Genomic DNA, 57,671 nt, shown 5'->3' with positions numbered 1-57,671 from the left:
ATGAGATTAGCTTTACATTTCTTCTTATTTTTTTGATTTATACCAAAAAAGAGATAAATTTTATATTTCTTGTAACCTCGTAAACTCTAAGTCACAATCATATAATATTTATCTCTTTCTATACTGAATGTACTAATTGATAATTCCATTCAGAATTATAAAAATTATTCACATGTATCTCTCTATATCTCTTTTGCTAAAATATATCTTCTTAGACCACCATATTTAATTTTGTCTTTTTTAATTTCATATCCTAATTTTTCAAATGTATTAACACTATATTTATTATAAGGAGATGCGGTGGAGGCTAATAACTTCACACTATCATATTTAGCTATGTCCTCTATTTTTTTACATAACATTAGTTGGAGTCCATTGCCTCTATAATCACTTCTAACAACCGTACTTTCAACCTGCGCAACCTTAAGTAATTCTTCACCTTTTAAATCTAAGTCATATCCATAATTTCCTTTTTCGTATCCTTTTTTCACATAGACAGCCATAGCAATTAAATCATCTTTTTCATCTATATATCCGATTATTTTCCCGCCATTATTAATGCACTTTATGAACTCTTCTCTTTCAGTTGGAGCATACCATTGTTTATCCTCTAGCCCCTTCATTATATTTTCTTGCAGCTGAATTATTTCATCAATATAACTTAAATCTAAGACTTTATACCTAACATTAACTACATTACCTGATTTATTTTTAAGCTTTAGTATTTCTTCCAATTTTACCCCTCCCTTTAACATCTATATTATTATACTTTTTTCATATCAATATTGTTAATAAAAAATCCACCTAACCTTTATTTTCTAAAAATTCAAATATTATATCTAAATAGTCTTCCAATATATCATTATTCTCTAAATATATTTCATGCTTAGCTTTATCGAATTTAATAACTTTTGATTTATCACATTTTTTTGCAAATTCCCTTATTCCTCTAGCTCCAACCAAATCATCTCTCCCACTCTGAAATAAGATAATTTCTGCTTTAATATTATTTATATGTTTCTTTTTTAATATGTAATTAGTTGCTTTTAAAGATTCATATAACCATCTATACGACCCTCCACCTCTTTGTAGCTTTCTATTCCCAACTATTTCTCTATAATAATATTCATACCTATTTTCATTTGAAGTAGATGCTAGAAAAAAATTATATGTACTATCATAAGGCATATTCCCAAGTATAAACTCATCACCTTTCCCCATAGCTACCTCAAATTTAGCTAGAGTTATGGCTAAAAACTTAGGCACATTCCCTATTGCTATTTGAAACATTGGTGAAGATAATATAGCTTTGCTAAAATAATCAGGGTATTTTTCAAGAAACATACTTCCAATAGTACCTCCCATAGAATGGGCAAATAAAAATAATTTTTTTTTATTATTTTTTAATACTTCTTTATCGATAAATAATTTTAAATCATTTATATAGTAATTAAAATCTTCAATATTAATTTGAGTATTATCAGCAACACCTAAGCACCCTGATCTCCCATGGCCTCTATGCTCCATGATAAATGTCGAGTATCCTTCTCTTGTAAAGTAATATATTATTTCTATATACTTTTCTATACATTCTGTAAAACCATGACAAATTACTATCCTTCCCTTTTCATTTCTAACCTTATATTTTTCATAATATATTTTATTATTATTTTCTCCTATAAAAGTTCCATGAATTTTTATATATCCAAGCACCTTTCTAATATCCTCAACGATATCTTCATCCATTCCAAAATTAACTAAATACTTTCTTTTATTCATTTGTTACACCTCATGCATTTTAATAATTATTATCTTTCCTCCTTTCAAAAATTTTATTAGAATAAAATAAAAGAGCTGTCTCAGACAGCTCTAAATTAAGAATGTATAATGTGAAATATAAAATTTTTCACTATTACTTCTTACTTCTTCTCTATTAACTATTACTTAACTTAGCTTAATATAAAGTTTTGAATTGCTAATAATGCTTTTATGTCTATTTTTTCATTTGAATTTAATAACGTTTTTGCTTCTTCTTTTGTAAGCATTATTACCTCTATATCCTCATCTTCTTCTAGATTTTCACTTGATATATTTCCTTTACATGTGCATTTAACTAATGCAACTGATTCATCTGTCATTCCTGCTGAAACATAAGTCTTATCTTTTGTTCCTTCTATGTCAATATCTATTAAATCTAAGCCTGTTTCTTCCTTTAATTCTCTTCTTACTGCTTCTTCAAACTTTTCATTACCATCAACTAAGCCTGCTGGTAATTCTATTACATAATCATTAAGCGGAACTCTAAACTGTCTAATTACAACTAATTTATTTTCATCTATATGCTTTGCAATTACTACAACCGCATCTATTTTATCTTCTTCATTCTTATAAAATATATTTTCTAGAGTTTCTAAGTCTTTTCTTGAAGCAATCGTCCAATTTTTCAAATTTCCATTTTTATTAATATAGTCTGCACTATACAATGATAAATATCTATTCTGGGATAGTGTTTTTATATTTTTAACCTTACTCATTTTTTCATCTCCATTATATCTATAGTTTCATATTACATTTTACTTACATTTTACAAATCCTTCAACTTTATTACTGGATTTCCTTAACTACTTCAATTAAAATAAGATTATATCAATTTATATATTGGAGGTTAATATATTTGAAAGAAATAAATAAAAAATTCAAAGAAAATCTTTTACTTGGAACATATTTAATTATTCTTTATTTTGTTTTATTAAATATTAAATCGGTAATCTCATCTTTAGATAATGTTATAGGTATTATTAGCCCATTTATAATGGCCTTTGCAATAGCTTTTGTGTTAAATTTACCAATGAAATTCTTTGAAAATAATGTCTTTAATTTTCTAGATAAAGAGAAATCTAGTTTTGTTAGAGGGCTTAAAAGGCCTTTGTCTATTTTAACAACATTTATAGTTGTTATAGGATTAATTATAGCTTTAATACTTTTTGTAGTACCTCAACTAGTTTCAAGTACATCTACACTACTTGATGCAGTTCCAGGATATATTCAATCATTTGAAGTATTAATAAATGATCATGTCAATTCTACAGAAATATTAAAAAATATTTATGATACATTATTGAATACATGGCAAGAGCTATTAAGATTTTTTGCTAATTTCCTAACTTCATCCCTGGCAAGTATATTTAGTACAACATTAAATATCACTAGTGGAATAGTAAATTTTGTATTGTCCTTAGTATTAGCCATTTATATGTTAGCTAGTAAAGAAACTTTAATATATCACCTTAAAAAATTTCTATATGCATTTTTTAATAAAAATATTGTTGAAAAGACTTTACGAATTGGAAGGCTTACAAATGCTACTTTTGCAAAATTTATTGCCGGTCAATGTATTGAAGCAGTTATTCTAGGTGTTTTATGCTTCATAGGTATGACAATATTTAGGATGCCTTATTCTTTATTAGTAAGCGTACTTATAGGTGTAACAGCACTAATACCTGTTTTCGGAGCATTTATAGGAACAATTCCAGCAGTATTTTTAATACTTATTATAAATCCAATCCAAGCTCTTTGGTTTATAGTATTTATTTTATGCTTACAACAATTTGAAGGTAATATTATTTATCCAAGAGTAGTAGGTAATTCAATTGGTCTACCTGCTATATGGGTCATGCTTGCTATGTTAGTCGGTGGTAGTACATTAGGATTGCTTGGTATGTTAATTGGTATACCAACCTTTAGCGTAGCATACCAACTTATTAAAGAATTAACCAATAAAAGACTTATTAAGAAGGAAATAAAAATTTAAGGAGCTGTCGTAACAGCTCCTTAAATTTTATTTACCATATCTATTATTTCATTACACAATCTATGTGTTTCTAAGGAATCATCTATAGTTAGACATTCTTGATTCTTATCTTCAACAGCTTTCAAAAATGCTTTGATTATATTCTCAAATCCTCTTCTATAAAGAATAGTATCCCAGTCCTTAAACTTTAAGTTTGAATCAGAATTATCTGTTAATACCTTTGAATTAACTAAGTCTTTAACTATTACTTTAGTTCCTGAAGAATAATATTCTAGCACTTCTTCATTGGCGCCACTATCTCTATTCATAATAGCTATGCATGTTGTATTATTATTACCTAATGTAACAACTAAATTATGTAATAATCCATTTTCTTTTTTACCTGATACATTTAGTATCTCTAATTTATCATTAGCTAAAAATCTAATTGTATCAATAACATGTATAAAATCATCAAGAACAAAGACTACTGGGTCCTTTGGACTATTAAGTCTATTTTTTTCTAGTTTAATTATTGCTGGAGACTTTAATTCCCTAAGTCTAGAATACATAGGTGCAAACCTTCTATTAAAACCAGCCATAAATATTTTATTCATCTTTTTAGCTAAATTTGATAGTCTAATGCTATCTTCATAATTATAGCTTATAGGTTTATCAACATATACATTAATATTATTATTTAATAACTTCTCAATTATTTCTGTATGACTTTCTGTTGCTGTATGAATAAAAGCTGCATCAATGTTCTTATTTATTAATTCCTCAACTGAAGATGCATACTCAGCTACTCTATACTTTTTAGAAAGGCTCTTAAGCTTATCTATATTTCTAGTACAAAAAATTAATTCTACATTCTCTAGAGAAGTAATTACAGGTAAATATGCCTTTTCACAGATATTTCCTAAACCAATTACGCCTATTCTCAAAACTCTCACCTCTATTTTTTATAATAAATTATCAAACTTATTTTTATTTTCATTAATAACTTCAATAAATTCTTCTGCTATATTAGGATCAAATTGACTCCCACTACATCTTCTTATTTCTTCTATAGCTTGCTCATAAGTTCTTCTAAAGTTATATGGTCTATTAGAAGTCATAGCATCAAAGCTATCTACTACACACAATACTCGAGCTAAATAAGGAATTTCTTCGCCTTTTAATTTTCCTGGATATCCTGTACCATTAAACTTTTCATGATGATGTAGTATTATTGGTATTATACCTTCTAAGTTTTTAACTTGCTTAATAATCTCTGTTCCATCTTCAGCATGCTTCTTTAATATTTCCCACTCAGCATCTGTTAATGGCATTCTTTTAGTCAAAATATCTTTAGATATATTTATCTTACCTATATCATGCATATAAGCTCCATGAATTAAACTTTTTTTATCTTCATTAGTTAATCTAAGTTTATCAGCTAACAATCTACTATAAAGAACTACTCTTTCAGTATGTCCATATGTATATCTGTCTTTAGCATTTATTACGCTAATTAACGTCTTTATAGATGCAACTAATTCTACATCTTTCTCGTCTATATCAGATTTTATTTCATCTAATACAGAAGTATATGTCTCTACTCTATTTTTCATGAAAAATTTTGCTCTATATAATGCATCATCCGCACTCTTAATAAGCTCTATCTCATCTTTAGCCTTATTTGGATATACCGATATTCCCATTGAGGCTGTCAATATTCCATGGGGCTGATTTTCTTCCCCATAAAATTTAGTATCTTCTATAACTTTTCTTATTTTATCTGCTATAATGACAGCATCTTCTTCCTTTGTATTAGGTAAAATTATTGCAAACTCTTCCCCTCCATATCTGGCTGGTATATCATTTTCTCTGCTGTTTTCTCTTAATATTTTACCTATAACTCTTAGTACTTCGTCTCCTCTTTGATGTCCATATAAATCATTATAATGTTTAAAAAAATCTATATCAACAAATATCAAAGAAATAGGTTCATTATATTTCTCTGATAATGCTACTTTCTCTTTTAATGTGTCATGAAAATACCTGTGATTAAAAACTTCAGTTAACCCATCTTTATTTACTAGCTCCTCTAATTTACTTATATGCTCTCCCTCAATTTTTACATAAAACCCTAATGGCCATGCAGTTAAAATAAATATTCCTGATAATATTAAATCATTTTGAAAATATTTATTAACTCCTGATTCTTGTATAGACAATATATCCATTCCAAGTATTAAAACTGAAGAAATTATTGAAACTATTATCCCATTTTTATATCCTAATTGTATTGTTGCACTTGTAATTATAAATAAAAATATAATTTTATATTCACTAGAATGTGCACCTGAAAGAATTACTGTAATAAAAAAAATTACAATAAAAACTAAGTTCTCTATAAAGATAATTTTTCTATATTTATTTTTATTGATTTTATCATCTAATGAAAATGCCCATAATATATATATACCTAATAATGATATCATTACAAATCCTATTGCCATAAATAAAATCTGTTGATATACTAAATTGCTTAAAAATTCATTATTATTAAATATACGCTGAAAAAATATGATAGTTGTGAACATTAATGATGCTAGTTTTACCACTGAAACCATATCATTTATTTGTTTTTGTTTATCCTTATTTATACTATTCATATTGTCCACCTCATAGTGTTTAAAATAAAGACCGGAAATCTCCGATCTTTATTTAAATTTTCATATTCTAAAGTTTTTATTCGTCTCTTAAAGCTTTTGGTTCTTCTGGTTGATACATAGCCCAGAAGCATGCTGAAGTAGATACTACAGATGCAATTACTGTTGCAAAAGCTGCAACTGCCATTAATACTTTATTATTTAACCTCTTCATTTTTACCCCTCCTTATAAATTTAGTAATATTTATAAATAAAGAATCTATTTTATTAACTACCAAGTGACCATATTTAGTTAATGTAAATACTTGCCACAATACACCTATAAATATACAAGAAGAATATTCTAATAATATGCCAATTTTATATGTATAGTAGATGTACATATTAAAGACTATTATAATCATATAAACAGATAGTATAATAATAGATCCTCTTTTTAACCTTTTAATTTTTGCTTGTTTTTTTATTGGCTTATTTGGGCTATCTACTGGTGCTAATTTATAAATAATAATAAATGAAATAACAAATAATACCGTTCCTATAATACTTATATAACTGATATTTAAACTTATATGTTTAAGTATATAAGCTGGAATAACTGCAATTAATACACCTACTATTGCACAATTACCCGAAGTGCTTGCATGGGCTCCACCTGAAAATTTTCTTAATATAGCTCCAGTAAAAGAAATTATTAAAGCTTGAATCATAACATTAAAAATCGCACCAAATATAGCTACTAGTAATATGGATATTCCCATATGGAAAAAAGCAAATATTCCATACTCAATAATACTTCTAGTATCTTCATCTAATTGTAATTGCTCTTTTAAATTATTTGATATACTTTTACTTAATATCTCTAAATTCATATTCCTTAAACTTCTTTCTCTTTTTATTTAAAATATAAAAAATTAATATTATAATTCCTGTAATCATTAAGGACGGAATTCCTAAAATACTTTTATAAACTGCATCCTTTAATAAAGTATCTAAATCAAGATTCAACATATTAAGAATTAAAACATTTATAGCTTCTGAAACTAATTGTATAAAATACACAATCATAATACTTTTTATGCTACTAACAACATCTATCTTGTTATACCAAATTGCTATAAATAATAAGAATAATACAGATAAAATCATATGTACACCATAATTTATTGGCAACATTCTAGTGATAAATATTATTAGAGAGAATAATATACTTGTCACTAAGTACTTTATTTTATTTACTTCAGTTTTGGAAAAAACATAAATCCCAAATATAACTAAAAAAGCTTCTGGTAGAGCTCTTAATATAAATTCTATTGGTTGCAACCTTAACATATTTAATCTCCTCTTTATTTCATTATTAATTTAGTCAATAATTTTTTCATTAGTTAAATTTAGATACTTTACTGATTTGTATATAATTATAAATACAAATCCTCTTATAAATATATCTCCTAAACTAAGAACACTATATCCAATATCAAATATATCAGTTAAAAACTTTAGTTTAGTTAAAGAATCCCCTAATATATGTATATCATTTACTTTGTCAAAGGAATCTATCTTTGCATATCCAGTCAAATATGAAAGACTTGGAAATACAGGCATATACCCATTATTTGCCCAAATAGCTAAATCATTTAATATTCCTCCAACTACTACAAATACTGAACCTATAATCGCAGAAACATATTGTTTATACACAAATATTAATGGCAAATATGAACATAGATATAAAGTTTTCACCACGCCTACATACTTTATTAAATTGTAATTTTCAGAAAATATATTAGCTTGTATAATTAAACAAATTACCTCCATAAAAATAACAGGATATATTGTCCAGTTTTTTAATAATGGTTTTATTTTTAATTTTTTTACTTTACAAAATATTAATGAGATAATAATAGTTTCAAACATAATTAATCATTCACCTTTTACATTAAAAATATAAATAACTCTGTATACTTATAATGTGCATTTTCAATACACTAATTATACTATCACTTGTTATTCTTTTCCATACATTTTTTTGTGTTTTTTTAAAAAATATACATGAAATTTTGTTTATTTACTCTAAAAAAGTAAAAAAATACTATTATATAATAATCATTATGAAATCCTTTTTTAATAATAATCAAAATTTTCAAACACTTTTTTATAAAATAAATTCAGCATTAAGCTGAATTTTATAATTATTTTTTTATTAATAATAATATAATTGATATTAAACTAAAGGCTAAACTAACCATATTTATATATGTTACTACTTGCTTTGGTGTAAACCCCTTTGCCTCTAGTCTATAATGTATCTGGCTTCTATCTGCTTGATATACAGGTTTCCCATCCTTAAATCTTTTAATTATAACAAAAATATTATCAAATATGGGTATTGCTAATGCTAATAAAGGTATAAACAAGCTCATTAAAGTAGTTTGCTTAAATGCTCCATCTAATGCAATTATACTTAATATAAATCCTAAAAAATTTGCTCCTGAATCTCCCATGAATATCTTTGCTGGATACTTATTATATTTTAAGAATCCTAATGTGACTCCTGAAACAATTAATGACATCGTGATAGATTCACTTTGCTTTAATATAATTGCTGCTCCTGCAAATGTTATAGAGGAAATAAGTGATAACCCACCAGCAAGTCCATCCATTCCATCAGACCAGTTAATGACTGTTGTTACTCCGAATATCCAAGTAATAGTCAATACAAATTGTAGAAAACCCGATAAAACTATGTATTCCTCTGTAAAAGGATTCATAAATCCTCTAAAAACAATACCAGCATTATATATTATAAATGCAGCTATCAATTGTATAATTAATCTAGGATATATAGGAAATTCCTTTCCTCTAGTTTTAAAATAATCATCAATTAAACCTATACCTAATATAAGAAGTGAACCTACAAATATCCAAATTTTCTCTACTGTCATAGTATAATTGTTAGTTATAAAGTACACTATAAAAAATCCTATAAACATAGCTAATCCACCACAAAGCGGTGTTTCTTTATCATGTTTTTTTCGTTTAGTTGGCTTATCAGTAAAACTATATTTTTTAGATAATTTAATTAGTCCTGGTGTTATAAAGTACACTATTAAAAATGCTAATATGAAAGATAAAATATATCTCATAATATGCTCCTTAAAATTCAAACGCTATTTTATTATGTTAAATAATATTCTATAATTATACTATTATCGACTATTTTTATCAATGACAAAACAGTGACTATTTAAATATAAAACTTGGATGATTTCAAATTATAATACAGAATGAACAGTGGAGAATGCGTAATACACGCTAGCTAATGCATAATTCGTAATGCATAATGCATAATTTAAGAAATGGGTATAAAACTCATTTTAGTTCTATACCCATTTTATATTTTGTTATTCTTTTTATATTATTCAATAACTTTATTAGTTTTTTGCTTGTATCATATCTTTAACTTTCATAAGTCTAGTTAAAGCTCCTCTTTCATTTTCATCTAACTTCATTCTAATATACTTAATAGTCTCTTGTAATGAAGGTATTGTCATGTATTCAAGAGCATTAACTCTTCTTCTTGTTTTTTCTATTTCATCTGCCATTAACTGAGTAGACTTTTCAACTTCAGCTAATTCTAATAATTTAGGTAATATATTATATAATTTAGCAATAGAATCATCTAATTCTGATGATGTAGTTGCAAAACCATATGGGAATATACTCCCCTCATCACCCTCAAGCTGTCTATGAAAATTCATTTTAGGAACATTAACACTCATTATATTCTTAGTTCCTACTTCAACAGATATACTTTCTTTTGGATAAGCTATTGCTTCCTCTAAAAATTCTGAGCTCATAACAGCTCTAGCCATAACAAAATCCTTAAGTGCTCCTTGAAGCTCTGCTTCTACAGATTTCCTTAATTCATTATTATATTTGACAAGATTAACAAATTGTCTCATAAGCTCATCTTGCTTATCCTTTAAAAGTTTATGTCCTCTTGTAGCTGTCACCAGCCTCTTCTTTAACTTAGACATCTCCATTCTAGTAGGATTGACATTTAATCTTGCCATGGCTATTCTTCATCTCCCTTTGGCATATACTTTTCAAGATATTCGTCTCTTATTCTCTTAAGTTCAGTTCTTGGAAGTATCTTTAAAAGTTTCCATCCTAAATTTAATGTTTCTTCTATACTTCTATTTGTTGTAAAGCCTTGTGATACATATTGTTCTTCAAAAGCTTCTGCAAATTTTGCATATTGTTTATCTATATCTGATAATGCTGATTCACCTAAAATAGCTGATAATTCTTTTGCTTGCTTACCTTGTGCATAAGCTGAGAATAATTGGTTCATTGTATCAGCATGATCTTCTCTAGTCTTATTTTTACCAATACCTTTATCTTTAAGTCTTGAAAGTGATGGTAATACATCTATTGGAGGTACAACACCCTTCTTATATAATTCTCTTGAAAGTATTATTTGCCCTTCAGTTATATATCCAGTTAAGTCTGGAATTGGATGTGTCTTATCCTCTTCAGGCATTGTTAAAATTGGAATTTGAGTTATAGAGCCCTCTCTACCTCTAAGTCTTCCCGCTCTTTCATATAAAGTAGAAAGGTCCGTATATAGATATCCTGGGTATCCTCTTCTTCCTGGAACTTCTTTTCTAGCAGCTGATACTTCTCTTAAGGCTTCTGCATAGTTTGTTATATCAGTCATTATAACAAGTACATGCATTCCTTTTTCATAAGCTAAATATTCAGCTGTAGTAAGAGCCATTCTTGGTGTAGCTATTCTTTCGATAGCAGGGTCAGATGCAAGGTTCATAAATAATACTGAATTATCTATAGCACCTGTCTTATTAAATTCATCTACGAAGAATTGAGATTCTTCAAATGTAATACCTATAGCAGCAAATACAACAGCAAAGTTAGCATCTGAATTTAAAACTTTCGCTTGTCTTGCTATTTGTGCAGCTAGTTGTGCATGAGGAAGCCCTGATGCTGAGAACACAGGTAACTTTTGTCCTCTTACTAGAGTATTAAGTCCATCAATAGCTGAAATACCAGTTTGAATAAATTCTGATGGATAATCTCTTGATACTGGATTAATTGCTTCTCCATTTATATCATATCTTTTTTCAGGTATTATGTTTGGGCCATTATCTATTGGGTGTCCCATACCATCAAATATTCTTCCAAGCATATCTTCTGAAACACCAAGTTCAAGTGGCTTTCCTAAGAATCTAGCTTTTGTTTCCTTTAAATTAATTCCTGATGATCCTTCAAAAAGTTGAACCATGGCTCTACTTCCATTAATTTCAAGAACTTTACCTCTTCTCATTTCACCAGTTTGAAGTTCTACTTCAACTAATTCATCATATTTAACACCTTCAACACCTTCAACAACCATCAAAGGTCCTACAATTTCTGTTACTGTCTTATATTCTCTAAGCATCTAGAACACCTCCCTCTTCAGTTATTAGTGTATCTATAGCAGATTTTAATTCTACTGCAATTTCATCCATCTTATCTATATTATCTTCATTAATATATTTACTTCTTGCAATCTTATCTCTAATTTCATCTAAACCTAAGATTTTATTTAAATAAACACCTGCTTTTAATGCTCTCTCTGCTTCTTTTCTGAAAAGAAGTATCAATTTTAACATCTTATATTGCTTATCTAATGAAGAATAAGTATCAACTTCATGGAATGCATTTTGTTGAAGATAATCTTCTCTTATTGATTTAGATACTTCCAATTTAAGTCTATCATTTTCAGATAATGCATCAATACCAACAAGGCTTACTATTTCTTGAAGACCTGATTCTTCTTGAAGTAAAGTCATAGCTTCTTGTCTTAATGATGACCAATCTGATGCAACTTCTTCATTCATCCAAGCATCTATTGTATCTGCATATAATGAATATGAATTTAACCAGTTTATTGATGGGAAATGTCTCTTATAAGCTAATTGAGCATCTAATCCCCAGAAAACTTTAACTATTCTAAGAGTTGATTGAGTAACTGGCTCTGATAAGTCTCCTCCTGGAGGTGATACTGCTCCAATAGCTGTTACAGCTCCTTCTCTTCCATCTTTACCTAAACATACTACTTTACCAGCTCTTTCGTAGTAATCGGCAAGTCTTGATCCAAGATAAGCAGGATAACCTTCATCCCCTGGCATTTCTTCAAGTCTTCCTGACATTTCTCTTAATGCTTCTGCCCATCTAGATGTTGAATCAGCCATTATTGAAACTGAATAACCCATATCTCTAAAATATTCAGCTATAGTTATTCCTGTATATATACAAGCTTCTCTAGCTGCAACTGGCATATTTGATGTATTTGCAATAAGAACTGTTCTCTTCATTAAGCTTTCACCAGTCTTTGGATCTTTAAGTTCTGGGAATTCATTAAGAACATCTGTCATTTCATTACCACGTTCTCCACATCCAACATATACAACTATTTCAGTATCTCCCCATTTAGCAACTTGGTGCTGAACTACTGTCTTACCAGCTCCGAATGGTCCTGGAACTGCAGCAGCTCCACCTTTAGCAACTGGGAAGAATGTATCTATTACTCTTTGTCCTGTTGTCATTGGAGCTTCTGGTTTTAATTTTCTTGCAAATGGTCTTCCTTTTCTTGCTGGCCATTTTTGCATTAAAGTTATTTCTTTATCACCCTTTTCAGTTTCTACAATACAAACTGTATCCACTATAGTGAAATTTCCAGATTTAATTTCTTTTATAGTTCCTTTTATTCCATAAGGAATCATGATCTTATGTAGAATTACTGAAGTTTCTTGAACTGTTCCAATAATATCTCCCGCTTCTACAACATCTCCTACTTTTGCAGTAGCATCAAAATTCCAAACTTTTTCTCTATTTAATGATTTTACAGCTACACCTTTCTTTAAGAATGGTGAATTTGCTGCCTTTTCAAAAGCATCAAGTGGTCTTTGTATTCCATCAAACATTGATTCAATAAGACCTGGTCCTAATTCTATACTTAATGGTTCTCCAGTAGTAATTACTGGGTCCCCTGGTCCAATCCCTGTAGTCTCTTCGTAAACTTGGATAGATGCCCTATCATTTCTCATTTCTATGATTTCTCCGATAAGACCATTTTCTCCAACTTTTACCATATCGAATATATTTGCTTCTTCCATTCCCTCAGCTACAACTAAGGGACCTGCAACCTTTATAATCTTTCCGGTCTTCAAATTACTAACCTACCTTCCTATAAAATATTAACGCCAACAGCTTTTTCCACACTATCACTAATTCTCTTAAGTCCAATATTTAATGAACCTTGATTGCTTGGAATTAATATTACTGATGGAAGTATTTGTTCATTATAACGTGCTATAGTTTCTTCAATATTTTTAGCTACTTGTTCAGTAACAAATATTACTGCATAATTATTTCTTGCACAATTATCTACTGCTTTTCTAGCTTCTTCAGGCTCTACTACTGGGAATACATCTATTCCTATAGCTTTAAAACCTAAAATTGAATCTTTATCTCCAACTACGCCTATTTTCTTATGCATATATATCACGCAACCTTTCCCTTATTACTTCCTCAGCAATATTATTAAGCTTGCCAACCATTATAATTCTTATCACTTTTATTTCTGTTTCCTTAGCATAAATATAAGATAATAATCTTTCTGGTCCAAATGTAACTAACTTAGAATCTTTCATTAATTGCATAATATAATTATCACTTAACTTTTCTAAAAGACTTGCAGAATCAGTAGCTATATATCCTTCTAATCCTTCTTTGATTAAGCTTGAATAAATAGTAGTTTGTAATCTAGATATAATATTTTCTGGAGATTCATTTAGTAATAAAATTAATTTATTACTATCTATAGCTCCACCATTAAATATTACTTCTTCTGCAAAACCTCTTCCTTTATTTTGTTTTTTAATTCTAAGTAAGGTTCTTATATTAGTAGAATCAATCATTGATTTAACTAAGTTATCTATAAACTTATAATTTAAAGACTTATTAATTTCTACTAATTCTTCATACATATATTTATCTATAATAATATCTATTTTTTGAGGATCTTTAGTTTCTTCAAAGACCTTCATAGCTTCTTGAATCCCTTTGCCTATTATGCCATCTATACCTTTCAAATCATCAGAATCAATCTTACGCTTAATTTCTTGTAAGTCTAAATTCCCCAGTTTAATAAGCATTGATGATAAATCTTTACCTAGTACTTTTGCCTTTAAAAGAACCTTAGCATTATGATAGTCATATTTTAAACTCATTATCTTAACAATTTCTTTAACAGGACTCATTTCATAAACTAAATCATATATCCTTTTTAATTCTGCGGTTAAGATTTCTTCATAATCTTCTGCTCTTTTTACATTTGATGAAACATTTGCGTATTCTGTTTCATTTAATATTCTAAGCACTTCACTAGCTGAAGTGGATTCAATCATTCTCTCAACTTTTGTTTTATCAAGGAGTCTGTTTTCTAAAACCCATATTCTTGATACTGCTTGGGTAAACTTCATTACATCCATTTCTTACCCTCCTTAACCAAATAACACGTTTGCTACTTCAAACTCCAATTCATCTTTTAATGAACTTACTAAAGCTTCATACGTATTATTTATTTCTATTCCATTTCTTTCAAGAATAAATCCACCTTTAAAACTTCCAACCTTTGGACTTAGCTTTATATTTCCCTTATCTCCTAATGATTGATTTAAATCATATATAAAAGTAAGATCAACTAACTCCAATCCTTCTTTATTTAAAATAAGATTTTGTTCTCCTATTTCACCTAAAGAAAGTATAGTATTCTTAATAAATCTTAAAAAATCATCTCCAGAGATAGAAGCTAATACATCTATACTCTTATCAAATACATCTTTTATAACTTCTTGTTTTGCAGATAATTTATTATTTCTAACCTTTAGAGAAGCAGAAGATAAAATCCTCTCTTTTCTACTCTTAGCCTCAACCTCAGCTTTATCTATAATTTCTTTTTCTAGTTCCTTGGCTTTAGCTATTTTCTTTGAAAGAATTTTATTCTTTTCTTCTTCAGCAGAAGCTAGAATACTTTCCTTTCTTTCTTCAGCATCCCTAAGGATTTTAGAAGTTAGATTATTTACATTTGCCATAGCCTATTCTCTCCAATCCTAGAATCCTTTATTTACTAACATAAATGATATAACGAAACCTAATAATGCATATGTTTCAACCATAGCTGATAATATAATACCTTTAGTGTTATGTTCTTCATTCTTCGCTAATATTTGAATACCAGCTGCTGCAACTCTTCCTTGAGATATTGCAGACCAAAGTCCTGTAAATGCTACTGGAAGAGCAGCACCTAATAAATATAAACCTTGTTCAAATGGCATACCTGAAGTCATTTTAGTAAATATTAAGAAACCTATAACGAATCCATATAAACCTTGTGTACCTGGTAATAATTGAAGAACTAACGCTTTACCAAACTTTTGTGGTTCTTCTGTAACTAAACCAGTTGCTGCTTCACCAACTATACCAACACCTTTAGCTGAACCTATTCCTGATAATACAACTGCTAAGGTTGCTCCAATTGCTGCAAAAAATAATCCCCCATTATTTTCTATTAAAAATTGAATCCATGACATTTCCATTTTATAATTCCTCCTAATTTCTTTTGATTTTTATATACTTTTCTGAACTTTTAAATGCTTTAAAGGGTTTTCCACCACCATCATAGAACTTACCGAAATATTCAACATATTGAAGTCTTGCTGTATGAACATATGCTCCAAGTAAAGACAATCCTAAATTGAATATATGGAAAAAGATTAATAATACTGGTCCTAGTATTATTGCAGCTACTCCTGGTAAAGTATTTATTAATAAGTTTAATGCACCTGCAATCGAACCTCCTGCAAGGCCTAATGCCATAAGTCTTGTATATGAAACTAAGTCTCCTACATATCCACTTATACCATATAAATTGTATAAACCTTGCCCAGCCTTTGCTCCAATAGACTTTTCATTTCTTCCACCAGCAATAACTATAAGTATCATACCTATAATTGTTGTTACAATAAATACTGTTCCTAAAAATTCTGGTAATCCTAAGAATTTTACTGCTGCAATTCCACCTATTGATGTTAATGTAATTAACCAGGATCCTGCATCAAGTAAAGCGTCCATCCCTTTTCCTATCCTTATTAAGCTATAAGCTTTAATAAATAGTCCAAAGAAAATTTGAATTACTCCAAATCCTAAGGATAAGACTACAATAGTCATTACATTTTTATTTGAATCAATTAATTGAGTTGGTAAAACTATTAAATCACCAAAGAATGAACCATAAACTAATCCAAAGAATATTATTGGAAAGCTTAAATAAAAGAAGAACTTTGCAAAATCTCTCATGCTATCACTTAATTTTAAGAACTTAAGTGCTAAAAATGAACCTAATAAAACTATTAATCCATATCCTGCATCAGCTACCATCATACCAAAAAATATTAAGTAAAATGGTGTAAGAAGTGGGGTTGGATCTATTTCATTATATTTAGGATAGCTATACATACCTGTTATACTTTCAAAGGCAGACACTAACTCTCCATTTCTTAGTTTTATAGGAACATCGTCTATTTCATCTTCTTTAACATCTTCAAATTCAATGTAATAATCATTATTAAGAACATTAGAGCATATTATTCTTAAGTTCTCACTGTCTTCTTCAGCTATCCACCCTTGGATTGCACAAACATTTTTAGTCTTTAAAAAGTTGCTAGTAACCTTTTTTCTTTCAACTTTACTTGCAAAATAATCATATGCTAACTCTAATTTTTTCAAATCTTCTTCAAGGTCTGCTATTTCTTCTTGAACAAAGAATTTTTTAGATTGAATTTCTTCTATTTCATGTTTGTAATTTAAAATTAATTTTAATGGCACATCACTTTGTTGTGTTTTAAAGGAATTAAATCCAACACTTCTTAAAACTTCTGTAACTTTTTCATCATATTCTTTATTAGCTAGAAGTAATATGTTTATATCATTTGCATTTCTTGATATTATCTCTATATAACAATCTGATAATTCTTGAAGTAACGTTTCTTCATAACCTTTAGCTATACTTCCTAAATAATAAGATGTTCTTTTTAATGTTTCTAGTTCACTAAAAGCAATGTCTAAATTTTCCCATGGTGTTAATGTATCTATTTCAGATTGTAACTTTGTTACTTCTGAATCTAACTTTGCTAATTCTTCTTCCTTTTGTTTTACTTTTTCATAGCTAGCTAACCAGTTAGAAGAATTAAATCTTTCCTCTAATTCATCTAAAGTCAAAGTTAATTTTTCTTCTCTTAATGCCTGTAAGGCTGATTTCTTTGGAACATATTTAGTTAAAAACTCAACTCCAAATTTTGCTTTAGATAAATTTTCTTCATAATCAGAACATTCTATTTCATCGCTATCTTTAGATAAACTTTCCAAATATTCATATTTTTTAAGAAAATCTTCATTTTGCAAATTAATAAACTCAACATTAGATAAGCCTTGAATTTCTTTTAGAAGTTCTGACTTTTTAGATTCAAAGGTAAGCAAAGTGAACTTCTTCATCTTAACTATTGCCATGAATCTTCACTATCCTCTCAACGATTAAATTAATAGCATTATTTTTCTTTTCAGCTGAAATATTCTTTATTTCTTGTACATCTCTTTCACCTTGATTTAATATAGGTTCAGCTTCAATATTTCCATCTTTTTTTGCTTTTTCAAGAATTTCATTTTTTCTTAAATTAGCACTTTCTAAAATTTTTGTGTACTCCTCGTCTGCCATTATTTTTGTATTTTTTATTATTTCTTTTGCTCTGACTGTTGCTTCTTGTATTAGTTTTTCTGCTTGATCTTCAGCCCTTTTAATATCATTTATTGCTTCTAATGCCAAAATCTCACCACCTTTATTATATTACAATAATAATATAGTAATTAATGTTTTATATAGTATTAATTACTTTTTACTATTATATATTATACACTATTCCTCGCTTTTTTCAACATTTTTGTTCTTCTTTTGTATGAATAATCACAATTATTCATTTTATTCAATCATTTTTTATCAATTTAATATATACTTACTCTCTATCTATAGCGTTTATATCATCATTAATATGTATTATATCCCCGCTATAACCAAAAATAAAATAATCTTTTTCCTTAATTATTTCTGAGGAATCTTTAAATTTATTAATATTTATACTAAAAGATTCTAAATAATACTCTTTAAAAGAATATCTATCTCTTAGTTTTTCTTTAATCTCATCTTCTTCTCTTTTTTCTATGCTTCTACCGATAAAGTCAGGTATACCTCTCCTTTTATTAAAACTTAAATAATCATATCTTAAAATTTCTTTTAATATAGAATTATCTTCTTTTAATATTTCCATATTAAAATCTAAAAATACTCTATAATATTCACTATTTCCAATATTTCTATCAAAATAGCCTTTACGCTCAAAGTATTTTCCTAATTCGTAATAAAAATCAAAAGGCGTCTCAAATTTATTTACAAAATATTTTATTATGTTATTGAATTTTTGTGAGTTATAGTACTTATCGACCATTTCTTCAACTTTTTTAAGCTTTAAAATCTCTTCATAACTTATATCATTAGTCCTTAGTATTTCATACGGAGGATATGGTGAGTATTTCATTCCATACTCATCAGCTTCTTCCCTCATAGATGATCCTCTAAGAAGTTTTAAGAAACCTAGTTGTATTTCTTCTGGTGCTATACTATATACATCATTAAATGATTTTTTAAATGAAAAATAATCCTCCCCAGGAAGACCTGCAATTAAGTCTAGATGCTGTTTAATATTTCTTATCTTAAGAAGCTCATCTACTTTTTCCTTTATATCGCTAAAGTTAACAAATCTATTTATTTTATTTAAAACTTCATCATTAGTAGTTTGAACTCCCACTTCAAATTGAAATCTATCTTTAGGTGCTTTTCTTAACAATTCAAGTTCAGAATCCTTTAATATATCTGCAGAAATTTCAAAATGGAATTGAGTTTTAGTATCTTGGTTAATTAGATATTCCCATATAGCCATTGTAAATTTATGATTGCAATTAAAAGTTCTATCTACAAACTTTACTAGTCTTACTTCCTTATCTATGAAGTATTTTAACTCCTTCTTAACCCTGTCTACATCTAAGAATCTAACTCCATGAATAGTTGATGATAAGCAATATTTGCAATTGAATGGACAACCCCTGCTAGCTTCATAATAAACTATTTTGTTATCTAAATTTTCATCTTCTTCATAAGGAAATACTACCTCATTCATATTCATCAAAGGTCTTTTACCATTTGAAATAACATCTCCATTTAATTTGTAATAAAGCCCTCTAATTGACTCCACATCTCTTTTTCCAAGCTTATATTCAACAAATTCTCTATAAGTTTTTTCTCCTTCACCTTCAATAATATATTCTCCATTTAACTCTTTAAGTATGTTCTGACTATCATAAGATACTTCAGGACCTCCATAAAGAATTTCTATGCTTTCATCTACTAATTTTATTAAATTTGAAAGCTTTTTTACCATTTCTATATTCCATATATAAGTAGAAAAGGCCACTACATTAGGCCTTTCCATAATAATCTCTTCTAATATTTTTTCTTCTCTATCATTTATGGAAAACTCCCTAATTTTACATTCGTAATTCATATCCTTTGTATATGCCCTTAAATATCTAACAGCTAAATTACTATGTACAAACTTAGAGTTTAAAGCTGTAAGTAAAATCTTCATATGTTTATCTCCCTTCGAAAGTAATGTTATATTTTTTTAGCTTTTATAAAATGAATATCCTCCCATAATTTAGTTTCCTCTATTTTATAATATTTTTCAAGGAGTTTTTCATTTTCTTCGATATTTGATTTTATTATAGGATTTAAGTTTTTAAAATCAAACTCTTTGTATTTCCCAGATGGTAGGATTGCAACTATTTTATTATTTATCATATCTCTAACATCTTTATTTATATCCCATATAAATAATTCTCCCCCAGATTTAATATATTTACTTACTTCTTCTATTAATTTTGATCTACTAGAAAAATTCCACATATTACTTAAACAAAAGAACATAGTGCATGTATCATAATCATTTTCTTTTAAAGTATAATTATTATCCCCATTTACATAATCTACTGATATTTCATTCATAATATCTTTTGATATATTATAAATTACACCAAAACTTTCTCCCACATCTAATATATTTCCCTTTAGATTTACATCTGATAGATTTAATATAATTGTCTTTCCCATCTCACCTTACCTCCATATTACATAAGTTACATTATATTTATATTAGTAACTCAATAAATTTATTAATACTTTTTATTAATATTTAAAATTCTTTCATTATACATATTTTTATTTTTTGTGGAATAGATATAAATGTATTAATTGGGGGTGAAAACTTTGAAAGAAAATAGCTTTTTAAAAAATTCTGTCCTTCTAACAGCTTCTAATATAACAACTGGTATTTTGGGATTTATTTTCTCAATTTACTTATCAAAACTTATAGGCCCTGTTGGCATGGGACTTTATGGCTTAGTAATGCCTATTTATAATCTTTTTATTTGTCTTATGACGGCTGGAATAATAGCAGCAATATCTCAAATCTCTGCAATATATAAGTCAAAAGGGCAGTATAATAATATAAATAAAACTATAAAGTCAGTTGCAAGTTTTAACATAATATGGGCTATTGCTATAGGAGTAATGGTATTTTTTTTAGCTCCTTACATAAGCAAATATGGAATTCATGATATGAGAACAATTAATGCGATAAGAATAACTTGTCCAGCAATGGTATTCATAGCATTATCAAATATTCTAAAGGGATATTTCTATGGTACTTCCAAAATTGTAGTACCTTCTTTTATAGATATTCTTGAAAAAGCTATGCGTATTATAACTATAACAATATTAATATTTATATTTAAAGCTACTTCCATTACATCACTTGTAACCCTAGCATACCTCTCTCTAGCTATTGGTGAATTACAAAGTTTGGTTTTACTTTTTATATATTATAAAAATCTAAGAAAAAAAGTTCCTCCTTCTAATGATAAACCTGAGAGAGTTTCACAATTGCTATTTAATGTATTAGTAATAGCTCTTCCTCTGTGCTTAAATGGTTTCTTAGGAAACTTATTTGGAACAGCTTCTACCCTATTAGTTCCACGAAGATTGGCTGCTGCTGGTTTTGATGCTGCTACAGCCTTAGGAATGATAGGAAAATTCACAGGAATGGCTTTGACAATTGTTGCTTTTCCGATGATTGTTATCATGTCTATAAATTCGCTTATAGTACCAGATCTTTCTGAAACTATAAGTAGGCGTGATTATTACAATGCATCTATAAGAATAAAAAAAGTTATGAAAATCGCTTTTTTATTAGGACTAGCTACCACAGTTCTCTGCAATTTAATACCCGATTCATTAGGACAGATGTTTTATGGTAGAGATGACTTAGGCAATTATATAAAAATAGCTTCATTAAGTGCTCCAATATTATTTACATCAAGTACTATGTTTGGGATACTTAACGGACTGAATAAACAAGGAATTATCCTTAGAAACTCTTTAATTGTATCTGGTATAGAGCTTGTATTACTATTTTTCTTTATAGGATTACCTGGAGTAAATATAATGGGTTATGGTATAACACTATTTATAACTTCTAGTATAAGCTTATTTATTAATCTTAGAGAAGTACAAAAACATATATATTTAAATTTATCATTGAGCAATGTAATTATTTTTATTTTGCTAGCCATATTAATATTTATGATTTTGAGAGGTCTAACTAGCAACATATTTAATGACTTTATGACTATTAAGAATATTGCTCTTATACTAATAATCTTTTTAACATTCACTGGACTAAGTTTCTTTGGAATAGAAGAAGAATAAAGAGGAGATACATATTATATTCCTTGCTCCGTCGCAGGCTCCAAGTCGCTGTGAGATAATATGTATTTAATTCTATACTAAAGGTATAAATGCATATTGCATAATGCATAATGCATAATGCATAATGCATAATTCTTAATTAATGTGATAACTCAGACAAGCTGAGTTATTGAAAGAATTAATGAAAAAACTACAACTAAGCCTGATAGAATTAGGTTTAGTTGTAGTTTTTTAGTTTATATATCTTAATAGTATTTTAATTATTAATTCTCACTATACTAGTTATAACTTTATCTAAATATCAAATTTGAAGATTTTCACTTGTCGTTTGCCTTCTGCATACATCTCATTATCTTCTGGAATAGCTGCAATTTCTATTAATTCTCCACCTGCTATTTCACAAGTTTTATATGATGCAATATTATCGGGATTACAAGTAATAATTAAGTAATCCATATGGTGCTTTTTCGCTTGCTTAAATAATAGTTCACAAGCTTTGGCTGCATATCGGTGACCACGGTATTTTTCGTCTATTCCATAGCCAATATTTCCTCCGATATATGTTTTATCATTATGACCAATTCTCAAATCACAATTACCAATGATTGTTCCATCCAACAAGCAAATATCAAAGTAATATGCTGGTAACCATCTTTTTTCTGGCTGTTCCACACATGTCTTCGTTAGCTTAAGATATATTTCCTTTGTTCTTAAATCTGTAACATCATAAAACATAAACCCCCCCCTTATTATTTCAATTATATAGGTCTTTTATAATTTGTGTACATAACTATTTTTCCCTAGAATCTATTATTTCATATATTTCATTTTATATATTAGATAATTATCTAATATGTATTGACAGCTATCTAATATACTGGTATATTTTTACTTAATATAATATTTAAGTAAAAAGGGGATTTTAATGAGAGGTGTAAAATTAGAAAAAAAACAAAGTAAGTATAGTGATTTATTTCATGAAAAAAATTATATGTTAAATACTTTTTCTAGCATTATTTCAAGATTTGGTGATGGTATAGATACCATAGCATTTTCATTACTTGTATATGAGATTACTGGATCTACACTTTTGGTAGCTACTATTTTTGCTGTTAATGGAATACCAAACTTAATATTTGGTATTGTATCTGGTGTAGCTTGTAAATATGTACCTGATAAAATTATTATGGTTATATCTGATTTAGGAAGAGCTATATCTGTATTATTAGTTGCTCTCTTATTTATTACAGGGAATCTAGCTGTTTGGCATTTATATGTGATTACATTTTTAAATTCATCCTTTGAATCATTTAGGCAACCTGCTTCTGCTTCCATAGTTCCAAAAATTATTCCTATGGAAAAGTTAGAACATGGTATGGCTTTTTCATCTTCAGCCTGTAGAATTGCCGAGTTGATTGGTCTTGCAATAGCTCCACTGCTAATATCTTTACTTGGGTTAGGAGGAGCCGTCTTAATAGATGCAATAACCTTCATCATATGTGGACTTCTACTGTTAGGTTTAAAATTAAATAATATAGTAGACAATTCAAAAATTACAATTAAGGGCACTCTAAATGATCTAAAAGATGGATTTGTATTTATAAAAAAAGATGGGATTATTATTACTATCATTATCTTTGCAGCTATTTTAAATGCCTTAGTTGTACCAATTAATTCATTGCAAGCTCCTTATGTTGAAGAAGTACTTGGAACTGGTAGTACTGCCTTATCTGTAATAAGTATAGGGATATTAATTGGAATGATTTTAGCTGGACTTTTTGGGCCTAAAATAAAAGAAATATTAGGTGGCCAAAAGATGTTTATAATTGGTGGTATAATAATTGGTATAAACTATATATTAATGTCTTTACTTGGTAATATAGAAAACAAACAACTTATGTATATAGCCTTAGCTATTAATACATTTTTACTCGGTGTAGGTGTCTTACTCTTAACCTTTATATTACAAATTGTTATGATAAAAAGAGTAAGTCAAGAATTCTTATCAAGAGTAGCTTCAATTTTTAATGCAGGCGCTTTATGTGCAGTACCTATTTCAGCTTTCATAATAGGTATTATATCTCAATTTATTGATATTAAAATACTATTCTTAAGCTTTGGTGCTTTAGTATCCTTAGTATTTTTATTTATGTTTTTAAATAAAAATATTAAAAGCTTTGACCAATATTAAAACTAAAAGGGAGTGTCCATTTTGAACTATATTATTAATGATGAAGTAGATATTTTATATGAAATAAATAGAACCTTTATTTATTTAGCAAATGAATCTGAAGAAATAAAGAAATTAAATGAAAGTCTATATAAGATAGATATTAACAATGAAAACTATAAAAGAAATAACCTAAAAAGCTTTTATAAATTTATTGAAAAGTTTAAAAAGCTAAATACAATACCAATGGATAAAATAGAATACTTTTTTTCAGATGTTAATGACGGATTTACTGGAAGTAATTTATCAATTTTTGAAATTTTTCTTACAAACTTTAATATAGATGAACTTATTAATTTAAAAGAAAAAATAATGAATTCATCTGAAGAAGAAGTTAATAGACTTTCATTGGAAGAAATAATTAGATTTATCATAGAAAATTTTGATGATAAAAATTTAAATTTATCCATGAGTAAAGATGAATTTATAAAATATTTAATTAGTAGTAAAGACTTTTCTTACGAAGCTAAATGGAAGTTAACAGTGCTTTTAGAAGATAGTAAAAATCACTTATTAGATTATTTCAATATATTTTTAGACTCAATAGATAATTTTCAAAATGCTTTTACACTCTTTGAACAAGATAAAAACAAACTCATTTCTTATTTGAAAAATGAATTAAATAAAGATTCAAATTTTCTAACAGAACTTATTACTTTTAAATTAGATGAAGATACTACATTAATAATATATCCATCAATGCTAGATTTCAGAAAAATTTCATTAAGTGTGAATACATCACCAATAATTCCAATAAAGGAAACATCAATATGTTATTTAGGCTATAAATTTCAAGAGCTTATGAACCTTTCAAAGGGAAAAAAGGACGAGGAAGAAATATTACTAGAAAGATTAAAATGTATAAGTGATAAAAGCAAATATGAAATACTAAAAATGCTAAATAATGAACCACTATATAGTCAACAAATAGCACAAAAACTAAACTTAACAACTGCTACAATTTCATATCATATGAATGCCTTAGCACTAAATAAGCTAGTTACTATTAATAAAATAGATAACAAGGGCTACTATAGTATAAATAAAGAAGAGATAAATAAAATATGTACTTTACTACAAAACACTTTCAATTAATGCATAATGCATAATTGATAATGCGTAATTGAGGTAATAACTCAGGCAAGCTGAGTTAATGAAAGAATTAATGAAAAAACTCCTTGCGGAGTTTTTCTTTGTTTTTCAATTATATAATTTGTTAAATGCTTTTCTTTTATTGATTATTCTCGAAATTAATAATACTTTCATCAATATAATCATATGCCTTTTGAATTTCTTTTTCGTAGTCTTCTTTAATTTCAAAATAGGGTAATTCTGCTTTGATACACCTTTTCTTTAGCTCTTTATTTCTAGTGATAAATTCATCTTCATTTCTTTCCTCTGGAAATTTTCGTTTTTCGACTACATTCTCATAAAAAATAATCTTGTTGAAATTTTTCTCAATATATTCACTTGAAAATACAATATAAACTACTATGACATGAGCATTAGAAATATTAGCTACTTTTTCAGGAGGAAGATAACATCCTTCTAGAATTATATTTTGCTCATTTTCAATACATGTATCAATTATGCCCTTTACAACTCCCCATAAATTTTCCGAAATTACTGCTTCACTATCATAAGGAGTAAATCCACAATTTTTATACCCTCGAATGATTCCCATTTTTATATGATCTAAGCTTGTATATGGATATTTATATTTTTCAAGTAACTTTTGTGCCATTAAAGTTTTTCCAGTATGGCTCTCACCACCAACTAATACAATCAACTTCTTACTCCTTTAAATTAAAATAAATTAATCCTATTCTTCATCATATTTTTCAAATACTAAATCAATAATATTAATTTGACCATAACTACCATTACTTTTAGGTATTGCTGATACAAATCTCCATCCTTCTGCCGCATTCATAGCTATTATTTCTTGATGATTATTCTTGCCAAAAAGACCTCCAACTTTACACTCAATGAATAAATATTTATACATATTATCTCCCCTTTATTGGTTACTTCTTTAATTATTAATCTACTTTATGAGTACTACCATTTATACAAATTATACCATATTACTTTCTGTTCATTTTCTTATAAAATGAAAAACTCAGCACAAGCTGAGTTTTACAACAAATCCTTCATTATTTCATTCTTTCATTTCTTCATCTTTCAAAACTCTGAAAGAGTTTTCACCTTAATTATGCATTATCCATCACGCATTATGCATTATAAAAGTTCTTTTCTCAAGCTTCTTGGCAAGAACCTAAATAATCTTGGTGAAACTAAATCCAAGTCTTTTTTTCTTATGCCTCCAAAGTAAATCATTGAGTAAAGATATATGATTCCACCAATTCCTATTAGTATAACTGTTGCGATTGCAATTACAATCCTTCCTCCTCCTAAGGCTTCTGCTGCCTTAACAATAGGGAACTTCGCAACTAAAATAACTAATGTCATCAATAGAGAACAAATTGTCGGTACAATTGCTTGTTTTACTATTGGAATATTTACCTTAAAGAATTGTTTTATTTTTCTATGATTTATTATAGTAGGTATCATATATGATATAAAGGTTGCTATTACCGCTCCCATTATGTTAACAGTTGGAATAGACACTAATAAAACATTTATAATTATTTTTGCAAGTAATCCAAGACTTGCTGATACAATAATTAAATATAGTTTGTTAATCCCTTGTAATATAACATTTTGAATAGTCGTTATTGACATAAAAATTAATAATGATGATCCAAACATAAGTAATGTATATCCTGTAGATGAAGCAAATAAGAATCTATATATTTCTTTACTTAATATTGCTAATCCAAAGGTCGCAGGCATTACTATTATATACATCATCCTAAATGAGTAGCTAGTTTGCTGCTTCAATTCTTTTTTATTCTTATGTACAAAAGCTTGTATTATCTTAGGAAATATCGAGGTTCCAAGAGCTGTTACTATAGCAAGTGGTACATATACTAGAGTCTTATAATATGATAAAACCGCCCTATAACTATTTATTTCAACATCTGAAAAACCTGCTGTTGATAAACTTGTTCCTAAAGTTATACTATCTATAACACCAGCAAAGTTTTGAACTGCTGCAACTAGAGTTATAGGCAGGGCATACATAAATATCTTTTTTACTATTCTTCTATCAGAAACCTTTTTTCTGGATTTGTCATGATTTAATTCTGCATCACCTTTGAAATCCTTTTTATTGTAAATATACAATATATATATTATTGCAACAATCGCACCAAGAGATGTACCTACAGTCCCACCTGCACTTCCCCACTCTAAGTTTTTTGTAACCGCAATCAATAAAGCTGCAAAAACAAGACTAAGAACTACATTTATTAACTGCTCAATAATTTGAGATATTGCAAGAGACTCCATTTCCTCAATACCTTGCATATAACCTCTATAAGCTGCTAAAATAGCTGCAAACACTAAAGCTGGACCTAAAAACACAAATGTCCATGCAGATTGTTCTGCATTAATTAACTTAGAAAAAGGAAATGCTAATGCCATAAATATTGCAGAAATTACTATACTTATAATAGTAAGATACCTTATTGATAATTTCATAGCTCTTAAAGCATCTTTATGATTTCCCATAGCTCTAAGCTCTGTTACAACCTTAGTTACTGCAGGTTGTGCACCTAAACTAGTTACTGCAATTAAAAATACAAATATATCATAGCCTGCTACATATATTCCATACCCTGTTTCACCTAAAACTGCTTTTAATAAAGGAACATATATTGCTGATAATAATTTACCAGCAATACCTGCTATTGATAATATTAAAAAACCACGTCCGGCTGATTTTTGTTCCATACTAATCACCTTTTATTATATTCTGAACTTAAACACATCATTTTTAATCTTTTTAAATACTGGTGGTAAGCTTTCTGTTATAGTTTTATTATTTAAATAACTTAATTTATCTTTTGTATCTCTAAAAACTAATTTATATGCATATAAGAATTGACAATCTAAACCAAATTTATTTGCAAAGAATGAATTTAATTTTCTATCTCCATACTTATTATCCCCAATAATAGGTGCTCCTAAGTGAGACAAATGAGCTCTTATTTGATGGCTTCTTCCTGTTATCAAGTCTATTTCTAAAAGTGAATATGCACTATTAGTTTGTATTGTTTTAACTTCCATAGCTATTTCCTTAGAATTAGGAACTTTTTCATCATAAATCTTAGAGATATTAGCATCTTCATTTTTCAGTATATAACCCTTATATAATCCATCTTTAATTTTGCCCTTAACTAAGGCATTGTAATACTTTTCAACGTTGCCTTCTCTAATTAATTCATTAATACCTCTTAAGGCTTCAAAGTTTTTACCAAAAATAACTATTCCTGAAGTATTTCTATCTAATCTATTACATGGTGCTGGAGTAAAAGTTACTTCATTTTCAGGTAAATAATCACCCTTTTCATTTAAATATGATAATACATAATCAGTTAAGCTTGGTTCTTTTCCTTTTTCATCAGGATGAACTAAGATATTTGGCCACTTTTCAACTATTAATATATTAGCATCTTCGTAAGTTATCTTCATTCCTCTAGCATTTACTTTTATAAACTTTTCTTCTGGTTTTTCTTTAGTACTTTGTATATATTTAATTTCAACTATGTCATCTACTTGAAGTGTATAATTTTCCTTTTGCTTTTTTCCATTAACTCTTACATCACCTTTTCTTAAGGCTTTAAATATTTTACTTAATGGAACATCCTTTAATAATTTTCTTAAAAATTTGTCTAATCTTTGACCCGCTTCATTTGTTCCTATTTCTATTTTCAATAGTAATCACTCCTAGTTTCTTATTTTCTAGAAATTTATAAAATACTTATAATTCTATATAAAATTTATAAATCCCTTTCCTTAGTTTTCAAGTGTGCTATGTAAGCTTATGTTGACTTGGAGCGAAATTATGAAATTAATAAACTTACATAGCACACCTATTTATAAACTATTTTCCCCATTATAATAGATTAATATTAATTTACCTTCTTGTCAAATATTCAAAAGCCATCTGACATTGCAATGCCACCCCAAGAGGTAGACAATCCTCATCTATATCAAATAAATTGCTATGAGCTGGATAAATAATATTTTTTTCCTTATTACCTGACCCTAAGAAATAAAACACTGCTGGTCTTTCATTTGCAAAATAAGCAAAGCTCTCTACTCCCATTTTAGGATGCTTTTGTAATAATACATTTTCCTTTCCTAAAACTTTTTCTGCTCCTATTTTAAATAAAGCAACCATATTATCATCATTGTATAAATTAGGATATGATTCCTCTATATCTATATCTGCAGTAGCTCTTGAAGATTTGCATATACCTTCTACAATTTCTCTTAGTCTCTCTTTTGCAAAAGCTCTATCTTCCTTGTTCATAGTTCTAATAACACCACTTATTACTACCTCTTCTGGTATTATATTTTGTGCTGTACCTCCATGAATACTTCCAACAGTTATAACTGCTGGATTAGCAGTATTTATTTCTCTACTAACTATAGTTTGCAAAGCTAACACAATATGACTAGCTATTACTACTGGATCTACAGTAGTATGAGGATAGGCTCCATGTCCACCAGAACCTTTAATCTTAATAGTGAATGGATTTGATGCAGCATTTACTACTCCATCCTTTAACATAATAGTTCCACATTCTAGATTTTCTTCTACATGAAGACCACAAATACAATCTACTCTAGGATTTTCTAACACTCCCTCTTCAATCATAAATCTTGCACCACCGATAGTTTCTTCTGCTGGTTCAAAAAGCAATTTTACATTTCCGCTAAATAAATGCTTGTTTTTATTTAATAGTTTAGCTGCTCCTAATAAAATAGTAGTATGTCCATCATGCCCACAAGCATGCATCCTGCCTTCAACCTTAGATGAATATTCACAAGCTTTTTTATCTAAAATTGGTAAACCATCAATATCTCCTCTTAGTGCTATTGTCTTTATATTAGAACTTTCTCTTTCTTTAGTTCCTCTTATAATCCCACAAACTCCTGTTTTTGCTACTTCAATAAATTCAATACCTTCATTTTTTAAAAAGCTCTTTATAAACTTAGAGGTTTCATATTCCTCCATGCCTAGTTCTGGATGTTCATGTAATTTTCTTCTTATATAAATTAATTCATTTTTTATGCTTATTGCTTCATTTTTAAAATTCATAAAATTTGCCCCCTTTATTGTATTTATATGTATGCTTACCTAGCTCCAGAAAACTTCAATAATATCCCCATCTTTCAGTTTTTCTGTGTATCCTACTTTATTGCTATTTAATATTAAATTAATTATACCCTTAGCCTCAGTCAAATCAAAGGAAACATGGTTAAATATATCAACAAATATATAATCCTTTTGACCTTGTAATTTTACCTTTGAACCATTAAAGGTTACCTCAATCTCAGTAGTTTCTTTTTTCTCTTCTTTGACTTCGGTATTTTTTTCTAATAGATAAGTTGTTAGTTTATCACCTTCATTAAGTATATACTCATTATTAATATCTATATCATTCTTTTTAATATTTACTTCCTTTTTTATAATATATTTTTTTAAATCCCCAATAGTTTTAGGAAGAATTATATTAATATCATCATTTTCTTGTATGAAATAGTCTAAATTCTCTTTGTTTTCATTAACTAAAATTATAGGATCTAAATTAATTATTTCATTATCAAGATAAAAACTTATACTACTAAACCCTCTTATTTCATCAATGACTCTAGGACTTGCATCCTTACCAGATATAGCATATGTAATCTCAATATTATCACCTGATTTGATAACTTTATCTAAACCTTCTATACTATCATTCACCTTAATTTTAGGATTTCTTCCCCTCTCCCCAAAGGCTACTCTTTTTACTCCATTTAATGTATATCTTAAATTTTTACCATTCTTTGCAATTAGCATACTCGGATTAATTCCAGCATGAATTATAACATCCATAACACTATGATTATGTGAATTAAACAAGGTAACTTCTGATCCATTTAAAATAACTTCAATAAAATCATTATTACCGTTTTTCATAGATGTTAAAGCTATACCTAATACTGTTACTCCTGCTGATCCTAAATTATTATCACTAACACAATTTTCTATAGCCTTTCTATCTTTAATCGCAATTCTTTGAATCGGTATATTTAATACTTCACTAAGCTCATTTATAATTCCTGGTGTGTGAGCCCCTCCCCCAACTAAAAATAATGCACTTGGAGGTTTATTAGCATTTAATTCAATTATCTTACTACCTATGGATTCAGCTATCTTCTTAACTATTGGTTTAATGGTCTTTAGTATATTCTCTGACCTAACTGTATTCTCTAATCCTATAACATCTGTATATGTTATTTCATCATTTACATATAAGTTCCTTTTTATATATTCAGCAGTATTAAAATCTACTAAACACTCCTGTGCTATTGCTTCTGTTACTTCATCTCCTGCCTGTGGAACCATTCCATAAGATGATATACTATCTTTAGAACTTATTGCTATATCTGATGTACCTGCTCCTATATCAACTAAAGCTATATTTAAAAGCCTTAATTTTTTAGGCACTACAGCTTCAATAGCAGCAATTGGCTCTAGAGTTAAATTATTAACTCTTAATCCTACTTTACTCATTACTGAATATAGTGAATCTACTACTGAACGTGGTAAAAATGTTGCTATTGTCTCAACTTTTGCTTGTTCACCTTTATGTCCAACTAAGTTAGAAATAACAAAGCCATTTAAAAAGTAATTTTTAACTGAATATCCTACACAGTATAATCTACCTTCTGTAGTTTTATTTATCTCATTTTCAGCAGCCTTTAAAGATACTAATTCTAAACTTTTAATATCTTCTTTTGTAATCTCGTCATCAATATTTAAATCTATTATTCCCTCAGAATTTATTGTTTTTAAAAATCTGCCCGCCGCTGCAATTGAAACATCTTTAAGTTTGATTCCTATTTCCTCTTCAATTTCATTTAATATTGTCTTTACGCCTTTTGCAACTAAATCAATATCGTGAATTTGACCATCTATCATTGCTCTTTCTTCATGTTCGAGATACTTTTCGCATATTACCTTAAATTTATCATCTTCAATTATTCCAACGGTACCAATTAAAGATCTTGTTCCAACATCTAGTGCAAATTTAACCTTACTTAAATTTACATTCTCCATATAATACACCTCGTAATTTATATACTATAGCTTAGTTCATCCTTTTATTGCCATAATAAGATTATACAGCCTAAATACTGAATAGTGAACATTTACTTATTTATAGTAATAAGATTATTTTCAATTAATACCTTAAGAGAAAAACTTTTACTTATTTCATCACCAAAATCTATCATTATTACATCCTTATTTATATCTAAAACTCTTCCCTTTCCATAAGCCTTATGAATAATAATATCATTAACTTTTATTCCATAATCTTCATTACTTTCTATCTCCTTAAACCTACCTTCTACAACAAACCTTGAAGGTTCTTTAAATTTTCCTCTTTGAGTTTTAGGAGAAAAAATATACAAGTTATCTATTGCTCTAGTTATTCCTACATAAAATAATCTTCTTTCTTCTTCTATATTTTCTTCCATAGAGGATCTATGTGGGATTGTTTCTTCATTTGAGTTTATTAAAAATACATTTTTAAATTCCATTCCCTTAACGCCATGAATAGTACTTAAAATTACTCCTTCTTTTTCATCCTTACTTTCTTCAATTTTTTCTTTAACTTTTTCTACATGAGAAAAAAGTTCTATAATTGTTTTCAATCCATCAGCTGCACTCTTAAATTCTTCAACTATATCCTCAAGATCATCGATACTTTGATTATATCTTTCTGAATAGTCTCTTAGATAATCTATATATCCTAGTTCAGTAATAACATATTGTATTGCGGATGATAATGATAACTTATTTAAATGAATAATATCTCGTCTTAATTCATCTAGCTTTTTTGCTTGATATGGTGGAGTATCCTTTTTTTCAATTAGTATATCAAATGGACATTTATCCTCTCTATAATTTCTAACATATTCTAAGTTACTCTTACTTATATATCTAAACGGCTTATTGATAATATATAAAAAACTCTCTCTATCCTTTATATTTATGGCTAATCTTAAATAGGCCAGTATATCCTTCGAGATAAAATGCTCAAAAAAGTTATAGCCTTTATCCAAAAGAATAAATGGAATTCTTCTTCTGGTAAATGTATCTATCATACTTCTAGCTTCCATGTTAGTTCTATATAGAACTGCATTTTCACTTATATTATCTATAGATTTCTCAACTATATTAGAAATCTCCTCACCTTGAATTCTTTCATCATAAGGAGATGAGAATTTTATTATTCCCTTAGTATTTTTATAAGAGTTAATTACTTTTGTATTTCTCTTCACATTATTTTTTATAACTTCTTTAGAAGCATCTACTATATTTTCATTGCTTCTGTAATTTATAGATAAATAAATTTTCTTTCCCCCATTAAAAATTTCTTGAAATGTTACCATATACTCTGGTTTTGAGCCTCTAAAACTATAAATGCACTGATCTTCATCTCCTACAGCAAATAAAGAACTATTTTCATTCATCATTTTTAAAAATGTAATTTGCAATTCATCACAATCCTGAAATTCATCTACAAGAACATATTTAAATAAAGACAAATACTTATTTAATATTTCTTTATTTTCTTTAAATAATGTGATTACTTTAATAGATAAATCATCAAAATCCCAAAGTCCATTTTTATTTTTGTATTCTTCATACTTTTCTAATGCTTCCACAAAAATATCTTTTGATAAAGATGGCTTAAAATCTTCTATTTTTTTTAAAGAAGTTTTAAAAAAGGAAATATTATTAAGAACTTCTTTAATCTTGTCTTCGCTAACTTCATCTGAATACTTTGCCAAAACCGACTTAATAATTCTGTGAGAAATTCCTCCCTGAATTATTGATATATTATAGCCTTCTCTTAATAGAATCTTATAAAACAATCCATGAAAGGTTCCGAAAAATGGTGCGACTTCTCTATTAAACCCATTTTTATATCTACTTCTCATATTATCTGCCGCTGCCCTAGTAAAAGTAATTACAATTATATTGCCAACCTTTATTTTCAATTCATTTACTAGATAATTAACTCTATTAATAATTACAGTAGTTTTTCCTGAACCTGGTGCTGCTACAACTAATACATTTTTTTCATTTATATATACTGCTTCTTTTTGATATCTATCTAAATCAACCTTCATATTATCTCCTCTTAATTTTTATTATTGACTTTTTATACTGCAAATAACTATATTGTAATAATTTATTTCTAGAGGTACAATAGTTATATGTTTCAATATTAATTTCTTTAGTATATTAATATTTTCAAAGGAGAAGGATATGGAAAACTTAATTAGATTTGATGTTACTAATGAACGTAATCTAACAATGTTAGTAGATTTTTACGAACTAACTATGGCAAATGGCTATTTCAACAAAGAGATCCAAAATAAAATAGCATATTTTGATATGTATTTTAGAAGAGTGCCAGACGGTGGCGGATACTGTATTATGGCAGGAGTTGAACAATTAATTGAATATTTAAACAACTTAAATTTCACAGATTCTGATATAGACTATCTGAGAAGTAAAAATATATTTTCAAAAGATTTTTTAAACTATTTAAAGAACTTTAAATTTGAATGTGATGTATGGGCTATTCCTGAAGGAAATTTTGTTTTCCCTAATCAACCATTAGTGATAGTAAGAGGTCCTGTTGTTCAAGCTCAATTTATAGAAACTATGATCTTACTTACAATAAATCACCAAACTTTAATTGCAACTAAAGCTAACAGAATATGTAGAGCTGCTGACGGAAGAACTGTGATGGAATTTGGATCACGTAGGGCCCAAGGATATGATGGTGCAATATATGGTGCTAGAGCATCTATAATTGGTGGATGTGATTCTACCGCTTGTACTATAGCTGATAAATATTTCGATGTCCCAGCAGTAGGTACTATGGCTCATAGCTGGGTTCAATTATTTGATACTGAATATGAAGCATTTAAAGCTTGGGCAGAAGTTTACCCAGATAACTGCTCATTATTAATAGATACATATAACGTACTGAAATCTGGTTTACCAAATGCAATAAAAGTATTTGATGAAATTTTAAAACCACTAGGCAAACGTCCTGTAGGTATTAGAATTGATTCTGGAGATATCACTTATTTAACTAAGAAATGTAGAAAAATTCTTGATGCTGCTGGATATCCAGATTGTAAGATAATAGTATCTAATTCATTAGATGAACATATAATAAGAGATGTTTTAAGTCAAGGTGCTTGCATAGATTCATTTGGAGTTGGTGAGCGATTAATTACAGCAAAATCAGAACCAGTTTTCGGCGGAGTTTACAAACTTGTTGCTGTTGAAAAAGAAGATAAAGTAATACCTAAAATTAAAATTAGTGAAAATACTGAAAAAATAACTAACCCTGGATTCAAGAAAATATATAGAATTTTTGATAAAGATACAAATAATGCTATAGCTGATCTTATTGCTTTAAATAATGAAGTTATTGATGAGTCTATGCCTCTTGAAATCTTCCATCCAATTGAGACTTGGAAGAGAAAAATAGTAACTAATTACTATGTTAAGGATTTGATGGTTAAAATATTTGATAAGGGAAAACAAGTATATGAAAGTCCTTCGGTATTAGAAATAAAGGAATTTTCTAAAAATGAAAGTTCAAAGATGTGGCCTGAAATATTAAGATTTGAAAATCCTCATACCTATTACGTAGATTTATCAGAAGAATTATGGAAATTAAAGCAAGATTTACTTCATAAATGTATAAAGTAAGAAATGAGATAAATAATAAAAGAGTGCTTATGCACTCTTTTTATATTCTAATAATTTATAACCCTATCATCCTCATCATACTTCAAATATTTATCTTGTGAATAAAATAAATCATCATTTAAATTATCAGCAAGAGAAATTTTAGTCCCCGATACTAAAAACTCCTTAAACGGACAAAGTTCACTTTCATTGATTTCAGCATGCATTGGGCAATCACTATAGCAATTAATCCTCTCATTTTTTGTTGACCAAAATGGACATTTACTCATACTCTTCCCTCCAAACCCCAATAGTTGAAAACGAAATCACAATTTTCTTATATTATAGTATATATTCTTTTTAAAAGAAAGTATTAGCACTAGCTTTTTATAAGACAAATCTCGACTTAATTCTCTATGTCGCTACACCATTTTATTGATTTAGCATATAACTCCCATAATAAGCCTTCGCTAATAGCTAATTTTTTTCTCATTTCAGTTATCTCATCCCTATTAATACTCTCATAAGCCAAAGCTAATTCTAAAATATCTCTAAATATATTTTTCTCTCCTAGTAGAGCTTTTTTTATTTCAATATTCAATGGTAGTTCTTTAACTACATAATGAATATCTTTTTCTATCATTAAATGGATACTAGAAAACAGCCCTACCATAAAAGCTGAAGATTCATCTAGACCTTTAATACACTTAGCAATTTCTTCACAAAACTTCGCTCTTATTATTATACTATTTGCATATCCATCATTTACTGATGACATTTCTGCTAAAGATAATATTGATAACCACTTTTTAAGTTCTTTTCTTCCTATTAACATTATTGCTTGCTTTATTGATTTAATTTCTTGCAAAAAGCTAAAATATGAAGAGTTTATAAATCTCAAAAACTTATATGTTAATGCAATATCAGTTTTCATTACATATTCAACCTTATCAACATTATAATCTTCATTCATAAGCTCTACTAGTAACATAAAAATACTAGTGTTCTTAATAGCCATATCTTTTCCTAAAAATATTGACGGTTTACTATAATAATATCCTTGAAAGAAAACATAACCTAGTTCTTTTGCCTCTTGTAACTCATCAACAGTTTCTATTTTTTCTGCTAACATCTTCACATTATATTTGTTACATATATATGCTATCTCTTTTCTGGATTCATTTGTAGATAGGATAAAATCAACCTTCACTATATCAATCACATCAATAAACTCTAATATATGTTTTGCATCTACAACATCATCTAAGGCTATACAATAACCTAACTCTTTTAAAAGTGATAATTTATGTATTATTTCTTGAGATGGACTTACTGTTTCTAGAACCTCAATTACAACATTTTCTTTTGGAAGTAACGTCGCAATATCTTTTTTTATCAATTCTTCTGAAAAGTTTACAAAAGCTCTCTTATTATTTGTTAATATATCTAGCCCAAAAGCAGATATATTATCAATTACTTTATAAGTTGCAATTTCATCCTCAATTAAAGAATTATAACTATTTTCTATTGAATTTCTGTATAATAGCTCATATGCTACTACTTTTCCAGTTTTATCATAAATTCCTTGTCTAGCTATAAAAATATCCATGTTTTTTTCCTCTTTTTCCAATATAAATCCATTATAAACCAAAACATGGAAATGTAAATATTTTTTTACTTTGTAAAAAAGATAAAAGAGGATGACCCCTCTTTTATCTTTTGCAATGACCACTATTTTTTACTACAGAAATATTAATTATTTCATTAGTAAATGCTTTAAGTAAAGCTTTTTCTAAAACTTTTTCATGATCAAAGTTTTCTATATCTCTACATTCTGCAAATGCTTTATTTAATTCTCCATCCACGTTTCTATATGTTAATGTAACATATGGTTTATCATATTCTACGTCAACTACTTTTAATCCCCAAGAAATTTGGGCATACTCTCCATCTGTTGTCAATTGAGTTAATTCCCTTAACTTCATTTTTTCCTCAGAAGGATCGCTAATTACGATTAATTCATCTCCAACTTTGTATTTTCCCATATAAATTCCTCCTTAATAAAATAATTTTTCCCCTAGTATATATTATTACTAAAAATTATGATATTATTATTTAGTGTATTAAAAATAACCTTTTGTTAATTAATTAACAACCATTAACCTTATAATAGCATAATATCTATTTTATTACAAGTTTATAATTTAATATTAATTTAATTAAAAAACCAATTAAATGATATTTATTATTTACTACTATTTATTAGCATAAAATATCTATTGACATATAATATTATTTATTATATAATTATCATACTAAATAAAAAAGGATGGTGTATTATGGAGAATATTACTTCTATCTTCCGAGAAAAGAAATTAAAACTTACTCCTCAAAGATTAGCAGTTTATAAATATTTAATGAGTACAGATGAACATCCTTCTGCAGAACTTATATATAAATCACTTCAACCTGAGTATCCTACTATGAGCTTAGCTACAGTCTATAAAGCATTGAAAACTTTAGTAGAAGTTGGATTAGTTCAAGAAATTAACGTTGGAGAAGGTAATTTTAGATATGATGCTAAACAAGGCGATCACGCTCATATCCAATGTATAAACTGTAGTAAGGTTTCTGATTTAGAAAATATTTCTTTTTCTACTCTTAATCATACTGCTGAGGATTGCTCAGATTATAAGGTTTTATCAAATAGAATTTTCTTTTACGGATTATGTAAAAATTGTAAATAAATAATAAGGCTAGGAATTAATTAAAATTCCTAGCCTCTTTAATTTATAAGGCCGCGAATATGCGGCCTAAAAGGGGGATGGGGGGGTTTAGCTTAAACGAAGATTACTCTACGTTAGCTATAGGAGAATACTTCTCCGGTACAATTATATTATTAACTCCTATAGTTTTTTTTATACACTATTTTTATTTAAAATGTCCCTTATTATAAGCATCAATTACCTTTTCTAAAAAAATTGCTTTTTTAGGATCTACTATACTTTTTATAGCAATTAACATTTGTATGTTCTCATCTTCTTCTAGAAATTCTTCTGTTTCATCTTCTTTAATTTCTTGATTGTCATTATCATCATTATCTAATTTTTCAATATGTGTATTATTATTTTCAAAGCTTGATGTACCAGAATTATTATTCGGAATATTAAATCCACCAAATCCCATATTATTCATCATTCCCTGTAATGGACCAAAATCAAAACCCATTGGATTTGATTGGTTATTACTACCCTGGTTTAAGTTAAAATTATTTAAATCTATACCATCATTTTTCATAGCTGAAAGCATATTCCCAATTTGGTTAAGATCTACGTTACCACCTAAAAGATTCATAAGTTGATTTGGATTTATACCAAAGGGCATATTATTGCCCAAGTTATTAGAAGCTTGGTTGCTTACTCTCTCCTCCCTACGTCTCCTTTTTCTTTTAGACATTAAGGTTCCTCCCATTAGATTTCTATTGTTTTATTATATGTATAAATTTAAATTTTTGACTATATTTTTAAGCATTTTTTTGGAGGGCATAGCCCTCCATCCTCTATACTATTAGTAGCCGTCTCCACCAAACATATTTCCGAAGCAGCCTCCACATAGTAAGAACAATAATATTATTAGAACTGAGCAGTTGTTATTCAATAATCCAGAAGCACATGCTATTAATAGGAATATAATTGGAGTAATACAACTATTTAATCCACCAAATATATTTCCTGTTCCACAACATGGATTTCCTACTGGTTCGCAACAATAGCAATCATCATAATTTTTTTCACGATAATGTTTTCTCTTTGACATGATCTTCTCTCCTTTCTAATTTATATTAGCAACATCCGCCAAATAAATTTCCACTTCCGAAGTTACCACAGTTTCCAAAACCTGAGCCATTGCAAAGGAATAGAATTACTAATAAGAATAGATAAGGTGTACAACTTCCTAATCCTCCGCCAAATCTACTACCATATCCTCCATCACAGCATGGATCATATTCTTCACAGCAGTGATCGCGTTTACGTTCTTTCTTACAGCAACGATAAGCTCTATTTCCGCCATATCCTCCACCGAATCCTCCGCTGTAGAATAGGATTAATAAGATCCAAATCCAGCTTCCAAATCCGAAACAACCGTTATTATTAAATGATCCGATTGATTGATTTGAACAATTAGATGAAACGTCATCGCTACATCCACATGAATTTAAACCATTTAGAATTTCATTCATTTCCATAACTTATTCCTCCTTGGGATTTTTAGTTTTTTTGTTTATACTATATGCTATTCCCACGAATAATATTTGACACTGTTTTTTTTTGTAATATTTTAAAAAAAAGAGGGAAATATCGTATTCGTTGCTCCGTCGTAAACTCCAAGTCGCTCTCATACGATATTTCCCTCCTTCCATACTGAAGGTAATAATTCCTCATTTCATCCAGAGTTTTTAATGGTTTCATATCACAAATAACAAGAAGGATATAAACAATATATACCTAGCCACTTCAATTAGTTCCAAGTGTCAGTTATATATATATTTATATCCTTCTATTAATGTATTGCTTTATTCATTTTCTACTTCTACTAACGGTCCAAAAAGCTTATCAATCAATTCATCTTTTCCCTTTTTATTCACAGATGAGAAAAAGTATAACTTCTCTTCTTTCCCTAGCTTTAAAGTATCTCTAATTACCTTTTCATTTTTTCTTAATTCATTATTAGATAATTTATCACTTTTAGTAGCAATAATGACTTCATCATAGCCATAGAATTTAATCCATTCATGCATTTGTATATCATCAGCAGTAGGCTTATGTCTAGAATCAACTAATAAGACTACTCTTTTTAATTCGCTACGATTGCTTAAATAAGTCTCTATAGTATTACCCCAGCTTGCTTTCTCAGTTTTTGAAACTTTGGCATATCCATAACCCGGCAAATCTACTAGATGTAACTCGTTATTATTTATTTCAAAAAAATTAATTAATCTAGTTTTTCCAGGTGTTTGACTTACTTTAGCTAATTTTCTTCTATTTGTTAGTGCATTAATTATTGAACTTTTCCCAACATTTGAACGACCTACAAAAGCGATTTCTGGAAGTCCATTCGTTGGATACTGCTCTCTCTTAACAGCAGATGTAACAAATTCTGAATTTTTAATCTTAAACAATAGTATCAACTCCAATTATGGCTTTATTTAGTACCTTATCAACATGATCAACAGTAATAATATTAAGCTTATTTTTTACCACATCTGGTATTTTAGTTATATCTTTTTTATTTTCTTCTGGAATTATTATAGTATCAATTCCCGCTCTAAAGGCAGCTATGGATTTCTCCTTTAATCCGCCTATAGCTAAAACTCTTCCTGTTAATGTAACTTCACCAGTCATAGCTACATTATTTCTGACCGCTTTGTTAGTTAATGCTGAAACTATTGATGTTATTATAGTAACACCAGCAGAAGGTCCATCTTTTTTTATAGCTCCTTCTGGGAAGTGAATATGAATATCTGTATTCTTATAGAAATCTTCTGGTATTCCATATTTCTTTGCATTAGCTCTTACAAAACCAAAAGCTATCTTAGCAGATTCTTGCATAACATCTCCTAATTGACCTGTTAAAGTAAGCTTACCAGAACCTTTCATAATTACAGATTCTACTGGTAATGTATCTCCACCAGCAGATGTCCAAGCCATACCTTTTACTACTCCTACCCTATCTTCCTTATCCTTAGTATCAAATGTAAATATTTTATTTCCTAAATATTTTTCTATTCTATTAGCATTAATTGTGATAGATTCTTTGTTATTTTTCATCATTTCAGTAAGAGCTTTTCTTATAAGCTTTCCTAAAACTCTCTCTAAGCTTCTTACACCTGCTTCTCTTGTATAGAAATTAATTATATCTTTTATAGCAGATTCAGAAATCTTAAATTGATTAGACTCTAACTTATGCTCTTTCAATAATTTAGGAATTAAATGTTCTTTTGCTATATGATACTTTTCCTCATAAGTATATCCTGATAATTCTATTATTTCCATTCTGTCTAATAGAGGTGCTGGAATTGTATCTAAAGAATTTGCAGTTGATATAAATAGTACCTTAGATAAATCCATATTTAATTCTAAATAATGATCTCTAAAGCTATTATTTTGTTCACTATCTAACACTTCTAAAAGTGCATCTGCAACATTACCTCTATTATCAGATCCAAGCTTATCTATCTCATCTAATAAAATAAGTGGATTATTTACCTTAGCTTCTTTCAAAGCATATGCTAATCTACCAGGTATAGCACCTACATAAGTTTTTCTATGTCCCCTAATTTCGGCTTCATCTCTAACTCCACCTAAAGAAATTCTTGTATACTTCCTATTAGTTGAATGTGCTATTGACTTCGCAATAGAAGTTTTACCAACTCCTGGAGGTCCAACTAAACATATTATAGGTCCTTTTAAACTATTTGTGTATTGCTTTACTGCTAAATACTCAACTATTCTTTCCTTTACTTCTTCTAACCCATAATGTTCATTATTTAAAATTCCCTCTGCTTCCTTTATATCAAAATTATCCTTTGTTGATTTACTCCATGGAATATCTAATATCCAATCTAAATAAGTTCTTATAACATTACTTTCTGAACCCTGACCAGCAGCAGATTTTAATCTATTTAATTCACTTTCAGCTTTTTCCCTAACATACTTAGGTAATTTAGCTTTCCTTATTTTATTTTCATAATTAGTAATTTCTTTTTTATCTTCGTCATTTTCCCCAATCTCTTCTTGGAGCGCTCTTATTTGTTCCCTTATATAGTATTCTCTTTGAGATTTATCGATATTTTCTTTTAGCTTTTTACCGACCTTTTTTTCTATATTTAAAATCTCAATTTGTTCTTCTATAATAAATAATAATTTTTCTATTCTCTTTATACAATCAACTTCTTGAAGTATTTCTTGTCTTTTATCCTCGTCTATAACAACATAAGAAGCGACAACATCGCTAAGCTCACTGTAATTATCAATAGTGTCAAATATTGACATAATATTACTTCTATTATCTCCTGAAGCTCTTACATATTTACTAAAATTCTTCTTTAATAAATTAATATATGCTTCTATGCCTTCATATTCTTCATTAGTAGGCTCAGCTATTCTTTCTACTTCTGATTCTATATATTCATCCTTTATATTTAGGCTTATAAGTCTACCTCTATCTATACCTTCTACTAATACCCTTATAACGTCATTAGGTAGCTTTATTATTTGCTTTATATTACAAATAGTTCCAACTTCAAATATATCGTCAAATTCAGGTTCCTCTATTTCATAATCCTTTTGTGTCGATAAGAAAATCTCTGTTTGATTAGCCATGGCTGCTTCTATTGCTGCTCTTGACTTTTCTCTTCCCACATCAAAATGTATTATCATATTAGGAAAGATACTAATCCCTCTTAAAGGAATTAAAGGTAGAGTAACAAACTTTTCACTCATTATTCCCATCCTCCTTACTCACCGTGTAACTTTATTAGTATACACATAAACTTATTTTTTTTCAATCTATTTTATATACCTATACTCTAAATACAAACAATAATTGATAATAAATATTATTATGTATTCATTATCAACAGTTTTTACTAATATTATAATACATTAATAAAAATTAGCAATGAAAATAGATTATTTTTTTACTTCATTTTAAATAATAAGAATCTGTTATTAAAAACAGATTCTTATTATTTAATCTTCAGATTTCGCTGATAATATATCTACATTATTACCATTCTTATTTATTAATATATCCTCTACAATACTTTCCTTAAATACAGCTATATCTATTACTTCTTTCAAGTTATTTACAGCTATTACATTTACCCCTTCAATATCTCGAAAATTATCTCTCCAGTTTTCATCTGGAATAATAACTTTAGTTGCCCCTGCTTTTTTAGCAGCATATATCTTAGCATTCACTCCACCTATAGGCTTTACTTCTCCCAATAAACTTATTTCACCAGTCATAGCAACTTTATTATTAATTTTAACTTTACATATTGCACTATATATAGCAGTAGCTATTGTTATTCCAGCAGAAGGTCCATCCACAGGCATTCCACCTGGAATGTTTATATGTATATCATAGTTTTCACATTCTAAATTAAATATATTATTTAGAACAGTTAGCACATTTTGAACAGATGAATATGCTGTACTTTTTCTTTTTACTTTCCTATTACTATTACTTATTTCTTCTTCTTCAATAATCCCAGTAACTTTTAAATTTCCTAATCTATGATTAACCTTCTTGGCTGTTGCTTCAACTTCCATAAGAATCCCTATATTGGCACCATGTACTGCCAATCCATTCACTACACCGATTTCTGACTTTTCCTTAATTTTTTTATCTGGAATTTGAGTATAGTTACCATTTTCTATTACCCACTGTATATCATCTATATTTATATCTACTCTATTTTCATTAATTGCAATCCCTGATGAAAGCTGTACTAAATTAACTACATCTCTACCATTAGTACAATATTTTGATATTAATTGTAATGATTCTTCATCTATCTTTAATCCAACTTTCAAAGCTGCATTTTTTGCTATTATCTTTATTTCATCAGAGTGAAGTGATCTAAAGAATATTTCTACACATCTTGATCTTATAGCTGGAACAATTTCTTCTGGACTTCTTGTAGTTGCCCCAATCAATCTAAAATCTGCTGGTAATCCATTATCAAATATTTCTTTAATATAATCTGGCATATTGGGATTTTCACTACTGTAGTAAGCACTATCTAAAAATACCTTCCTATCCTCTAAAACCTTAAGAAGTTTATTTAATTCTATATGATGTAATTCACCAATTTCATCCATAAATAAAATCCCACCATGAGCTTTTGTTACAGCTCCTGGTTTTGGTTGTGGAATTCCAGCTATACCTAAAGAACCAGCCCCTTGATATATTGGATCATGTACTGATCCGATTAAAGGATCTGCTATACCCCTTTCATCAAACCTTATGGTAGTAGCATCTATTTCTATAAATTTAGCATCTTTCTTAAACGGAGATTTAGTAAACTTTTTAGCTTCTTCAAGCACTAATCTAGCTGCTGCAGTTTTACCTACTCCTGGTGGCCCATAAATAATAACATGCTGAGGGTTAGGTCCACATAAAGCTGCTTTTAAAGCTTTTATCCCATCTTCTTGACCTATAATCTCATCAAAACTAGTAGGTCTACTTTTTTCTGTTAATGGTTGTGTTAATTGAATACTTCTCATCTTCTTCAATTTATCCATTTCCTTAACATTTTCTCTTTCAATAACTACCTTGTTATTGTTATTTCCTTTGTTGCTATTAATAATATAATAAATAAACAGCAACATTGTTGTTATTTGTAGTATCACTAATATTTCTGCCATATAATTTGCATTAACTGTTAAAGCAAATGCATCCTCCCTTCTCTCTAGTCATATAAATATTATTAACTTAATAACAAGTTAATATTCTATAAAAAAAGGGGAATTTACCATCATTTTCTGATAATAAAATGATGAAAAATATGGCTTCCTAAAAAATAAAAAACATCTTAAAGTTAAAATAACAATAAGATGTTTCTTTACTAGGCAGTTTCTATGCCCTTTCTTTTCTTTACTTTTTTAGCTTTTAACTGGGGTCTAATTTCTCCCTCAGGAAGCTTTACTACTTCAGGATTTTTCTTTTCAGTTATACATTCTTCATTTATAATAACCTTTTCTATAGTTTCATCTGAAGGAATGTCGAACATAATTTCTGTCATAGTTTCTTCTACTATAGATCTTAATCCTCTTGCACCTGTTTTCCTCTTAATAGCTTCATTAGCTATGGCACCTAAAGCTTCATCTGTGAAATTTAATTGAACATTATCTATTTCAAATAATTTTCTATATTGTTTAACTAAAGCATTTTTAGGCTTAGTTAAAATATTAATTAGAGCATCTTTATCTAATGATTCTAATGTCACTACAACTGGTAATCTACCTACAAATTCAGGTATAAGACCAAACTTTAGTAAGTCTCCTGGCATTATATCTTTAAGTAGTCTACCAATATCTTTATTATGCTTTGAATTAATACTTGCACCAAAACCTATAGAACTCTTTTCAGTTCTTTTTTCAATTATTTTATCAATTCCATCAAATGCTCCACCACAAATAAATAGTATGTTTGATGTATTTATTTGTAAGAATTCTTGATGTGGATGCTTTCTTCCTCCTTGCGGCGGTACAGAAGCAGTAGTTCCTTCAAGTATTTTTAATAATGCTTGTTGAACTCCTTCCCCAGATACATCTCTTGTAATAGATGGATTTTCTGACTTTCTTGCAATCTTATCTATTTCATCTATATAAATAATTCCTTTTTCTGCTCTTTCTATATCATAATCAGCATTTTGTATTAGCTTTAATAATATATTTTCTACATCTTCACCTACATAACCAGCTTCAGTTAAAGTTGTAGCATCAGCAATAGCAAAAGGAACATTTAAAAACTTAGCTAAAGTTTGAGCCAATAATGTTTTTCCAGAACCAGTTGGCCCTAATAAAAGAATATTACTTTTTTGAAGTTCTATATCATCTTCAACTAAATTAGAGTTTATTCTTTTATAGTGATTATAGACAGCAACAGATAAAGATTTCTTTGCTTTTTCTTGACCTATTACATATTGATCCAAATAATTCTTAATTTCATTTGGTTTCGGAACACTTGTTGTATCTAGCTCAATGCTCTCTTCAAACTCATCCGCTATTATTTCTGAGCATAAATCTATACATTCATCACAAATATACACACCAGGCCCAGCAATTAATCTTTTTACTTGCTCTTGATTTTTTCCACAAAAAGAGCATTTTAATTGTTTCTTTTCATCATATTTAGCCATAAATTCACCTCACTTGGTTAAGGTAGAACTATTTTTCGTTACTACCTTTTTCATTTTTTATTATCACTTTATCTACCAAACCATAATTCATAGCTTCATCTGCTGTCATAAAGTAATCCCTTTCAACATCAGCTTTAATCTTTTCTAATGTTTGATTTGTATTCTCACTTAAAATCTTATTTAATGATTCTTTAATTTTTAATATTCTTTTAGCGTGAATATCAATATCTGTTGCCTGACCTTGGAAACCCCCTAATGGTTGATGAATCATAATTTCGCTATTTGGTAATGCAAATCTCTTTCCCTTTGCTCCAGATGAAAGTAAAAAAGAACCCATTGATGCAGCCATACCTATACATATAGTTGATACATCTGGCTTAACATATTGCATTGTATCGTAAATAGCCATTCCTGAAGTAATTGATCCTCCTGGGCTATTTATATATAAATGAATATCTTTATCAGGATCTTCACTCTCTAAAAATAATAATTGTGCAACCACTAAATTAGCTACTACATCATTTATTTCTCCACTTAACATTATAATTCTATCTTTTAATAATCTCGAAAAAATATCGTAAGATCTTTCTCCCCTACTAGTTTGTTCTACTACCATTGGAACTAAACTCATTTAAATTCCCTCCTTCTCAAAAAACTTACCTTCTTTTATAATATATCCACATTCAACAAAAACTAATTATATTAAATTATATAAAATTTTATATATTTTGTTAATGAATATTTGAAATAATTGCCAGAATATAATTCTGGCAATTATTATTTCTTATTATTTATTGTTGTCTACTAATAATTTTACAGTCTTTGCTATCTTAACATCTGCTATAAGTGCAGCCTTTTGACTATTTAATAGTAATTCTACCATTTTTGTATCTTCTCCAGCTGAATACATCTTAGCAACTTCTTCTGCTTTTTCTTTTATTTCATCTTCAGTTGCATCTATGTTTTCTGCTTTTTCAATTGCTTCTAATACTAAATCAGTCTTAACTTTAACTTCAGCATTTTCCTTCATATATTCTCTCATCTTAGCTTCATCTGTTCCAGTAAATTGGAAGTATTGTTCTAAGTTTAATCCTTGATATTGAAGTCTTTGCTCTAAGTTTTTAACCATAGAATCAATTTCTTTTTCTATCATAACTGCTGGCACTTCAATCTTAGCATTTTCAACTACTGCCTTTATAATAGCTTCTTCGTATTCTTTTTCAGCTCTGTTTGAATTAGCTTCTTCCATCTTCTTAGTAATGTCAGCTTTTAATTCTTCTAATGTATCGAATTCTGAAGTTTCTTTTGCAAATTCATCATCGATTTCTGGTAATTCTTTTACTTTAATTTCTTTAACTAAAACATCAAATTTAGCTTTCTTATTATTTAATTCTTCTCTGCCATAGTTTTCTGGGAAAGTTACGTTAACTTCAACTTTATCCCCAACCTTAGCACCAATTAATTGATCTTCAAAATTATCTATGAAAGTACCTGAACCAATTTCAAGTGAATAGTCCTTACCTTCACCACCTTCAAAAGCTACATCATCAACATAACCTTTGAAATCAATAACTGCTGTATCACCAGTAGCTACTTCACCATCTTCTTTAGTTTCAATTCTTGCATTCTTTTCTTGCATTTCTTTTAATCTTGCTGCTAAATCTTCTTCTGTTACTTCATATGATGGTCTTTCAACATTTAGACCCTTGTATTCTCCTAATTCAACTTCTGGATAAACAGTAACTTCTGCAGTATAAACGAAATCTTTTCCTTCTTCTGCTGTTACTATATCTATTTGTGGATAGTCAACAGGAGTTATGTTATTTTCTTCTAATGCTTTTGAATATGAACCGTCTATTGCAAAACTAATTGCATCTTCCATTAAAACTCCTACTCCATAGTATTTTTTTACTATAGCCATAGGCACTTTACCTTTTCTGAATCCTGGAACATTAAAACTCTTAACATTTTTATTGTAAGCCTTTTTTATAGCTTCTTGAAACTTATCAGCTTCAACTGTAATTTCAAATTTCACAAGGTTCTTCTCTATTTTTTCCATTTTAGCTTCCATCGTATTCTTTCCTCCTAAAATAGTAAGATACTATCGTAATTGATATAACTAGCTTATTATACCATATAATAATGATTACTTTCAAATATTTGTTTATTTAATTTTCCTTAATTTATTAATTCTCCATTTGAGTTTATATATTTAACATTACCATCTATGGTAACTTCTAATCCTTTTTCTTTAATTTCATTAAACTTTATTTCTGTACTTTTAGAATTCCATAATGTTTTATGACTATTATCATTTAAATCTACTACCCAAATATATTTACTTAAATTATAACCGAAATATGGAACATTACTTATATATGCTACCTTGGTATTAGTAATAAACTTAGCATCTACATTCCATAAGTACCCATTATAAGTCTGCAATACTGATTCTTTATTAAATACTTCCCCATTGGGAGCTATGTATTTATCCTTAGTTATATTAGCTTCTTTCCCTTGAACATTAAATATTTTCATATTTTGATTTTCATCAATCGTTAAAACTAAATTATTATCTGGATTTAAAGCTGTATAGATATTACTTGGAGCATCTTTTATCCCCTTAAACTTAACAACTCCATTGATATCTTCATATTCTACTTTTAATATAGTACCTTCTTTAACAATTAAATCCATTGTCTTACTTTCAGGTACCTTAGGTGCTTCTTCTTGAGTAACTTCTTCTTGCGTAATTTCTTGTTCTATATTATCAGCATCATTTTGAACATCTTTTTCATCTTCATCTATCCAATTTTGAACCTTACTCCTCAATGTATCCATATTTATACTATCAATAGCTATCTTCAAAAATAATATACCAATAAAGAGAATGCCCAAAACTGATATTATAGCTATTCTTCTTCTTCGTTTTCTCATTTGCCTCTCATAGTCTCTGCTGAATATGCTAGGTTTTCTCACACCTAATTCCCTCCTTACAAAAATTTTCTATATTAAAAGCTTAAATTAATAATATATATTAACTCATAATTCTTCTATTTTCTACTTCCACAACCACAAGAAGATTTTCCACCCTTTGTACTGCAGCATCCCCCACATTTAATAAGACCATACTCCCTAAGTTCTTCTACTGTTAACTGAGCCTCATTCTTATCATATGCTTCATATTCTGGCGTTGCCTTCAATAGATCTTTAGTCTTAATATTAATCATCATAAATCACCTCAACTTATATTATATACTTTAATTAAGTGAAATCTCCATATAATTTATATATTTTTAATTTTATTTTAATATTATTTTTATTTATTTATTTATTGATATATTAATTGAAAATTTTATCATTTTCGATTTTTTTATAAAAAGTATTGGATTTTTTGACCAAATATACTATAATATATATATAATATTTATATAAGTTATATATTTTGTATATTATTACTTAAACTAAAAACGCCCATACTACTGTCAATAAATTATTGGCAGTTTTAATAAAACCCCACATATGTTCATTTATTCCCTTTCTTAAATGAACATAAAAACCCTTTAACCTGTGCAATACTCTTGTGCAGGTTCTTTATTTTTAACTAAAAAAGTTTCTAATATACATTATTATAGAAAATATAAAATAAAAAAAACTCCTTACGGAGTTTTTAAATCAAATTATTAATGATCATACTTTTTCAGTTCTAAACTATATCTAAATTTTAAGCCTTATATTTTTAATTTCTTATATATAGTTCATCGGATTTACATGCTGTCCATTAATTCTTATCTCAAAATGTATATGAGGTCCAGTGCTCATCCCTGTAGACCCAACTAAAGCAACAGTTTGTCCTCTATAAACAGATTCTCCTACACCTACAAGTAATGAACTATTATGAGCATATAGAGTTTGTACTCCGCCGCCATGATCTATAATTATCGTGTTTCCATACCCACTAATCCATCCTGAATAAGCTACCGTACCACTTTTAGATGCTGCAACTGGTGCTCCATAAGGATCTCCAAGATCTACTCCAGTATGGAATCCAGCCTCTCCAGTAACTGGATTTATTCTTGGTCCATAAGAATCAGTAACAACTCCTGATCCAGGTCTTAAGAATGATTCAGTACTTGGATCCCCTGGTACGCCAGAATCCCCTCCGTCTTCAGGATCTGTAGTATCTCCTGAACCAGGATTATTTCCATTATTTATTTCATCAAAAATACTATCTAATTCTGCTTGAAGAGCTTGATTATATGATATTAAATCACCTATTTGACTTTCTAAATCACTCCCTTGATCTGTTAATGAAGCAATTATATTAGTTTTTTCAGACTCTAAGTTATTTAGCTCGTCCATCTGACTTTGATGGTATTCTTCCTTAGCTATAAATTCCTTTTGTGCCTCTTTAAGTTCCTCTTGCTTAGCTACTACTGCTTTTTTACCTTCTTCAATTTGTTCTAATTGCTTAGATATTTCCTCCTTTTCACTTTCTAATTGGGCTTGCAATTCTTTTGCTTCATCAATTAGACCTTTATCAAAATTAATTATTCTAAATATACTTTCGATATTATTAAGTAGTGAAAGTATATTTTCACTTTTTAAAAGTAAATATATGTAATTAGTTGCTATATCTAGCTTATAATAGTTTCTAAGCCTTTTTTCAATATTATCTTTAATTCTTATAGCTTCTTTCTCTTTTTCTTCAATAATTTTTTCTCTACTCTCAATTTCATTCTGTGCATTAGCCATTTCTGCATTTATATTATCTATTTCCGCTTGAACTTCATCTATTTTTAATTGATAAGACTCAACTTCTGATCTAGCAGCTTCTAATTCATTACTTTTTTGACTTATTTTATCTAATATATTATTTAATTCTTTGCTTTCATCATTTATTTCATTATTAATTTTATCTCTCTCGTTCTCTAAATCATCAATTTTATTTTGATTCTCATTTATCTGATCTTGTATAGAAGAGCTTGTCTCCGCAAAAGTTATAATATTCGCAGAAAAAACTACAGTAATGGTTAATGTTATTACTTTTAATATTCTACTCACACTCGATCCCCCTTAGTTATTCTATACTGAATTTTTGTACATCTCCTATAATCCAATTGTTATTCTCATACTCAATATGAGTTAAAAACATTTCTTCAACATTTCTTTCTATAAATGGTAGGAGTCTCTTTTTAATATTGTAACTTAAACTAATTACTATATTCCCTTTATAAGTTCCATTTTCATAATAAAACTCACTACTTTTTAATTCAGTATTTAAATCATTAAGTTCATAGTCATTCTTCAAAAATAAACTTTCTCTTTTTATGCTATCATAAATTTTATTTTTTGTACTATCCTTAGAATTAAGAATTAATGAAGAATCTGAATTATTTAATGCATCAAAAACACTTATATAAAAATCATTAGTTACTATATTAACTTCATCTATAAGCCTATCATTTACCATATCTATATTTATATTTACGTTTGGTAAATCAGAAACTTTAATTATTTCACTCTTTTTTATTCCCCATGGGAACTCCCTCTCTAATTGGATACTAATCTCTTTATTTAAAGGAATGGGACCGTAATTTTTTATATCCTTAACCTGTTTATTAGTATTTTCACCATTAATAAAAACATTAGAATCTTCAAAGTTTGAGGTTAAGCTTATATTTAAAGCTGACATATTTAGATCATATTCTAAATCTTCCATTATATAAACTTCTTTTTCTTCTTCAACTAAACCATATAAAGTATCTAATTTTCCCTTAATTAAATATTTCCCGGGAATTAAATTTCTTTTTATGTTAGTTGCTGAAACTTCTTCATCATTTATATATACTTTTGTTTTATCGAAATTTGTATTAATTTTGATAGCAACAGGAGATATTTCTATATGATATTTATCAAAAAATAATATTTTTTTATTTATTAAAGTAAAATATCCACTTTTCCCATTATTCTTTAATTCCTTTATTACACTAATTACTTTATTTTGATTCTCAGAATAATACTCAGTTAAAGGTTCGAAGTCATTTTTACTTATTCTTTTGCCTTCAAATTTTACTTCTTTATAAATCTTATATGGCTTATTCTCTTTTAATGCTATTTCTAAGTTATTCAATATTATATTTTTACTTGATTTATAACTTCCAACTCCAAATCCAACTATTGTGAAAAATGTAAGTAGTGCAATTAAAAGTAACTTTCTCTTTATTATGAATTCCTTAATATTTGAAAGCTTAACTTTACTTATATCTTCCATTAGTAAATTAAAATATTCACTTAAAGCATCCATTATCTTTTTTAAATTGCTCAATATATTTCACCCTTTATTCTAAAATATCTATTATCCATTTTTTACAGTTTAAACATTTATATATTCTTATAACAAACATATCAAGGATTCCCATTGGACCTACTTTGCTCATCATCTCAACTTCTTCTTTCGTAAAGAAATCGTCCTCTTCATTTAAAAAACCTTGAATTTCTATTATATAATTTTCATTTGTTGCTTCACAGCAATCATTTTCTCCTACTACTTCTATCTTTTCATATTTAAGCTTAGGACTTAGCTCTTTAATTATATATATTATGTCTTCAAACTCTCCTATATCATCTAAAAAATCTTCCTTATAAAACACTAAATCTTCTATTTCAAATAATTTTTCCATAATACCACACCTTTGCTTTTTTGTACTTTAATTTTATATTTATTAATACTATTTATCAAGATAATTTGATAGTCAAATTTTAGTAATCCTATGATATAATTTAATAAGTGAAAGGAGGTAATTAAATGATTTTTGATAGCCATATGCACTCAAAATTTTCTACAGATAGCACTATGAATATATTAGATGCAATTAAAGTAGGAAAAGAAAACAATATTGGAATAATAATTACTGACCATATGGATTTAGACTATCCTATTAAAGATGAATTTAGATTTGATATTCCTAGCTATTTTAATGAATATGGAAAATATCGCTCTGATACTATAAAGCTTGGAATTGAAATAGGTCTAACAGAAAATACTCTTATAGATAATGAAGCTATTGCTAAAAACTATGACTTTGATTTTATTTTAGGATCTATACATTCAGTAAAAGGTTTAGATATCTACGAAGAATATGTACATCAAGGCTATAACAAAAAAGAGTTTTTCTCTTATTATTTTGAAGATATGCTAAAATGCGTGCAAAGTTATAATAGTTATGATTCATTATCCCATATAGATTACCCCTGCAGATATTGTTCTTTTGATAATAAAGAAATTCTAATATCTGAATATAAAGATATACTTGCAGAAATTTTTAATACACTTATTAATAAAGGTAAAGTATTAGAATTAAATACTTCAAGACTTCACATTCCAGAAGCAAATAAAGCTTTAAAAGATATGTATAGACTATATACTAGTTTAGGAGCAAAATACGTAACTATAGGCTCTGATGCACATACTCATTTAAATATACACAGAAACTTTGATTTAGCTTTGGAATTTATAGAGGATTTAGGACTTAAAGGTGTTTACTTTAATAAAAGAAAAATGGAGTTCTTCTAATAAAAAATAAAATACTATCATCAAACTATATAAAATTTGATGATAGTATTTTTTTAACAACTAATTAATTTATCATCTTAAAATTAACTATTAGAAATTTATTAACTATTAATTTAACTTAACTCTCTCTTTTTAACTGTAAAAAATGCTAATACAATCCCCACTGCCGTTAAAACTCCAACTGCTGCAAATGAAACATTCATTCCAAAAACAGAAGCCTCTGTTGGATTTGTATATCCTGAATATGCACTAGCTTTAGTCATAAGCGTTATTATCATAGATGTTCCTATTGAACCAGCAACTTGTCTTAAGGTATTTATAATAGCATTACCATGAGAATAATAATTTCTATCTAAGCTATTTAATCCTGATGTTGTTAGAGGCATGGTAATCATTGCTATCCCAAACATTCTTATTGCATAAATTATAATTACATACATTTGACTAGTTCCTACTGTAAGCCTAGATAGTCCAAATGTTCCTAGTGCAAGTAGTGTAAGTCCAGTAATAGCAAGAATTCTTGCTCCATATTTATCAAACAAAATCCCTGTTATAGGATTCATAATCCCCATCACTATAGCCCCAGGCATAAGTACAAGTCCAGATCTAAAAGCTGACAATCCTTTTATATTTTCTAAATACATAGGAATCATAAGTTCTGAAGATATTAAACTAGCATATGCAATCATTACTATAATAGTAGAAAATACATATATCCTGCTTTTAAATACTCTTAAATCAAGCATTGGCTCCTTTAATTTAAGTTGTCTAACTGTAAATATTATTAAGAATAGTACACCTATAATTATTGGTAAATATACATTTATATTAGTAAAATTATAATTTCCTGCATTACTAAATCCATATAATAATGCACCAAAACCTATTGTAGATGCTATAAATGAAAAAATATCAATACTTACCTTTTTTCCTCCAGTTACATTTTTTAATAAGAAAAATCCTAAAATTAAATCTATAATTGCAAATGGCAGTGTTATATAAAATAAATGTCTCCATGGATAACTATTTAATATCCATCCAGAAAGCGTAGGTCCAATAGCAGGAGCAAAAGCAAGCACTATACCTACTATACCCATAGCAAAACCTCTTTTTTCTATGGGGAAAATAGTTAAAAATACTATTTGCATTAAAGAAGTTATTATTCCTCCAGCCAATCCTTGTGTAAGTCTTGCTAATAATAACATTGTGAAATTTTTAGCAAGACAACCAATAATAGTACCAGAAGTAAAAAGACCCATAGCTACAAAAAATAATTTTCTTGTACTATATCTATCAATAAGGAAGGCTGTAATAGGTATTATTATTCCTGTAGCGAGCATGTATCCTGTACTAAGCCATTGAACTGTAGATACACTTATATTTAAATCCTGCATTATATATTGTAAAGCTACATTCATAAAAGTAGAATTTAAAAATGCGACAAATGCACCCAAAAGAAATGTACCAGCTATGGCTACTACATTATAATTTTTTTTATCATTAGTTATATTACTCATCAAATTTACCCTCTTTACTATGATTTCACTATATTTTCTTCATAAACAAATATTTTTATACAAAATAACTGTATTTGACTATCTTATATAAATCAGTAAAAAGCATAATTAAAATAAGTATTTTTTTATTTTTCATGGCTCATCTCTTTAAGCTTATAGTATATAAATGATAGAACTCTTATTATAATATCTATAATAAGTAGAATTAAAAACAATCTTATAGATAGTACACCCAATCCATATGAAGATGCATTATAATTCATGTTTAATATATTTAGATTCCTATGATATTTTAACACTTCAAACTTCAATTCATTATATTCTGAAAGACCTTCTTTAAAATAGCCATATACAACATGATGAAAATCAGGTGAAGCAACGTTCTCATTTACATTTTCAATAGAAGTTAATTCATTAATATCGATTTCTATATAAATAGCTCCAGCTCCTATTTCTTCATTTACCTTTTTTTGAGTATCTTCATCTAAAGTTTCAATATATCTCTCAACAATATCTCTTGATGATTCTGTCTCTATTTTCCTAGAATGATTAGTGGCACTTGGTCCCATTATAAGCCTAACAAAAGAAAATTCATCATGATTTGATACTATAGTTGGTAATATTTTAACTTCTTCTACTATATATGAATAGCAATTTATAATAAAGATAAACGGAAGTATTACAAATAGTATTTTTTCAATACTATATAATTTAAACTTTGATTTCATAAACCTCTCCTAATAAACAATTAAATTCTCAACCTAATCCCCATGTTTTAAGAGCCCATTTCTCAACCTTATCTAAAAGCATTTTCCCCATACCATTTCTCCTAAAATCAGATGAAACTGCAATGCCCATAATATTTTTTAAATGCGGTGCATAGAGTGTATCATAGTTGTTTGAATGAATGTATCTACTACTTTATCTTGAGCTACTGTTTCCTTTTTTCTATTTCATAAATTAACAAACTCAATAGTTCGTACTAGTTTAAAATTACGAATTAACTTCTTCATTTAATTTATCAATATATTCTTTTGACTCTTTTAATCCTAATCCTGTA

General features: G+C 28.1%; 56 protein-coding genes. 7 read left to right on the top strand and 49 right to left on the bottom strand.

The annotated features are described in order from the left end of the window. Nucleotides 1-182 precede the first annotated feature (182 nt). The 3 genes from QK892_RS08950 to QK892_RS08940 form a co-directional block, all read right to left on the bottom strand. Entirely contained in the window at nt 183-734 is a 552-nt protein-coding gene (locus tag QK892_RS08950; protein WP_317273203.1) for a GNAT family N-acetyltransferase, read from the bottom strand. Nucleotides 735-804: 70 nt separating this feature from the next. Further along, a complete protein-coding gene (locus tag QK892_RS08945; RefSeq protein ID WP_317273202.1) occupies nt 805-1,779 on the bottom strand; it encodes an alpha/beta hydrolase in 975 nt (324 codons plus the stop codon). A 170-nt stretch (nt 1,780-1,949) separates the two neighbouring features. Further along, a complete protein-coding gene (locus tag QK892_RS08940; RefSeq protein WP_317273201.1) occupies nt 1,950-2,534 on the bottom strand; it encodes an NUDIX hydrolase in 585 nt (194 codons plus the stop codon). A 140-nt stretch (nt 2,535-2,674) separates the two neighbouring features. Between QK892_RS08940 and QK892_RS08935 the strand changes: the two genes are divergently transcribed. After that, nucleotides 2,675-3,811, top strand: coding sequence for an AI-2E family transporter (locus QK892_RS08935; protein WP_317273200.1), 1,137 nt, complete (start codon nt 2,675-2,677; stop codon nt 3,809-3,811). A 20-nt stretch (nt 3,812-3,831) separates the two neighbouring features. On the opposite strand, the gene QK892_RS08930 is transcribed toward QK892_RS08935, so the two are convergent. From QK892_RS08930 to QK892_RS08845, 18 genes are all read right to left on the bottom strand, one after another. Further along, nucleotides 3,832-4,746: a Gfo/Idh/MocA family protein gene (locus QK892_RS08930; RefSeq protein ID WP_317273199.1), complete on the bottom strand. Its 915-nt coding sequence runs from the start codon at nt 4,744-4,746 to the stop codon at nt 3,832-3,834. Between the two features lie 9 nt (nt 4,747-4,755). Continuing rightward, nucleotides 4,756-6,453: a bifunctional diguanylate cyclase/phosphohydrolase gene (locus QK892_RS08925; protein ID WP_317273198.1), complete on the bottom strand. Its 1,698-nt coding sequence runs from the start codon at nt 6,451-6,453 to the stop codon at nt 4,756-4,758. 76 nt (nt 6,454-6,529) lie between these two features. Continuing rightward, on the bottom strand, nt 6,530-6,664 hold the full coding sequence (locus tag QK892_RS08920) for a cyclic lactone autoinducer peptide (protein ID WP_047000973.1): 135 nt from the start codon (nt 6,662-6,664) through the stop codon (nt 6,530-6,532). Next, entirely contained in the window at nt 6,648-7,322 is a 675-nt protein-coding gene (locus tag QK892_RS08915) for an accessory gene regulator ArgB-like protein (RefSeq protein ID WP_317273197.1), read from the bottom strand. Before QK892_RS08915 ends, QK892_RS08920 begins: the two co-directional genes overlap by 17 nt. Continuing rightward, nucleotides 7,300-7,782 (bottom strand): hypothetical protein, encoded by a 483-nt coding sequence (locus QK892_RS08910; protein ID WP_317273196.1) that lies wholly within the window; start codon nt 7,780-7,782, stop codon nt 7,300-7,302. Before QK892_RS08910 ends, QK892_RS08915 begins: the two co-directional genes overlap by 23 nt. A gap of 30 nt (nt 7,783-7,812) precedes the next feature. Beyond that, nucleotides 7,813-8,367, bottom strand: a complete 555-nt coding sequence (locus QK892_RS08905; RefSeq protein WP_317273195.1) for a DUF5317 family protein — start codon at nt 8,365-8,367, stop codon at nt 7,813-7,815. Nucleotides 8,368-8,642: 275 nt separating this feature from the next. Next, a complete protein-coding gene (locus QK892_RS08900) occupies nt 8,643-9,596 on the bottom strand; it encodes an MraY family glycosyltransferase (RefSeq protein WP_317273194.1) in 954 nt (317 codons plus the stop codon). Nucleotides 9,597-9,884: 288 nt separating this feature from the next. Further along, nucleotides 9,885-10,526, bottom strand: coding sequence for a V-type ATP synthase subunit D (locus QK892_RS08895; protein ID WP_317273193.1), 642 nt, complete (start codon nt 10,524-10,526; stop codon nt 9,885-9,887). Between the two features lie 2 nt (nt 10,527-10,528). Beyond that, nucleotides 10,529-11,911 carry a V-type ATP synthase subunit B gene (locus QK892_RS08890; RefSeq protein ID WP_317273192.1) on the bottom strand — a complete coding sequence of 461 codons (1,383 nt, stop codon included), beginning with the start codon at nt 11,909-11,911 and terminating at the stop codon, nt 10,529-10,531. Beyond that, nucleotides 11,904-13,685, bottom strand: a complete 1,782-nt coding sequence (locus QK892_RS08885) for a V-type ATP synthase subunit A (protein ID WP_317273191.1) — start codon at nt 13,683-13,685, stop codon at nt 11,904-11,906. Before QK892_RS08885 ends, QK892_RS08890 begins: the two co-directional genes overlap by 8 nt. A 17-nt stretch (nt 13,686-13,702) precedes the next feature. Continuing rightward, on the bottom strand, nt 13,703-14,014 hold the full coding sequence (locus QK892_RS08880) for a V-type ATP synthase subunit F (protein WP_317273190.1): 312 nt from the start codon (nt 14,012-14,014) through the stop codon (nt 13,703-13,705). After that, the gene (locus tag QK892_RS08875; RefSeq protein WP_317273189.1) at nt 14,007-15,008 is read right to left on the bottom strand and encodes a V-type ATP synthase subunit C; all 1,002 of its coding nucleotides are present in this window, start codon (nt 15,006-15,008) and stop codon (nt 14,007-14,009) included. The genes QK892_RS08880 and QK892_RS08875 overlap by 8 nt, the downstream gene beginning before the upstream one ends. Nucleotides 15,009-15,020: 12 nt before the next feature. Beyond that, nucleotides 15,021-15,611, bottom strand: coding sequence for a V-type ATP synthase subunit E (locus QK892_RS08870; protein WP_317273188.1), 591 nt, complete (start codon nt 15,609-15,611; stop codon nt 15,021-15,023). Between the two features lie 18 nt (nt 15,612-15,629). Beyond that, nucleotides 15,630-16,115 (bottom strand): V-type ATP synthase subunit K, encoded by a 486-nt coding sequence (locus tag QK892_RS08865; protein ID WP_317273187.1) that lies wholly within the window; start codon nt 16,113-16,115, stop codon nt 15,630-15,632. A gap of 13 nt (nt 16,116-16,128) precedes the next feature. Beyond that, on the bottom strand, nt 16,129-18,084 hold the full coding sequence (locus tag QK892_RS08860) for a V-type ATP synthase subunit I (RefSeq protein ID WP_317273186.1): 1,956 nt from the start codon (nt 18,082-18,084) through the stop codon (nt 16,129-16,131). Beyond that, a complete protein-coding gene (locus tag QK892_RS08855; protein WP_317273185.1) occupies nt 18,071-18,397 on the bottom strand; it encodes an ATPase in 327 nt (108 codons plus the stop codon). The genes QK892_RS08860 and QK892_RS08855 overlap by 14 nt, the downstream gene beginning before the upstream one ends. Nucleotides 18,398-18,584: 187 nt before the next feature. Then, nucleotides 18,585-20,270: a B12-binding domain-containing radical SAM protein gene (locus QK892_RS08850; RefSeq protein WP_317273184.1), complete on the bottom strand. Its 1,686-nt coding sequence runs from the start codon at nt 20,268-20,270 to the stop codon at nt 18,585-18,587. A gap of 26 nt (nt 20,271-20,296) precedes the next feature. After that, on the bottom strand, nt 20,297-20,791 hold the full coding sequence (locus QK892_RS08845) for a hypothetical protein (protein ID WP_317273183.1): 495 nt from the start codon (nt 20,789-20,791) through the stop codon (nt 20,297-20,299). A 156-nt stretch (nt 20,792-20,947) separates the two neighbouring features. On the opposite strand from QK892_RS08845, the gene spoVB reads away from it, so the two are divergent. Beyond that, the gene (gene spoVB / locus QK892_RS08840; RefSeq protein ID WP_317273182.1) at nt 20,948-22,447 is read left to right on the top strand and encodes a stage V sporulation protein B; all 1,500 of its coding nucleotides are present in this window, start codon (nt 20,948-20,950) and stop codon (nt 22,445-22,447) included. A 294-nt stretch (nt 22,448-22,741) separates the two neighbouring features. Here the strand turns inward: spoVB and QK892_RS08835 are convergent, their stop codons facing one another. Further along, nucleotides 22,742-23,182 (bottom strand): GNAT family N-acetyltransferase, encoded by a 441-nt coding sequence (locus QK892_RS08835; RefSeq protein WP_317273181.1) that lies wholly within the window; start codon nt 23,180-23,182, stop codon nt 22,742-22,744. A gap of 190 nt (nt 23,183-23,372) precedes the next feature. Between QK892_RS08835 and QK892_RS08830 the strand changes: the two genes are divergently transcribed. Further along, nucleotides 23,373-24,638 (top strand): MFS transporter, encoded by a 1,266-nt coding sequence (locus QK892_RS08830; protein WP_317273180.1) that lies wholly within the window; start codon nt 23,373-23,375, stop codon nt 24,636-24,638. A gap of 21 nt (nt 24,639-24,659) precedes the next feature. Next, nucleotides 24,660-25,772 carry an ArsR/SmtB family transcription factor gene (locus QK892_RS08825; RefSeq protein ID WP_317273179.1) on the top strand — a complete coding sequence of 371 codons (1,113 nt, stop codon included), beginning with the start codon at nt 24,660-24,662 and terminating at the stop codon, nt 25,770-25,772. 136 nt (nt 25,773-25,908) lie between these two features. Here QK892_RS08825 and QK892_RS08820 read toward each other — a convergent pair whose 3' ends face one another. The 7 genes from QK892_RS08820 to QK892_RS08790 form a co-directional block, all read right to left on the bottom strand. After that, a complete protein-coding gene (locus tag QK892_RS08820; RefSeq protein ID WP_317273178.1) occupies nt 25,909-26,466 on the bottom strand; it encodes a zeta toxin family protein in 558 nt (185 codons plus the stop codon). 33 nt (nt 26,467-26,499) lie between these two features. After that, complete coding sequence (locus QK892_RS08815; protein ID WP_317273177.1) at nt 26,500-26,685, bottom strand: DUF4177 domain-containing protein; 186 nt, start codon at nt 26,683-26,685, stop codon at nt 26,500-26,502. 233 nt (nt 26,686-26,918) lie between these two features. Beyond that, entirely contained in the window at nt 26,919-28,535 is a 1,617-nt protein-coding gene (locus tag QK892_RS08810) for a putative polysaccharide biosynthesis protein (RefSeq protein WP_317273176.1), read from the bottom strand. Between the two features lie 15 nt (nt 28,536-28,550). Beyond that, nucleotides 28,551-29,519 carry an RluA family pseudouridine synthase gene (locus QK892_RS08805; protein ID WP_317273175.1) on the bottom strand — a complete coding sequence of 323 codons (969 nt, stop codon included), beginning with the start codon at nt 29,517-29,519 and terminating at the stop codon, nt 28,551-28,553. A gap of 202 nt (nt 29,520-29,721) precedes the next feature. Then, a complete protein-coding gene (locus QK892_RS08800; protein WP_317273174.1) occupies nt 29,722-30,912 on the bottom strand; it encodes a M20 metallopeptidase family protein in 1,191 nt (396 codons plus the stop codon). A gap of 39 nt (nt 30,913-30,951) precedes the next feature. Next, entirely contained in the window at nt 30,952-32,919 is a 1,968-nt protein-coding gene (locus QK892_RS08795; protein WP_317273173.1) for a cell division protein FtsA, read from the bottom strand. Between the two features lie 92 nt (nt 32,920-33,011). Continuing rightward, nucleotides 33,012-35,003, bottom strand: a complete 1,992-nt coding sequence (locus QK892_RS08790; protein WP_317273172.1) for an ATP-dependent helicase — start codon at nt 35,001-35,003, stop codon at nt 33,012-33,014. 139 nt (nt 35,004-35,142) lie between these two features. Here QK892_RS08790 and QK892_RS08785 point away from each other — a divergent pair, with 139 nt between their 5' ends. Beyond that, nucleotides 35,143-36,609, top strand: coding sequence for a nicotinate phosphoribosyltransferase (locus QK892_RS08785; protein WP_317273171.1), 1,467 nt, complete (start codon nt 35,143-35,145; stop codon nt 36,607-36,609). Between the two features lie 47 nt (nt 36,610-36,656). Here the strand turns inward: QK892_RS08785 and QK892_RS08780 are convergent, their stop codons facing one another. From QK892_RS08780 to QK892_RS08770, 3 genes are all read right to left on the bottom strand, one after another. Continuing rightward, nucleotides 36,657-36,878 carry a hypothetical protein gene (locus QK892_RS08780; RefSeq protein ID WP_317273170.1) on the bottom strand — a complete coding sequence of 74 codons (222 nt, stop codon included), beginning with the start codon at nt 36,876-36,878 and terminating at the stop codon, nt 36,657-36,659. Between the two features lie 116 nt (nt 36,879-36,994). Further along, entirely contained in the window at nt 36,995-38,197 is a 1,203-nt protein-coding gene (locus tag QK892_RS08775) for an EAL and HDOD domain-containing protein (RefSeq protein WP_317273169.1), read from the bottom strand. A gap of 103 nt (nt 38,198-38,300) precedes the next feature. After that, nucleotides 38,301-38,633, bottom strand: a complete 333-nt coding sequence (locus QK892_RS08770) for a hypothetical protein (RefSeq protein WP_317273168.1) — start codon at nt 38,631-38,633, stop codon at nt 38,301-38,303. A gap of 294 nt (nt 38,634-38,927) precedes the next feature. On the opposite strand from QK892_RS08770, the gene QK892_RS08765 reads away from it, so the two are divergent. Then, on the top strand, nt 38,928-39,335 hold the full coding sequence (locus QK892_RS08765) for a Fur family transcriptional regulator (RefSeq protein ID WP_317273167.1): 408 nt from the start codon (nt 38,928-38,930) through the stop codon (nt 39,333-39,335). A 184-nt stretch (nt 39,336-39,519) separates the two neighbouring features. Here QK892_RS08765 and QK892_RS08760 read toward each other — a convergent pair whose 3' ends face one another. The 14 genes from QK892_RS08760 to QK892_RS08695 form a co-directional block, all read right to left on the bottom strand. After that, entirely contained in the window at nt 39,520-40,044 is a 525-nt protein-coding gene (locus tag QK892_RS08760; protein WP_317273166.1) for a hypothetical protein, read from the bottom strand. 111 nt (nt 40,045-40,155) lie between these two features. Next, the gene (locus QK892_RS08755) at nt 40,156-40,404 is read right to left on the bottom strand and encodes a hypothetical protein (RefSeq protein ID WP_317273165.1); all 249 of its coding nucleotides are present in this window, start codon (nt 40,402-40,404) and stop codon (nt 40,156-40,158) included. Between the two features lie 25 nt (nt 40,405-40,429). Beyond that, nucleotides 40,430-40,834, bottom strand: coding sequence for a hypothetical protein (locus tag QK892_RS08750; protein WP_317273164.1), 405 nt, complete (start codon nt 40,832-40,834; stop codon nt 40,430-40,432). 327 nt (nt 40,835-41,161) lie between these two features. Further along, on the bottom strand, nt 41,162-41,767 hold the full coding sequence (yihA, locus tag QK892_RS08745; protein ID WP_317273163.1) for a ribosome biogenesis GTP-binding protein YihA/YsxC: 606 nt from the start codon (nt 41,765-41,767) through the stop codon (nt 41,162-41,164). Continuing rightward, the gene (lon, locus tag QK892_RS08740; protein ID WP_317273162.1) at nt 41,760-44,090 is read right to left on the bottom strand and encodes an endopeptidase La; all 2,331 of its coding nucleotides are present in this window, start codon (nt 44,088-44,090) and stop codon (nt 41,760-41,762) included. Before lon ends, yihA begins: the two co-directional genes overlap by 8 nt. A 249-nt stretch (nt 44,091-44,339) precedes the next feature. Continuing rightward, nucleotides 44,340-46,022: an ATP-dependent protease LonB gene (gene lonB, locus QK892_RS08735; RefSeq protein WP_317273161.1), complete on the bottom strand. Its 1,683-nt coding sequence runs from the start codon at nt 46,020-46,022 to the stop codon at nt 44,340-44,342. A gap of 200 nt (nt 46,023-46,222) precedes the next feature. Next, nucleotides 46,223-47,518 carry an ATP-dependent Clp protease ATP-binding subunit ClpX gene (gene clpX / locus QK892_RS08730; RefSeq protein WP_317273160.1) on the bottom strand — a complete coding sequence of 432 codons (1,296 nt, stop codon included), beginning with the start codon at nt 47,516-47,518 and terminating at the stop codon, nt 46,223-46,225. 28 nt (nt 47,519-47,546) lie between these two features. Continuing rightward, nucleotides 47,547-48,149: an ATP-dependent Clp endopeptidase proteolytic subunit ClpP gene (gene clpP / locus QK892_RS08725; RefSeq protein ID WP_317273159.1), complete on the bottom strand. Its 603-nt coding sequence runs from the start codon at nt 48,147-48,149 to the stop codon at nt 47,547-47,549. A gap of 156 nt (nt 48,150-48,305) precedes the next feature. Continuing rightward, complete coding sequence (tig, locus tag QK892_RS08720; RefSeq protein ID WP_317273158.1) at nt 48,306-49,589, bottom strand: trigger factor; 1,284 nt, start codon at nt 49,587-49,589, stop codon at nt 48,306-48,308. Nucleotides 49,590-49,696: 107 nt separating this feature from the next. Then, complete coding sequence (locus QK892_RS08715) at nt 49,697-50,497, bottom strand: hypothetical protein (protein WP_317273157.1); 801 nt, start codon at nt 50,495-50,497, stop codon at nt 49,697-49,699. A 74-nt stretch (nt 50,498-50,571) separates the two neighbouring features. Continuing rightward, complete coding sequence (locus tag QK892_RS08710) at nt 50,572-50,751, bottom strand: hypothetical protein (RefSeq protein ID WP_317273156.1); 180 nt, start codon at nt 50,749-50,751, stop codon at nt 50,572-50,574. Nucleotides 50,752-51,265: 514 nt separating this feature from the next. Beyond that, nucleotides 51,266-52,582: a murein hydrolase activator EnvC family protein gene (locus QK892_RS08705; RefSeq protein WP_317273155.1), complete on the bottom strand. Its 1,317-nt coding sequence runs from the start codon at nt 52,580-52,582 to the stop codon at nt 51,266-51,268. A 16-nt stretch (nt 52,583-52,598) separates the two neighbouring features. Beyond that, a complete protein-coding gene (locus QK892_RS08700; protein WP_317273154.1) occupies nt 52,599-53,846 on the bottom strand; it encodes a TcaA 3rd/4th domain-containing protein in 1,248 nt (415 codons plus the stop codon). A 13-nt stretch (nt 53,847-53,859) separates the two neighbouring features. Beyond that, entirely contained in the window at nt 53,860-54,201 is a 342-nt protein-coding gene (locus QK892_RS08695; RefSeq protein WP_317273153.1) for a hypothetical protein, read from the bottom strand. Nucleotides 54,202-54,326: 125 nt separating this feature from the next. On the opposite strand from QK892_RS08695, the gene QK892_RS08690 reads away from it, so the two are divergent. Beyond that, on the top strand, nt 54,327-55,094 hold the full coding sequence (locus tag QK892_RS08690; RefSeq protein ID WP_317273152.1) for a histidinol phosphate phosphatase: 768 nt from the start codon (nt 54,327-54,329) through the stop codon (nt 55,092-55,094). Nucleotides 55,095-55,207: 113 nt separating this feature from the next. Here the strand turns inward: QK892_RS08690 and QK892_RS08685 are convergent, their stop codons facing one another. The 3 genes from QK892_RS08685 to QK892_RS08675 form a co-directional block, all read right to left on the bottom strand. Further along, a complete protein-coding gene (locus tag QK892_RS08685) occupies nt 55,208-56,611 on the bottom strand; it encodes an MDR family MFS transporter (RefSeq protein WP_317273151.1) in 1,404 nt (467 codons plus the stop codon). A 125-nt stretch (nt 56,612-56,736) separates the two neighbouring features. Continuing rightward, nucleotides 56,737-57,339, bottom strand: coding sequence for a hypothetical protein (locus tag QK892_RS08680; RefSeq protein ID WP_317273150.1), 603 nt, complete (start codon nt 57,337-57,339; stop codon nt 56,737-56,739). Nucleotides 57,340-57,367: 28 nt separating this feature from the next. Beyond that, on the bottom strand, nt 57,368-57,520 hold the full coding sequence (locus QK892_RS08675; RefSeq protein WP_394855014.1) for a GNAT family N-acetyltransferase: 153 nt from the start codon (nt 57,518-57,520) through the stop codon (nt 57,368-57,370). Nucleotides 57,521-57,671: the final 151 nt, after the last annotated feature.

Origin of the sequence: Clostridium lamae (genome assembly GCF_033043255.1) — a bacterium.
Taxonomy (GTDB): domain Bacteria; phylum Bacillota; class Clostridia; order Clostridiales; family Clostridiaceae; genus Clostridium; species Clostridium lamae.
The sequence above is the reverse complement of the archived record's forward strand: the minus strand, read 5'-3'. Positions and strand labels throughout refer to the sequence as shown.

Coding starts and splice junctions, on each gene's coding strand:
- QK892_RS08945 (WP_317273202.1), bottom strand. CDS start 1,779: ATGAATAAAAGAAAGTATTTAGTTAATTTTGGAATGGATGAAGATATC.
- QK892_RS08940 (WP_317273201.1), bottom strand. CDS start 2,534: ATGAGTAAGGTTAAAAATATAAAAACACTATCCCAGAATAGATATTTA.
- QK892_RS08925 (WP_317273198.1), bottom strand. CDS start 6,453: ATGAATAGTATAAATAAGGATAAACAAAAACAAATAAATGATATGGTT.
- QK892_RS08920 (WP_047000973.1), bottom strand. CDS start 6,664: ATGAAGAGGTTAAATAATAAAGTATTAATGGCAGTTGCAGCTTTTGCA.
- QK892_RS08915 (WP_317273197.1), bottom strand. CDS start 7,322: ATGAATTTAGAGATATTAAGTAAAAGTATATCAAATAATTTAAAAGAG.
- QK892_RS08910 (WP_317273196.1), bottom strand. CDS start 7,782: ATGTTAAGGTTGCAACCAATAGAATTTATATTAAGAGCTCTACCAGAA.
- QK892_RS08905 (WP_317273195.1), bottom strand. CDS start 8,367: ATGTTTGAAACTATTATTATCTCATTAATATTTTGTAAAGTAAAAAAA.
- QK892_RS08900 (WP_317273194.1), bottom strand. CDS start 9,596: ATGAGATATATTTTATCTTTCATATTAGCATTTTTAATAGTGTACTTT.
- QK892_RS08895 (WP_317273193.1), bottom strand. CDS start 10,526: ATGGCAAGATTAAATGTCAATCCTACTAGAATGGAGATGTCTAAGTTA.
- QK892_RS08890 (WP_317273192.1), bottom strand. CDS start 11,911: ATGCTTAGAGAATATAAGACAGTAACAGAAATTGTAGGACCTTTGATG.
- QK892_RS08880 (WP_317273190.1), bottom strand. CDS start 14,014: ATGCATAAGAAAATAGGCGTAGTTGGAGATAAAGATTCAATTTTAGGT.
- QK892_RS08875 (WP_317273189.1), bottom strand. CDS start 15,008: ATGGATGTAATGAAGTTTACCCAAGCAGTATCAAGAATATGGGTTTTA.
- QK892_RS08870 (WP_317273188.1), bottom strand. CDS start 15,611: ATGGCAAATGTAAATAATCTAACTTCTAAAATCCTTAGGGATGCTGAA.
- QK892_RS08865 (WP_317273187.1), bottom strand. CDS start 16,115: ATGGAAATGTCATGGATTCAATTTTTAATAGAAAATAATGGGGGATTA.
- QK892_RS08860 (WP_317273186.1), bottom strand. CDS start 18,084: ATGGCAATAGTTAAGATGAAGAAGTTCACTTTGCTTACCTTTGAATCT.
- QK892_RS08850 (WP_317273184.1), bottom strand. CDS start 20,270: ATGAAGATTTTACTTACAGCTTTAAACTCTAAGTTTGTACATAGTAAT.
- QK892_RS08845 (WP_317273183.1), bottom strand. CDS start 20,791: ATGGGAAAGACAATTATATTAAATCTATCAGATGTAAATCTAAAGGGA.
- QK892_RS08835 (WP_317273181.1), bottom strand. CDS start 23,182: ATGTTTTATGATGTTACAGATTTAAGAACAAAGGAAATATATCTTAAG.
- QK892_RS08830 (WP_317273180.1), top strand. CDS start 23,373: ATGAGAGGTGTAAAATTAGAAAAAAAACAAAGTAAGTATAGTGATTTA.
- QK892_RS08815 (WP_317273177.1), bottom strand. CDS start 26,685: ATGTATAAATATTTATTCATTGAGTGTAAAGTTGGAGGTCTTTTTGGC.
- QK892_RS08810 (WP_317273176.1), bottom strand. CDS start 28,535: ATGGAACAAAAATCAGCCGGACGTGGTTTTTTAATATTATCAATAGCA.
- QK892_RS08800 (WP_317273174.1), bottom strand. CDS start 30,912: ATGAATTTTAAAAATGAAGCAATAAGCATAAAAAATGAATTAATTTAT.
- QK892_RS08795 (WP_317273173.1), bottom strand. CDS start 32,919: ATGGAGAATGTAAATTTAAGTAAGGTTAAATTTGCACTAGATGTTGGA.
- QK892_RS08790 (WP_317273172.1), bottom strand. CDS start 35,003: ATGAAGGTTGATTTAGATAGATATCAAAAAGAAGCAGTATATATAAAT.
- QK892_RS08785 (WP_317273171.1), top strand. CDS start 35,143: ATGGAAAACTTAATTAGATTTGATGTTACTAATGAACGTAATCTAACA.
- QK892_RS08780 (WP_317273170.1), bottom strand. CDS start 36,878: ATGAGTAAATGTCCATTTTGGTCAACAAAAAATGAGAGGATTAATTGC.
- QK892_RS08775 (WP_317273169.1), bottom strand. CDS start 38,197: ATGGATATTTTTATAGCTAGACAAGGAATTTATGATAAAACTGGAAAA.
- QK892_RS08770 (WP_317273168.1), bottom strand. CDS start 38,633: ATGGGAAAATACAAAGTTGGAGATGAATTAATCGTAATTAGCGATCCT.
- QK892_RS08765 (WP_317273167.1), top strand. CDS start 38,928: ATGGAGAATATTACTTCTATCTTCCGAGAAAAGAAATTAAAACTTACT.
- QK892_RS08760 (WP_317273166.1), bottom strand. CDS start 40,044: ATGTCTAAAAGAAAAAGGAGACGTAGGGAGGAGAGAGTAAGCAACCAA.
- QK892_RS08755 (WP_317273165.1), bottom strand. CDS start 40,404: ATGTCAAAGAGAAAACATTATCGTGAAAAAAATTATGATGATTGCTAT.
- QK892_RS08750 (WP_317273164.1), bottom strand. CDS start 40,834: ATGGAAATGAATGAAATTCTAAATGGTTTAAATTCATGTGGATGTAGC.
- lon (WP_317273162.1), bottom strand. CDS start 44,090: ATGAGTGAAAAGTTTGTTACTCTACCTTTAATTCCTTTAAGAGGGATT.
- lonB (WP_317273161.1), bottom strand. CDS start 46,022: ATGGCAGAAATATTAGTGATACTACAAATAACAACAATGTTGCTGTTT.
- clpX (WP_317273160.1), bottom strand. CDS start 47,518: ATGGCTAAATATGATGAAAAGAAACAATTAAAATGCTCTTTTTGTGGA.
- clpP (WP_317273159.1), bottom strand. CDS start 48,149: ATGAGTTTAGTTCCAATGGTAGTAGAACAAACTAGTAGGGGAGAAAGA.
- tig (WP_317273158.1), bottom strand. CDS start 49,589: ATGGAAGCTAAAATGGAAAAAATAGAGAAGAACCTTGTGAAATTTGAA.
- QK892_RS08710 (WP_317273156.1), bottom strand. CDS start 50,751: ATGATGATTAATATTAAGACTAAAGATCTATTGAAGGCAACGCCAGAA.
- QK892_RS08695 (WP_317273153.1), bottom strand. CDS start 54,201: ATGGAAAAATTATTTGAAATAGAAGATTTAGTGTTTTATAAGGAAGAT.
- QK892_RS08690 (WP_317273152.1), top strand. CDS start 54,327: ATGATTTTTGATAGCCATATGCACTCAAAATTTTCTACAGATAGCACT.
- QK892_RS08685 (WP_317273151.1), bottom strand. CDS start 56,611: ATGAGTAATATAACTAATGATAAAAAAAATTATAATGTAGTAGCCATA.
- QK892_RS08680 (WP_317273150.1), bottom strand. CDS start 57,339: ATGAAATCAAAGTTTAAATTATATAGTATTGAAAAAATACTATTTGTA.